The following is a 55,653-nucleotide window of genomic DNA, read 5'->3' as shown; positions in this document are numbered from 1 at the left end:
ACGGTTCCTCTGGCGCAAGCCGACGGCCGCGTGCTCGCGCAGGACATCGCCGCGCCGCTCGATCTGCCGCCCTTCGCCAACTCGGCCGTCGACGGCTACGCTGTTCGCCATGCCGATCTGGCCTCCGTCGGCGCCAGCCGCCTTCCGGTGGGCGGTCGCATCGCAGCCGGTGCCGATGCGGCGGGCGTGGCGGTGCAGGGCATCGCGGTCCGCGTCTTCACCGGCGCGCCGATGCCACACGGAGCCGACACCGTCTTCATGCAGGAAGACGTCGTGCTGGAGGGCCCCGTCGCGGTGCTGCCGCCCGGTCTGACGAAGGGCGCCAATGCCCGCCCGGCCGGCGAGGACATCGCCAGAGGGGCGCCGGCCGCTGCGGCCGGCCAGCGAATGCGCCCGCAGGATCTCGCCTTGCTCTCGGCGCTGGGCCTGACCGAGGTGGCGGTGCGTCGCAGGCCGCGGGTCGCGATCTTCTCCACCGGCGACGAATTGACCGAGCCAGGGCAGCCGCTCGGGCCCGCCGCGATCTATGACGCCAACCGCGCCCTGCTGCGGGCGATGGTGACGCGCGCCGGGGCCGAGGTGGTCAATCTCGGCATCCTCAGGGACGAGGCCGCCGGCCTCGCCCTCGCGCTGGTCGAGGCGGCTGCCTCCTGCGATCTGGTGCTCACCTCGGGCGGCGTCTCCACGGGCGAGGAAGACCACGTCAAGGCGGCGCTCGAGCAGGTCGGCGATCTCGCCTTCTGGCGCATCGGCATCAAGCCCGGCCGGCCGGTTGCCCTGGGGCGCATCGGTTCGGTGCCCTTCATCGGCTTGCCGGGCAATCCCGTCGCAGTCTTCGTCACCTTCGCCTTCGTGGCGCGCGCCCTCATCGCCCGGCTGGCCGGCACCGCCCCGGTCCGGCCGGCCGCCCTGCCGGTGCGGCTCGGCTTCCCCTATCGCAAGAAGGAGGGGCGGCGCGAATTTGTCCGCGTCTCGCTCGAGCCCGGGCCGGACGGGATCATGATCGCCCGCAAGCACCCGCAGGACGGGGCTGGCGTTCTGACCTCGCTGACGCGCACCGATGGGCTGGTCGAACTGGCCGAGGATGCGACCCGGATCACTGAGGGCACGATCGTCCCCTTCCTGGCCTATGGCCTTCTTTACGGCTGAGTAGCAGCCTCAATCCCGGCGGAAGACGACGCTGGAGAGCCAGCCGAGCAGCAGCGCCATCAGCACCGTGACCAGCCCGTAGACCAGCGGCAGATCATGCGCGGCGGTGGCGAGGTTCTGTTCCATGCCGCTCTTCACCACCTCGAAATTGGTCGTCTGGCGCGCCAGCGGCACGCCGCCGGCATAGAGCACGATCTCGATCTCGTAGGAGCCGGTCGGGGCGGTGGCGGGAACGTCGATCGGCGCGCTGAAGACGGTCGAAGAGAGGAAGGTGACGCCCCTCTCCCTGGCCTTGTAGAGGCCCTTCTCGGCGAGGATCCGGATCAGGCCGTCCTGGAAGCGGGCTGTGGTCACGTCGAGGTTGAGCGCCGCATCCCGCGATCGCTGGGCGTTTTCGAGGCCCACCCGCTCGCGTCGCGCCGTCTCGGGGCTGATGATCTCGCTCAGCGGCCGGTTGCTCGCCACCGTCAGGAACAGGGAACTATCGGGGAAGCGCCGCTGCGTGCGGTTGATCCAGATCGGGCCGAGTCGCTCCTTCTCCCGCACCAGCAGCATCCGCTGGGGGCCGCGCGCCGTGACGACGATGTCATAGGGGTCGCCGCGCGCGACGGTCCGCCCGTCGCGCTCGACCACGCCGAAAACCGTGAGCTGGCTGCCGGTATAGTTTGACGTGATCAGGATCTGATGGCTCGACATCGCGGCGATCAGCGTCTCGGCCCGCGCGGCGCCCACGCCCCCGGCGAGCAGCGTCAGCACGGCTGCGATGCGCGCGAGCACGCTCATCGCGAGCCCTCCGAGATCACGACCGAGAACGGTTCGCTCGGCGGGATGAACAGCTCGATCGCGAAGCGCAGCCCGACCGAGAGGATCAGCAGGGCCAGCAGCAGGCGGAAGGATTCGACGTTGAGGTTGCGGGCGGCCCGTCCGCCGAACTGCGCGCCGATCACGCCGCCGAGCAGCAGCAGGATCGCCAGGATGATGTCGACGGACTGGTTGGTCATCGCATGCAGCAGCGTCGCGCCGGTCATCGTCATCAGGATCTGGAACAGCGAGGTGCCGACCACGACGGCGGTGGGGATGCGGAAGAAATAGATCAGCGCCGGCACCAGGATGAAGCCGCCGCCGACGCCCAGCACCGCTCCGATGAAGCCGATGACGATGGCGAGAAGGGCAATCGGGATCACGCTGCAATAGAGCTGCGAGTCCGGGAAGCGCATGCGCAGCGGCAGGCCCATCCACCAGGGATGCGTGCCCGCTCGCCGCTTCAGCCGGGCCGGCTTGCCCGCCCGCACGCGCAGCATGGCGCGCAGCGCGTCATACAGCATCAGCCCGCCGATGATCGTGAAGAGCGTAACATAGGACAGGGTGATGACGAGTTCGAGCTGGCCGAGGCGCCGCATCGAATTGAAGAACAGCACGCCGAGCAACGTGCCGGCGATGCCGCCCGCCACCAGGATGCCGCCGAGCTTGAAGTCGAGCGCCCGCCGGCGCCAGTAGGTCAGGACGCCCGTGGTCGAGGACCCTGCGACCTGCGCGGCCACGGTCGCGACCGCCACGGCCGGGGGAATGTCGAGGAAGATCAGCAGGGGGGTCAGCAGGAAGCCGCCGCCGACGCCGAACAGGCCGGAGACGAAGCCGACTGCGCCGCTCAGCCCCAGCACCATCATGACGCTGATCGGCAGCTCGGCGATCGGAAGATAGATCTGCACCTCGACTCCTCACGCGCCGCCAGGTCGGCGGAAGACCCTGAGCCGACGATGCCGATGATGCACTGATCCCGGCCGGAAGCCGAGACGGCAATGACACGAGACGAGCCACGGGCGGTCGCCGGTCGTGATGCCGTGCCAACGCGTCGAAACCATGACGGCCTCCGCTGTCGCGGGGCTGGCCCTCGTGTCGCCCCTCAGCTGCGGGCCGGCTTGGCCGGCTTGACTGAAGCCGTCGGGGCACCGTCCCAGCCCTTCGCCGGCGGCGTGACGTCATTGGCACCGCTGGCAGCAGCCCGCGGGCGCCAGGCGGCTGCCTCGGCCTTGGCGGCGGCGAGGTCGGAGGGGCTCAGCCGCTGGGCCACCTCATCGCGCTTGCGGCCGGCATCCTCGTCGCCCTGACCAGCGGCGACGGCGAACCAGAGATAGGACTTGGCGAGGTCGGTCGGCGCGCCGAGACCGCGGCCCAGCAGGACCGCGAGGTTGTACTGGCTGTCGCGCACGCCGAACTCGGCCGCACGCCGGAACCAGTCGGTCGCCGTGGCGTAGTCCGGCTTGCCCGAGACGCCCTCGGCATGCAGCACGGCGAGATTGTGCATCGCCTTGGCGTTGCCGCGTTCGGCCGCGCGCGTGTACCAGACGCGGGCAAGCGACAGGTCGCGCGCCGTTCCAATGCCCTTTTCGAACATGTTGCCGAGGCGGAACTGCGCCGGGGGCAGGCCGGCGACGGCCGCCCGCTCGAACAGGCGCAGCGCCAGCTTGGGGTCGCGCGAGGCGGCCGGGCCGTCGGCCGCGCGGCTGGCGAGTTCGTAGACGGCGCGCGCATCGCCATCGAGAGCGGCCTTGCGCATGCCGGGGGTGCCCAGCGTCGGCGGCAGTTCGCCAAGCCCCGTCACCGCCTGCACGGGCTCGGCCGCGACGGGGGGCTTCGCTTCGGGCGCCGGGGGCTGAGTGGTCGAGCCCGTCACCTCGGCGGCCGGCGGTGCGACAGCGGCCAGCGTGGCCGGCTGCGGCTCGGCGGCCGCCGGCGGCAGCGCTGAGGACTGGTCCTTGGCCGGAGGCTGGACGTCCTCGCGGGGCGCGATCGGGGTCTGGACGGCTTCGCCCGTCGCAGCCGTGCGCGGGCCTTTCAGGGCGTTGGTGACGAGATGGGCCGTGCCGAGGGCCAGGACGAGCGCGGCCAGGCCGAGCAGGAGCGGGCGCTTGCGCTTCTCCATGATCTCCTTGAGCCGGCCGCCGCCCTTGCTGGTCTCGGGCGCCGTGGCGGGCGCGACTGCGGCCGCCTCGCTCGCGGCCTTGGCCGAGCGGCGCGCCGCCGCGATCAGGTTCTGACGGATCGACTGCGTATCGGTGCCGCCGGCCGGCGGCGCGTCGGGACGCGGCCGGCCGGAGCCGGGCTCGAGCGGCACGTCGAGCGCCGCGCTCAGCGGGTTTGCGGATTCCGCAACCGGCGCCTCGCTCTTGGGCTGGGGCGCGGCGATCCGGTCCTCCAGCGCGAGGCTCATGCCGGCTGGCAGGGTGGCCGAGGGCATGCTGGCCGCCGGCATGGCGGGCGCCTTGCCGGCGGCGCGCTCGGCTGCGGCGATGCGGGGCGGCATTGGCGTACGCGCGGGCTGGGGCGCGGCGGCGACCTGCCGATCGGCGACCAGTTCGGCCTCCAGGCTGGAGAGCCGGGAGATGATCGTCTCCAGGGTCTGGTGAACGGCACCGATCGCGTCCTGTGTCTCGCGCCCGGTCGAGGCATGGCTCTCCTGCAGCCCGGAGAGCAGCGTCCCCAGCTCGGCGATGCCGCTCTGCGCCGGCGCGACCTTGCCGAGATGGTCGGACATTGCGGCGCGCGCGGCGCGCTCGGCCGCCTCGGTGGTCTCCTCCCGCAACGAGCGCAGATGCGTGACGAGATCCTGCAGCGTCCGCTCCATGCCGGTTTCGGCGGAGCGGGTCGCAGCGGCGGCGTCGAGCCGCTGTGCCAGGCCGGAAATCTGCTGTTCGAGCGCATCGAAAGAGCCGCTGTCGGCGCCGGGGCGCCCGGCCTCGTCGATCTTGTCGGCGAGGTTGCGCAGCATCTCCTCGACCGGCCTGAGATCGACTTGCGCGATCTGGACTGGCTGCCCGTCGCTGACGAGATGGGCGAGGCTGCTGGAGGCGGCGAGGTTCTCGATGCGGCCGGCCAAAGCCTCGATCTGGCGCGTGACCGCGGTCGGCCCCTTTTCCGCCAGCGCCTCGATGCGGGCCTGCAGCGCGTCGATCCTGTCCTCGATCTGGCGATCGGAGCGGGGGTCCGTCGCGCGCGCGTCGATCTTGCTGGCGAGGCTGTCGATCTGCCGCGACAGGGCCGAGAGAGGCTCCAGATCCTGCGCCCGCGCCTGTCCGCGATCGGTCAGGATCGCGTCGCGAATATCGTCGATGGCCGCCGTCAGCCCCTGAAGGTCGCGCCCGTCGGAGCGGCTGTCGCGCAGCCGGCCGATTTCGTGCGACAGGGCCGAGACCTGGTGCGACAACTCCCCGAGCCGGGCCTCGCTGCCGCTGCTCGCCAGGATGTCGCGCAGTTCCGCGATATCCCGCTGCAGCGGGACGAGCAGGCTGCGGTCTCCGCCACGGGCCGTCAGCGCATCGACCTTGGCGGCGAGATGGGCGATCTCCAGCTCGAAGCGCTGGAAGCTCTCGCCCGAGCGGTCCTGGGCCAGGCGTTGGACTTCGGATTCGATCCGCGCGAGCGGCTTCAGGATCGGCTCGAGCCGGTCGCGGGGGTCGAGACGGTCGAGGCGGGACCCCAGCGCCGCGATCATCGTCTCGATCTGGTTGAAATGCGCCTCGCGGGCGGGCTCGGGCATCCGCACCGGGGCTGTCGGACGTTCGGTCCGGGCGGCGACCGGGGCGATGCGCGCGCTGAGTTCGCGGAGATCGTTGCGCAGCGCTGAAATCCGGCTCTCGGGGCCGCTGGCAGCCTGGATCGGGGCCGCCTCGTCCTGATCAAGCATGCGCTGGCGCGTGCGGATGTCGGTGACGGCGGCGGCCAGCCCATCCCGGCTGAAGGCCAGGCGTGGTGCGGCCTCCGCACGCATCGTGCTGCGCACCGGCTCGGCGGCCCGCCGTTCGAACTCGGCCAGGCGGTCGCCCATCGTCTTGATCGCCTCGGCGATGACGCTGGTCGCGCGATCCTGACGCTCGGCTGCAGCGCGCTCGCCCGAGCTCATGCGCTTCTCGGCGGTCTCGATCCATCGTGCGATCGAATCGAGCGCACCCACGGTCTTGGCGCTCGACTCGCGGGTCATCCGCTCGACCTGCGACGCCTGGGCGATCAGCGCCTCGATCTCGCTGCGGGATGGCTGGTCGGCCTCGCGATGGCCGTGAGCGGCCTGCTGCGGGGCGGTGTCCATCTGGCCCTGGGACAGGCGGGCAAGGCGCTCGGACAGGGCGGCAATGTCGAGCTGCTCCGGCGGGCTGGGCTCCGGGGCGGCCTCTTCGCGCAGCTTGTGGTCGAGCCACTCGCCCAGCGTCATGCCGGCGCGCCGGGCCGCGGCCTTTGCGGCGTCGCGGGTACGGGGATCGACGCCCTTCACGCTCCAGGGCAAGCTAGTGGCCATGATGACGCTCGCCTAAGGGGCTCTGTCCTCGAGCGGAAGGCGCAGGCCCCTGAACTGCCACGGCTTCCTGCGGTTCGGCGACACCTGAAGATTACGTTGCCGCAAGCCGGGCGCCGATCCGCAAGCCCGACCTTTTCGCCGGCGTGGTAAACAGCGGGTTAAGATTCTGGCGCCATCCGTTAATTTTTCGCGAACGCAGAGACGTGGCTTGGGCTCCCTGACGGCCGGCTAACGGTAACTTACCTCAGGTAAGCGGCTCATTACCTGACGCAACGACAGCTCATCGACTATCTCAGTCGTAAGTCAACGATTGCCGCCGACTCGGCCGGCGACGCTCCCAGCATTCAAGGATTGAACCCGATGCCTCGCCACAGCTCCGCTTTGGCTGCCGCCGCCATGGCAGACGACCGCGCCGATTCGACCGCGATCGACTCCGGCCAGCCCGGTGGCTTCACCATCAGCGATCTCGCTCGCGACTTCGGCGTCACGCTGCGCACGCTTCGTTTCTACGAATCGCGGGGCCTGATCGCTCCGGCCCGCTCCGGCATGACGCGCATCTATTCCAGCCGCGATCGTGCCCGGCTGGCGCTGATCCTCAAGGGCAAGCAGCTCGGCTTCACCCTGGTCGAGATCCGCGCCATGCTCGCTAACGAGGACAAGAAGGGCGGCGAGCCCGGTGCGGCGTCCGTCGGCGGCCTCCAGCTCAGCCGCGAGCAGGTCCTCGAGCAGCTCGAACTGCTGCGGACCCAGCGCTCCGAGATCGACGATGCGATCGCGGAGCTGGAAGCCTCCGCCGCCCGTTTCGCCAAGGCCTGAGCCGCGACCCGGACAGACGTCCTGGACGGCAAGCCATCCGGCACCTGATCTTCTCATCGCCCCGACCTCTGGTCGGGGCGTTTTTCGTCAGGGGGCGGGCATGCTCCCGCGCACAAAAGCGCGAGCCCGCGTTGCCAAGCCGGAGGAGATAGTTTATATGTAAACAATCAAGCCGCCCTGATCGGCGGCCGCGCGATGCGAGGGAGGCACGCCATGCCGGTTTACAAGGCACCCGTCGAAGACACGCTGTTTCTGCTGAACGACGTTTTCGCCATCGAGCGCTACAACAACCTCCCGGGCTTCGCCGACGCGACGCCGGACGTGATCGAGGCCGTTCTCGGCGAGGGCGCCAAGCTCTGCGAGGAGGTCCTCCAGCCGTTGAACCTGTCGGGCGACCAGGAGGGCTGCACCCGCCACGCCGACGGCCGCGTCACCACGCCCAAGGGCTTCAAGGCGGCTCACGAGGCCTATGCCCAGGGCGGCTGGATCGGCCTGGCCATGGATCCGGAATACGGCGGCCAGGGCCTGCCCTACACGCTGGGCGCCGTCATGAACGAGTTCGCCTCCTCGGCGAACATGGCCTTCGCCATGTATCCCGGCCTGACCATGGGCGCGATCGCGGCTCTGAACGTCCACGGCTCGGACGAGCAGAAGCGCACCTATCTGCCCAAGATGATCGAGGGCGTGTGGTCGGGCACGATGAACCTGACCGAGCCGCATTGCGGCACCGATCTCGGGCTGATCAAGACCAAGGCCGTGCCCAACGGCGATGGCTCCTATTCCATCACCGGCACCAAGATCTTCATCTCGGCCGGCGAGCAGGACATCACGCAGAACATCATCCACCTTGTGCTGGCTCGCATCGAGGGCGCGCCGGCTGGCGTGAAGGGCATCTCGCTCTTTGTCGTGCCGCGCAACGCGGTCGGCGCGGATGGCACGGTGGGCGAGAACAACCATGTCTCCTGCGGCTCGATCGAGCACAAGATGGGCATCCACGGCAACGCCACCTGCGTCATGAACTATGACGGGGCGAAGGGCTGGCTCATCGGCACGGAGAACAAGGGCCTCAACGCCATGTTCGTGATGATGAACGAGGCCAGGCTCGGCGTCGCCATCCAGGGCCTGGCCCAGTCCGAGGTCGCCTATCAGAACGCCGTGGCCTATGCGAAGGACCGCATCCAGGGCCGCTCGCTGACCGGCGCGAAGAGCCCGGACAAGGCCGCCGACCCGATCATCGTGCATCCCGACGTCCGCCGCACGCTGATGTCGATCAAGGCCTTCAACGAGGCGGCGCGGGCCTTCGTGCTCTGGAACGCGCTGAAGTCGGACATCGCCCACCGCTCGGGCGACGAAGCCGAGCGCCAGGCCGCCGACGACCAACTCGGCCTGATGACCCCGGTGCTCAAGGGCGTGCTCACCGATGTCGGCTTCGACAACACGGTCAAGGCCCAGCAGATGTTCGGAGGCCATGGCTACATCGCCGAATGGGGCATGGAGCAGTTCGTCCGCGATGCCCGCATCGCCATGATCTATGAGGGCGCCAACGGCGTGCAGGCGATGGACCTCGTCGGCCGGAAGCTCGGCCGCGACGGCGGCCGTGCGATCATGGCCTTCTTCAACGAGGTCGGCACGTTCCTGAAAGAGAATGGCGAGGACGAGGCGCTGAAGCCGCTGCTGGCGCCGCTGGCCGCCTCGCTCGGCCATCTCCAGCAGGCGACGATGTGGTTCATGAACAACGCGCTCGCCAAGCCCGATAATGCCGGTGCCGGCGCGACCGACTATATGCACCTGCTCGGCCTCGTTTCGCTCGGCTATATGTGGGCGAAGATGGCCAGGGTCGCGCAGGACAAGCTCAAGGCCGGCGCCAATGGCGCGACCGAGCGGATGAACACCAAGCTGGTCACCGCCCGCTTCTTCATGGAGCGCAGCCTGCCCGAGACCGCGGCGCATCTGGCGCGGATCACCAGCGGCGCGGATTCCACGATGGCGCTGAGCGCCGAGCAGTTCTGAGCATCGCGCGTCATGGTCGGGCTTGACCCGACCATCTCTCGAAGACCTTGCACACCCCGCTGGATGACGAGATGGTCGGGTCAAGCCCGACCATGACGTCCGGCACGAGAACGAGCCGCCTCGCTGCGGCCAGCCCGGGAGGCCCCTGATGGCAGACGCATTCATCTACGACCATGTCCGCACGCCGCGCGGCAAGGGCAAGGCCGACGGCTCGCTGCACGAGGTCACCGCGATCGAGCTCGGCACGACGACGCTGCGCGCGATCCGCGACCGCAACGACCTCGACACGAAGCTCGTCGAGGACGTCGTCTTCGGCTGCGTCGATCCGGTCGGCGAGGCTGGCGCCGACATCGCCCGCACGATCGCCCTCAAGGCCGGCTACGGCAAGGAGGTGCCGGGCATCCAGATCAACCGCTTCTGCGCCTCGGGGCTGGATGCGGTGAACCTCGCCGCGGCGCAGGTGATGTCGGGCCAGAAGGAGCTGGCGATCGGCGGCGGCGTGGAGAGCATGAGCCGCGTCGGCATGGGCGCCTCGGGCTTCGGCATCGCGGTCGACCCCTCCGTCGCCATCGACACCTATTTCATGCCCCAGGGCATCTCGGCCGATCTGATCGCGACGAAATACGGCTTCTCGCGTGACGATGTCGATGCCTATGCCGTGCGCTCTCACAAGCGCGCCCACGCCGCCTGGGAGGCCGGGCGATTCGCGAATTCTGTGATCCCGGTCACCGACGTCAACGGCCTGACCATTCTCGCCCGCGACGAGACGATCCGCCCCGGCACCGACATGCAGGCGCTCGCCGCGCTGAAGGCCTCCTTCGTCCAGATGGGCGAGATGGGCGGGTTCGACGCGGTCGCGACGGCGGCCCACCCCGATGTCGAGTTCGTCAACCACGTCCACCATGCCGGCAATTCCTCGGGCATCGTCGATGGCGCGGCCGCCGTTCTGGTCGGCTCGAAGAAGGCTGGCCGGGCGACTGGCCTGAAGCCGCGCGCCCGCATCCGCGCCTTCGCCACGATCGGCTCGGATCTCGCGCTGATGCTGACCGGCCCGGTCGACGTCACCGAGCTCGTGCTGCGCAAGGCCGGCATGACCACCAAGGACATAGATCTCTTCGAGCTGAACGAGGCGTTTTCCTCGGTTGTGCTGCGCTTCCAGCAGGCTTTCGACATCGACGACGAGATCCTGAACGTGAATGGCGGCGCCATCGCCATGGGCCACCCGCTCGGCGCAACCGGCGCGATGATCCTCGGCACCGTGCTCGACGAGCTGGAGCGCACGGACAAGAACACCGCCCTGGTGACCTTGTGCGTCGCCGCCGGCATGGGCGTCGCGACGATTATCGAGCGGGTGTGAACCTCCCTCCCTTCCCCCTTGTGGGGAAGGGCCGGGGATGGGGGTGGTGCCGCCTGGTGAGCGATCGCCGAGCGGCGCGACCCCCAACCCTCTCCCCTCCCCACAAGGGGGAGGGGAAGCGCCTCATTCAGAACGCTTCCCGCCAAGGACCCCGGAGGGACCACCCATGAACCTCACCAATTTCCGCTTCGAGACCGATGCCGACGGCATCGCCACCGCGACCTGGGACATGCCGGGCCGCTCGATGAACGTCATCACGCCCGAGCTGATGGCCGAGATCGACCAGATCATCGACACGGTTGCCTCGACCGAGGCGATCAAGGGCTGCGTCATCACCTCCGGCAAGGAGGCCTTCTCCGGCGGCGCCGACCTGACCATGCTGCAGGGCCTGCGCGACCTCTACATTCGCCTGACGAAGGAGAAGGGCGAGCCCGTCGCGATGCAGTCCTTCTTCGACGAGAGCCGCAAGCTGTCGCTGCTCTACCGCAAGCTCGAGACCTGCGGGAAACCCTTCGCCGCCGCGATCCATGGCGTCTGCCTCGGCGGCGCCTTCGAGCTCGCGCTCGCCTGCCAGTACCGCGTCGTTTCCGACGATGCCGCGACGCGGGTCGGCCTGCCCGAGATCAAGGTCGGGCTGTTTCCCGGCGCCGGCGGCACCCAGCGCGTCGCGCGCCTGATGCAGACCGGCGACGCCCTGCAGATGATGTTCAAGGGCGAGCAGGTGAAGGCTCTGCCCGCGCGCAACACCGGCCTCGTCCATGCGGTCGTCCCGCGCGATCAGCTCGTGGCCAACGCCAAGGAGTGGCTCAAGGCCAACCCGACTGCGACCGCGCCCTGGGACCAGAAGGGCTTCAAGCTGCCCTCCAACAAGGTCCATTCGCCGGCCGGCATGCAGATCTGGCCGCCCGCCAATGCGATCTACCGCCGCGAGACCAACGACAACTACCCGGCCGCCCGCGCCATCCTATCGGCGGTTTATGAGGGCCTGCAGCTGCCGATCGACCTCGGGCTGAAGGTCGAGAGCCGCTACTTCGCCAAGATCCTGCGGACGAAGGAGGCGGCCTCGATGATCCGCTCGCTCTTCGTCTCGATGCAGGAGCTCAACAAGGGCGCCCGCCGCCCGGCCGATATGCCGCCGAGCAAGCTGAAGAAGGTCGGCGTCGTCGGCGCCGGCTTCATGGGCGCCGGCATCGCCTATGTCACGGCGCAGGCCGGCCTTGAGGTCGTGCTGGTCGACCGCGACCAGGAGGCGGCCGACAAGGGCAAAGCCTATTCGCACAAGCTCGTCTCCGACCAGATCATGAAGGGCCGCGCCAAGACCGCCGACCGCGACGCGCTGCTCGGCCGCATCACGGCGACCGCCGACTATGCTGCGCTGAAGGGCTGCGACCTCGTCGTCGAGGCCGTCTTCGAGGATCCCAAGGTCAAGGCCGAGGTGATCGCCAAGGTCGAGGCCGCCGTGGGCCCCAAGACCATCTTCGGCTCCAACACCTCGACCCTGCCGATCACCGGGCTGGCCACCACGAGCCAGCGGCCGCAGAACTTCATCGGCATCCATTTCTTCTCGCCGGTCGAGAAGATGCTGCTGGTCGAGGTCATCATGGCCAAGAAGACCGGCAAGAGGGCGCTCGCCATGGCGCTCGACTTCGTCCGCGCCATCAAGAAAACGCCGATCGTCGTCAACGATACGCGCGGCTTCTACGCCAACCGCTGCGTCGGCAATTATCTGCGCGAAGGCCATCTCATGCTGATGGAGGGCGTGCCGCCGGCGATGATCGAGGCGGCCGGCAAGCAGGCCGGCATGCCGGTCGGCCCGCTCTCGCTCAATGACGAGGTCGCGGTCGATCTTGCCTTCAAGGTGCTGAAGGCGACCAAGTCCCAACTCGGCGAGGGTGCCGTCGATCCCGCGCAGGAGAAGCTGCTCTCCGACATGGTCGAGAAGCACGGCCGTCTCGGCCGCAAGAACCGCAAGGGCTTCTACGACTATCCGGAAGCCGGGCCCAAGCGCCTCTGGCCGGGGCTGGCCGATCTGGTCGGCAAGCGGCTGGCGCCTGAAGCCGTCGACATGGAGGAGCTGCAGCACCGTCTTCTGGTCACGCAGGCGCTGGAAGCCGCGCGCACCTATGAGGAAGGCGTCGTCACCGATCCGCGCGAGGCCGATGTCGGCTCGATCATCGGCTTCGGCTTCGCGCCCTATTCGGGCGGCACGCTCTCCTTCATCGACAATATGGGCGCGGCCGCCTTCGTGAAGCTCTGCGAGAGCCTGGCGAAGAAACATGGCGAGCGCTTCAAGCCCAACCGGCAGCTCAAGCGGATGGCCAAGACCGGCGAGAGCTACTACGGCGCCGCCGCCACGAAGGCCGCAGCCAAGGCCGCCTGAGGCGGCCTTGGCGATCCGGCCGATCCTCCGGTTCCCCGATCCGCGCCTGCGCGCGGTCGCGGAACCGGTCGAGCGCTTCGACGCCGAGCTGCGCCAGCTCGCCGCCGATCTGCTGGAGACGATGCGCGCCGCGCCCGGCGTCGGCATCACCGCGGCGCATGTCGGCGTGCCCCTGCGCCTCGTCGTGCTGGAGCTGACGCCCGGCGACGTCCGGACCTATGCCAATCCGCAGATCCTCTGGGCCTCGCCGGAGACGAGCCGTGCCACCGAAGGCAGCGTCTCGATGCCCGGTGTCACCGAGGAGATCGAGCGGCCGGCGAAAATCCGCGTGAGCTGGCGCGATCTCGACGGCACCGCCCATGAGGAGGAGGCCGAAGGCTTCCTCGCCACCTGCCACCAGCACGAAATCGACCAGCTCGACGGAATCTTCTGGCTTCAGCGCCTGTCGCGATTGAAGCGCGAGCGGGTGATCGCGCGGTACGGGAAACTGGGGCGGGACTGAGCGACTTGTCTCCGGCCGCTCCCCGTCATTGCGAGGAGCGCGAGCGACGAAGCAATCCAGCCCCTTAAAGCTCGGCAGTCGACACGGCCGGGTCAGGCGTTGAGTCCGTCCGCCCCTGGATTGCTTCGCTGCGCTCGCAATGACGGGAGGCGTCCTATCCCGCCACAGCCCTGATCACCCGCCGCGTCTTCTCGACGATCTCGCCGATCTGGTCTTCGGTCACGATCAGCGGCGGGGTCAGCGCGATCGTGTCGCCGGTGACGCGGATCATCAGGCCCTCCTCGTGGAAGGCGTGCTCCATCGCGGCATAGGCGCGCTTGCCGACGCCTTCGGGCCGCGAGGCGAGGTCGATGCCGGCGACGAGCCCGAGCGTGCGAATGTCGAGCACGTTGGGCTCCTCCTTCAGCTCCATGATCGCATCGGCCCAGAGCGGCTCCAGTGTCTTCGCCCGCTCGAACAGCCCCTCGTCGCGATAGATGTCGAGCGTCGCCAGCGAAGCCGCCGCCGCCAGCGGATGGCCCGAATAGGTGTAGCCGTGGAACAGCTCGATGGCGTTCTCCGGGCCGTTCATGAAGGCGTCGAAGATCGGCTTGCGCACGATCACGCCGCCCATCGGCACCGTGCCCGAGGTCACGCCCTTGGCGAAGGTGATCATGTCGGGGATGACGCCGTAGCGCTCGGCCGCGAAGGCGAAACCCAGCCGGCCGAAGCCGGAGATGACCTCGTCGAAGATCAGCAGGATGCCGTGCTTCGTGCAGATCTCGCGCAGGCGCTGGAGATAGCCCTTGGGCGGTGGCAGCACGCCGGTCGAGCCCGCCATCGGTTCCACCATCACGGCGGCGATGGTCGAGGCGTCGTGCAGCGTGACGATCCGCTCGAGTTCGTCGGCGAAATGCGCGCCGTATTCCGGCTCGCCCTTGGTGAAGCGCTGCTTCTCGCGGTCATAGGTCGCGGGCATGTGGTCGGAGCCGGCCAAGAGCGAGCCGAAGAACTTGCGGTTGGAGACGATGCCGCCGACCGAGATGCCGCCGAAGCCGACGCCATGATAGCCGCGCTCGCGCCCGATCAGCCGCGTCTTCGAGCCCTTGCCGGTGACGTTCCAATAGGCGATCGCGATCTTCAGCGCGGTGTCGGCGGCCTCGGAGCCGGAGCCGGCGAAGAAGACATGGTCGAGATCGCCCGGCGCCAGCGCCGCGATTCGGGCGGCGGCCGCAAAGACCTTGGGATGGCCGAACTGGAAATTCGGGGCGAAATCGAGCTCCTCGGCCTGGGCCTGTATCGCTTCGATGATCGGCCGGCGCTTGTGGCCGGCATTGCAGCACCACAGGCCCGCCGTGCCGTCCATCACCGGCTTGCCCTCGGGGGTGTAGTAGTACATCCCCTCCGCCCGGGAGATCATGCGCGGCCGCTGCTTGAACGCCCGGTTCGCCGTAAACGGCATCCAGAAGGCGTCGAGATCGTTGGGACTCGCGATGGGGGAGGGTGCTGCGGTCATCGGAGGGATCCTGTGATTAACAATAACTCAACCTAACAGCACGATCCGGACTGTAAATTGCTTCGCAGACGCGGCATGGCTGCGTCGCCGTGAGAGCGGGGGCTAATCGCGGAATCGGGTGACCTAACGTCGCTTTTACTGTATCCGGACGAAGGGGCGTAAACTGAATCGGACCCCCATGACTGATTCTGGCGCAGGATCGGAGCCTTTGGACGGCGAGACCGCCGCGGATATCCGCGCCGGACTCGCACGAATCCTCGCGTCCGATGCCTTTCGCGCGGCGCCGCAGCTCTCGGCGTTTCTGGCGTTCATCGTCGAGCGCGCGGTCGCGGGGCGCGGCGCCGAGCTGAAGGGCTATACGATCGCGGTCGAGGCGTTCGGCCGGTCAGCCGACTTCGACCCCCAGTCCGATCCGATCGTGCGCGTCGAGGCAGGCCGCCTGCGACGAGCCCTGGCGCAGTATTACGCCGGTGAGGGGATAGCCGATCCGGTCAGGATCACGATCCCCGTCGGAGCCTATGTGCCGGCCTTCGAGCGGGTGGAGCCTCCCGTGGCCAGGCAGGCCAACCCGCTGCCACCCAACGGGGAAGGGGCTGCCGGGCCGCTGCTGCAGCCGATGCTCCTCTCCCTGCCAGCGGAGGATGAGCGCCTTGATCGCCGCCGGGCGCGGCGCTGGCCGGTCGTTGCCGGCCTCGCCCTCTGCGCCGCGCTGCTCGCACTGGTCGGCTGGCATGGCGGCATGATCGAGCGCCAGCCGGGCGCTGCCGTCGTGATTAACCAGCCCCCCGCGGGTCCGTCGCTCGCCGCGTCCTCCTCCTCCGTGGCCAGCCCCTCGGTCAGGGGCACGCAGATGGAGACGCTCGTCCTGGCGGTGACGCTGCCCGACCTTCCGGAAAATCCGGCGCTCGCGGCCAATGCGCGCCGCTTTGCCACCTTCATGGTCGATGCCCTGTCACGCTTCGATGATCTGCTCACGGTCAAGGTTCCTTCGCCGGGTCAGGCTGCGCCGGGCGGCGCCGACTATGTTTTCGAACTCATGGCCCAGGCGGTTCCGGGCGGCACCGAGGGCTTCGGCCGGCTGCGTTCCGTCCGCGACGGGCGCATCGTCTGGTCGGTCTCGTCGGGGAGGCCGATCAACATCGACCAGAGCGATCTGCCCGACATCGCCCGTCGCCTGGCGACGCGGCTGGCGGAGCCGTTCGGCATCATCCACGCCGACATCCGCCAATTTGGAGCGGCCGAGCCGATCCGCTGCGTCTACGAGGCCATCGACGTGCGCCGGACCATGGTTCCGGAGTCGCATTTCGCGGCGCGGCGCTGCCTGGAAGATCTCGTCGCGCGCGATCGGGCCTATTATCCGGCCTGGGCCCAACTCGCTCTGCTCTACACCTTCGAGTACGGCTTCGGCTTCAATGCCCAGCCGGAGCCCCTGGAGCGTGCCCTCACGGCGGCGCTCACCGCGGTCCGGCTGGCGCCCTCGAGTGCGCGGGCCCAACTGGCGCTGATGTCGGTGCTGTTCAAGCGCGGCGCGATCGACGAGGCTCTCAAGGCCGGGCTCGTCGCCATGGCCCGCAACCCCTATGATCCGGACATCATGGCCACGATGGGGGCCCGTTACATCCAGCTCAACCGCCCGGCCGAGGGCCTGCCATTGCTGGAGAAGGCGATCGCTCTCAGCGCCGGGCGCCCTCCTTCCTATGATTTCTTCGCGCTGCTCGGCGCGCACCTGCTCGGCGCTCGCCAGGTGTCGCGCGCACATGGCGAATTCCTCGGTGGCGGCGCGAATCCCTTCGCCCTGCTCGGCCGCGCCCTCCGGGCCGTCCAGACCGGCAATGAGGAGGAGCGGGTCCAGGCGATCGCGGCGCTCTGCGAGCTGTTTCCGATGTTCCATTCGCAGCCGCGCCTCTGGCTGACGCGGCGCGGCTTCGGGGCCGAGGTGGCCGACCGCATCGTCAAGGACATCGGCGTCGCCGGACATTAAGGCGGCCGGCTGGGCCGACGATGGGCTGCAACCGGCGTCCAGCTTCCTCCAAACCCGCTGATGCTCGCTTGCGGGCGGACGGAAGGGTAGTGTTGTCGGCAGTGGTGTGATTCGCCGTCCGTCCCGACCAACCCCTTGCGCGATCGCTGCCTTGGCCCGTTTTCGACCGAACGCCCTGCATCCTCTCGCCAGTGCCGTTACCGGGCTGGCCGCAGGCGCGGTGCTGACGCTGCTGTGGCCCGTGCCGCTGGGAGCCGCGCTCGGCCTCGTGCTGGTCGGCGTCGGCACGGTCGGCGCGATCTGGCAGGCCGAGCGGCGGTCGCTTGCGCAGCGTGAGCAGGTCCTGGCTGCGGTCGGAGAGGTGAAGGTCCGCCTTGCCACCAATGCGATTCGGCTCGACGCCCTGTCGAAGCGCGTCGAGCAGATGCCGATGCGCGATGCCGATGCGGTGCCTGCCCGCGCCGCCATCAACGAACTGACCGCGGAAGTCGGCCTGCTCGGCGATCTCATCCATCAGGTCGCGACCACGCTCGCCGATCACGACGCCACCCTGGTGACGCTGCAATCGCACGCAGCCCCGGCGGCTGCGCCGGAGAGGCGGGCCGTCGCGGTCCCGCCTGTGGTCGTCGATCCGGAAGCCGCCCGCCAGGAGCGCCTGCGGGTGCTCGCCGCCGAACGCGCCGAGGCGGCGAGGCAGGCCGAGGAGCGCGCCGCCGCCGAACAGGCCTCCGTCATCAGCACCGCGCTCTCGGAGGGACGGGTCGAGGTCCATCTGCAGCCGATCGTGCAGCTGCCGCAACGGCGCACCCGTGGCTACGAGGCGCTGGTGCGCCTGCGGCTCGACGAGAACACGCTGCTTCTGCCGCATGAGTTCATTCCGGTCATCGAGGAGCGCGGCTTCGGGCCCACGCTCGATGCACTGGTGCTGACGCGGGCGCTGGCGATTGCGCGCCATCTCGGCTCCAAGCACGGCGAACTCTTCGTTTCCTGCAATTTCAGCACCGCGACCTGGAACTCCTCGAAGGCGCTGGCGACGCTGTCGCGCATCCTCGACAAGTATCGCGAACACACCGGCCACCTCGTCGTCGAGATGCCGCAGAAGGTCTTCCGCGGGCTCGATCCGACCAGCCTCGGCCTGCTCGGCGCGATGTCGGCGAACGGCGTGCGCTTCGCGCTCGACGAACTGGCCGATCTGCGGCTCGATCCCGTCGCGCTCTTCGACCGTGGCATCCGCTTCGTCAAGGCGCCGGCGGCGCTGCTGATCGAGCATGTCGACAGCCAGAGCTCCGACATCGCACCGTCCGATCTCGCCGTGCTGCTGGCCCGCGCCTCGGTGGTGCTGATCGCCGATCAGGTCGGCGATGACCCGACGGTCGCGGACATGATCGATCTCGGCGTCACCATGGGACAGGGCCTGGTCTTCTCGCCGCCCCGGCCGGTGAAGCCCGACGTCTTCGCCGAGCCGGCTCCGGCTGCCGCCGCCGCTCCCGAGCCGCCCGCAGCCGAGACGCGGACGGCGGAGGTGGTCGGCTATCCGGCCCCCGCGCCGGCGCCGCCTCCGGAGGCGCCTCCGGAACGGCAGTCCTTCCGCTCCGTCCTGCGCCGCGCGACCGCCTGATCGGCCGGCAAGACCAGGCGCTCTCCCGATTTCGACAGGCACCTATCCCGCAGCCCCGGGGTGCGGGCCACGCGCCGATGCTGTAGAGCAGCCGCTCTGACAGGGAGTGACCCGACGTGCAGCCGACCCAGACCGCCTCGACGCTCGAACTGCCGGGCTTTTCCCGCATCGCGGATCGCTTCGATCTCTGCCTCTGCGACGTCTGGGGCGTGGTCCATAACGGTGTCGCCGCCTTTCGCGAGGCGGTGGCGGCGCTGGTCGCGATGCGCGAACGCGGGATCGTCGTGGTCCTCGTGACCAACGCGCCGCGCCCCGCCGCGGTGATCGAGCAGCAACTCGACGGCTTCGGCGTGCCCCGCTCCGCCTGGGACGCGATCGTCACCTCCGGCGATGTCTGCCGCGGCCTGATCACGGCGCGGGCCGGCCGTCCCATGTTCAGGCTGGGGCCGGAGCGCGACCGGCCGCTGGTCGCGGGGCTCGACGCGCCCGAGGTCGCGCCCGAAAGGGCGGACTATGTCCTCTGCACCGGGCTCCTCGATGACGAGACCGATACGGCAGATACCTATGCCGGGCTCCTCGCCGGCTTTGCTGCGCGCGGCCTCGAGATGATCTGCGCCAATCCCGATCTCGTCGTGGAACGCGGCGGCCGGATCGTGCCCTGCGCCGGCTCGGTCGCGCTGGCCTATGAAGAGATCGGCGGCCGGGCGATCTATGCCGGCAAGCCGCATGCGCCGATCTATGCTGCCGCGCTGGCGCTCGCCGAGGGGCGACTCGGCCGGTCGATCCCGCGCGAGCGCATCTGCGGCATCGGCGATGCGATCCGCACCGACATCGCCGGCGCGGAGGCCTTCGGCATCACCGGCATCATGGTGCTGGCCGGCATCCACGCGCAGGATCTGATGCAGGCGTCCTGGGACGATCGTCACGGCTGGTTCGGGCGGCAGAGCCACCGTCCCACTTACGCACTGCCGCATCTGGTCTGGTGAGGCGTCGGCTGCCTCAGCCGGTGCAGACGGATTCGATCTTCGAGCGCAGCGTCTGCGCGTTGAACGGCTTGACGATGTAGTTGTTCACGCCCGCCTTCTTGGCGGCGATGACGTTCTCGGTGCGCGATTCGGCCGTCACCATGATGAACGGGGTCGAGGCCAGCGCGTCTTCCTCGCGTACCCGCTGCAGCAGTTCGAAGCCGGTCATCGGCTCCATGTTCCAGTCGGAGATCACGAGCCCGTAGCGCTTGTCCCGCATCTTGGCGATCGCAGCCTGCCCGTCCGCAGCATCGTCGACATTCTCGAATCCGAGCTGTTTCAACAGGTTGCGGATGATCCGGACCATCGTCTGGTAATCGTCGACCACCAGAATGGGCATGGACGGGTCTAGAGCCATAAGGGTGCTCCAAGCAAACGGTGACGGAGCGGCAAGCCGCGCCACGCCGCTTCAATCGCGGCGGCAGTGATCGGTTCCAAGGGATAACGCTCCGGTATTTCAAAGCCGTTAATCCAATGCGCAAGCGACGTAGCGTCAGTGCTCGTGGGCCTTGCAGCCACCAAAGTCCTATGGCCGGGCTGCCGCTGCTGTGACACGGTTCGATGCAGCATTTTCGACCCCCTTCCGCAGGCCCGCGCGGCCGCGTCCGGAGCCGAGGCACCCCAGCGATGAGCAGCGCCCTCTACACCGTCCATGCCTTCGAGGATCTGACCATCGGCATGAGCCAGAGCCTCATGCGCACGGTGATGGAGCGGGACGTCTCGCTCTTCGCCGATCTCTCGGGCGACGCCAACCCGATCCATCTCTGCGATCGCTACGCCGCCAACACCAAGTTCGGCCAGCGCATCGCCCATGGCATGCTCACCGCGAGCCTGGTCTCGGCCCTGCTCGGCACGCGGCTGCCCGGACCGGGCGCGGTCTATCTGTCGCAGACGCTGACCTTCCTGGCGCCCGTCAAGATCGGCGACGTCGTCACGGCCCGCGTCGAGGTGATGGAACTGGTGGCGGAGCGTCGCCGCGCGCGGCTGTTCTGCGAATGCCTCGTCGACGGCAAGGCGGTGCTCGAGGGCGAGGCCTGGGTCGCCCTGCCGCCGGCCCGCCCGCGAGACTGAGCCGGCCCGGTCGGCGGCTGCGCATCGACGCGGTCGGCTTGACGCCTCGCCGCGTCTGCACAATGACGGTCGCGCCCGGCATCGTGCCCGGGCGACGGGACGCCCGCCGCCGATGACCTCCTCCGCCGACACGCATGCCAGTTTCGTGATCGACCTCGCCAAGCCTGTTCCCGCGGCGTTGCGCGGTGCCGTGCTGGCGCTGGGCAATTTCGACGGCGTCCATCGCGGCCATGCGGAATTGGCGCGCGAGGCGGTGGATCTCTCTGAGCAACTGGGACGGCGGCCGGCTGCACTGACCTTCGAGCCCCATCCACGCAGCGTCTTCAAGCCCGAGGAGCCGGTCTTCCGGCTGACCTCGCCGACCGTCAAGACGGATCTGCTGGGCGGGCTCGGCCTGCCGCTCACCTTCGTGCTGCCCTTCGACCGCGACATCGCCGCGATCGCGGCCGAGGCTTTCATCGACGATCTCCTGCTCGGACGACTTGGCGCCGCCGGCCTCGTCTGCGGCTATGATTTTCATTTCGGTCGGGGCCGCCGCGGGTCACCCGAAATGCTGCAGGAGCGCTGCGAAGGCGAGGGCATCCCCGTCGTGGTGGTGCCGCCCTTCGCCTGGCGGGGCGAGCCCGTCTCGTCGACCCTGATCCGCACCGCGCTGGAGCAGGGCGACGTCGCCCGCGCCGCGGATTTCCTCGGCCGGCCCTGGTTCGTGCGCGGGCTCGTCGCCCATGGCGACAAGCGCGGCCGCGATCTCGGTTACCCGACCACCAACCTGCACCTGCCCCGCGACTGCCGGCTGAGATACGGCATCTATGCCGTCAGGATGAAGATCGACGGCATCTGGCATGACGGCGTCGCGAGCTTCGGCAGCCGGCCGACCTTCGACGACGGCGCGCCGCGGCTGGAGACCTTCGTCTTTGATTTCAGCGGCGATCTCTACGGCAAGCAGGTCGATGTCGCCTTCGTCTCCTGGCTGCGCGGCGAGGCGAAGTTCGACTCGCTTCGGGCCCTGATCGCGCAGATGGACGCCGACAGCGCCCGAGCCCGCGACATCCTCGCCGCGACGCCGCCCTTCCTTCCCTAAGGGGCTTTGCCGGAGCGCAACGACCATCCAACACGCCGTCATCCTGGGCGCCCGCAGGGCGGCCCGGGATCCATCGCAGGGCACTGTCGCGCCCGATGATGGATCCCGGCACTCCGCTTCGCTTCGGCCAGGATGACGAAGAGGTTCCTGCGCCAACCATTTTGATCTAGAAGCCGGTCATGAGCATATTCCGCGATAGGCCCGTCGTCCCGCTCCGGCGAATTACGGGCCCGGCTGCCGCCCTGCGCTAGAGGCGCGGGCGTGCGCGCAGGCCGGGTGACCATCGCATTTCTTCCCGTTTTCCAGCGGAGCGCGCCACGCCAGACGATGATGGCAGGCCAGCCCGCCTTGCCCGAGCCGGACCATGACCGACAAGACCGCCGACAAGACCGACGCGACCGACTACTCCCAGACGCTGTTCCTGCCCCAGACCGAGTTCCCGATGCGGGCCGGGCTGCCGCAGCGCGAGCCGGAATTGCTCGCCCGCTGGGCGAAGATGGACCTCTACCGCAAGCTGCGCGAGGCCGGCAAAGGCCGCGACCGCTTCGTCCTGCATGACGGCCCGCCCTACGCCAACGGCAACATCCATATCGGCCATGCGCTCAACAAGGTCCTGAAGGATCTCGTCACGCGCTCGCAGCAGATGCTGGGCTTCGATTCCAACTACGTCCCGGGCTGGGACTGTCACGGCCTGCCGATCGAGTGGAAGATCGAGGAGCAATACCGCGCCAAGGGCCTGAACAAGGACGACGTCGATGTCGTCGAGTTCCGCAAGGAATGCCGCAGCTTCGCCGAGCACTGGGTCTCGGTGCAGCGCGAGGAGTTCAAGCGGCTCGGCGTCGAGGGCGACTGGGACGATCCCTATTTGACCATGGCCTATCCCGCCGAGGCGCAGATCGCCCGCGAGATCATGAAGTTCGCCGAGACCGGCCAGCTCTATCGCGGCTCCAAGCCGGTGATGTGGTCGGTCGTCGAGAAGACCGCGCTCGCCGAGGCCGAGGTCGAATACGAGGAGCACGTCAGCGACACGGTGTTCGTGGCGTTTCCGCTTGATCGAGAGAAGCCGCCGATCGTCGGCCCATTCGTAACCGCCCCAGAACAATCAGCTGTAGCGGCGCTTGATGTGTTGATGGGGGCCGCGGTTGTCATCTGGACGACCACCCCTTGGACGATGCCTGGCAACCGCGCGATTTCGTTCAACCACAAGATCGCCTATGGCCTTTATCGCGTCACCGCCGCGCCCGAGAACAACTGGGCCAAGGTCGGCGCGACCTACATCCTCGCCAAGAACCTGGCCGAAAGCGCCTTTAAGGCAGCCAAGGCCGAGGCCTTCGAACTCGTCATGGACGTGCCGGGCGAGCAGCTTTCGGGCTTGACCGCAGCCCACCCCCTCCGCGGCCACGGCTACGACTTCGACGTGCCCCTGCTCGACGGCGATCATGTCACCGACGAGGCCGGCACCGGCTTCGTCCACACCGCGCCCGGCCATGGCCGGGAGGACTTCGACGTCTGGATGAGCAATGGCCGCCAACTCGCCGAGCGCGGCATCGACACCCGCATCCCCTACACCGTCGATGCCGATGGCCGCTTCACCAAGGATGCGCCGGGCTTCGAGGGCGCGCAGGTCATCACCGACACCGGCGAGAAGGGCAACGCCAACGAGGTCGTCATCAAGGCGCTCGCGGCCTCGGGCAATCTCGTCGCGCGCGGCCGGCTCAAGCACCAGTATCCGCATAGCTGGCGCTCGAAGAAGCCGGTCATCTTCCGCAACACGCCGCAATGGTTCATCGCGATGGACAAGGCGGTCGATACGCTCGGCAACCGCACCCTGCGCGAGGTCGCGCTCGGTGCGATCAAGGACACGCAATGGGTCCCCGCAGCGGGTGAAAACCGCATCAACGGCATGATCGCCAACCGCCCGGACTGGGTGGTCTCGCGCCAGCGCGCCTGGGGCGTACCGATCACGGTCTTCGTCGAAAAGGAAACCAAGGAGATCCTCGTCGACGCGAAGGTCAACGCCGCCATCGCCGAGGCGTTCGAGGCCGAAGGAGCGGACGCCTGGTTCACCGACACGGACGGCGCGCGCTTCCTGAAGCCCTTCGGCTACGACCCGGCCCAATATGAGCGCGTCACCGACGTGCTCGACGTCTGGTTCGATTCAGGCTCAACCCATGCCTTCACGCTGGAGAAGCGCGCCGATCTGCGCGCGAGGCGTCGCGGCGACGGCGGCAACGACCGGGTGATGTATCTCGAAGGCTCGGACCAGCATCGCGGCTGGTTCCACTCCTCGCTGCTGGAAAGCTGCGGCACGCGCGGCCGTGCGCCCTACGACATCGTGCTGACGCACGGCTTCTGCCTCGACGAGAAGGGCGAGAAGATGTCGAAGTCCAAGGGCAACGTCACCGCCCCGCAGGACATCATCAAGGACTCGGGCGCCGATATCCTGCGCCTCTGGGTCGCGGCCGCCGACTATTCCGACGATCTGCGCATCGGCAAGGAGATCCTCAAGACCTTCGTCGAGACCTACCGCAAGCTGCGCAACACCCAGCGCTGGATGCTCGGCACGCTCGCTCATTTCAGCGAGGACATCCGCGTCTCCGAGCCGCAGACCATGCCCGAGCTCGAGCGGCTGATGCTGCACCGGCTGGCCGAGATCGGCCCGCAGGTCGAGGAGGCCTACCGCACCTATGACTACAAGAAGGTCGTGACGCTGCTGTCGCAGTTCATGAACACCGAGCTCTCGGCCTTCTATTTCGACGTGCGCAAGGACGCGCTCTATTGCGATCCGTTGTCGAGCCATGTCCGCAAGAGCGCGCTCACCGTCGTCGACCATCTCTTCCGCTGCCTGACGACCTGGCTCGCGCCGATCCTGGTCTTCACCGCCGAGGAAGCCTGGCTGGAGCGCTATCCGGAACAGAAGACGCTCGACGGCTCGGTCCATCTCGAGCTCTTCGCGCAGGCTCCGGCCGCCTGGCTCGATCCCGAACTGGCCGAGCGCTGGAGCAAGATCCGCAAGGTCCGTCGCGTCGTCACCGGCGCGCTCGAGCTGGAGCGTGCGGCCAAGCGCCTCGGCTCCTCGCTGGAGGCCGCCCCGCAGGTCTTCGTCTCCGATCCGGATTTGCTTGCGGCCTTGTCGGGGGCGGATCTCGCCGAGATCAGCATCACCTCCGCCATCCGCGTCGAGAGCGGGGAGGGGCCCACGGACGCCGTCCGCCTGCCTGACGTTCCCGGCGTCGCGGTCGTCCCGCACCGCGCCGACGGCGTCAAATGCGCGCGCTCCTGGCGGTATTTCGACCCCGCCACGGCCGATCCGGCCTATCCTGCCGTGACGCCGCGTGACGCCAAGGCGCTGCGCGAACTGGGCCGGGGCGCGGCGTGACGCCCGCCCGCCGGCTCGGTCTCGCCATCGTCCTGGTCGTCTTCGTGGTCGACCAGGCGCTGAAGCTCTGGCTGCTCTTCGGGCTGCGCCTGGCGGAAACGGGGCCTTTCGCGGTCACGCCCTTCATGGACATCGTGCTCGCCTGGAACCGCGGCATTTCCTACGGGCTGTTCCAGCAGCACAGCGACATCGGCCGATGGGGGCTCGTCGTCATCTCGATCGCCGCCGCGATCTGGCTCGGCCGCTGGATGTGGCGCGAGCCGCGGGCACTCACCGTCGCCAGCCTCGCCCTCATCGTCGGCGGGGCGCTCGGCAACGGGCTCGACCGCGCGGTCTATGGGGCAGTCGTGGACTTCGTCCACCTGCACTGGGGCAGCTTCAGCTGGTACATCTTCAACGTCGCCGATGCCGCCATCGTTGTCGGGGTGGCCGGGCTGCTGTATGAGTCCTTCCGGCCGGCGGCAGAAAATGCGGCCTGAACCCGGCCCCGCCATCGTTTTGCCGTTCGACTGCGGTTTGAGACGGGGAAGCAATACCCCCGAGGGAGGTTTGACATGGCGCATCGCATCCGCGTGACGCATCTGCTGCTGGCCGGAGGCCTCGTCCTGGCGGCCCAGCCGGCGCTGGCCCAGCAAGGCATGCTCTTCAAGAACCTGGTGGAAGGCGTCATCGGCGGCCGTCCGGGCGACGACATCGAATACCGCCAGCGCCCGCCGCTGGTCGTGCCTCCGAATTCGACGCTGCCGCGCCCGCAGGCGCTGGCGAGCACGCGCAATGCCGCCTGGCCCAACGATCCCGATGTCGCCGCCCGCCGTGCCGAGGCGGAAGGTGCGCGCTCTCCGTTCCGTTCGGACCCCAATCTGGGCAGCAGCCCCGGATTGAGCCAGGCCGAGTTGCGTCGTGGCCGGACCTCGCGCGACACGGGGCGCCCGGTCGTTGCCGAAGAGCAGAACAATTACAACAACCAGATTGCGCCGATCCAGATCGGCCGCGAACTGGCGGCTCGCCGTAATCAGGAGACGGCCGACCAACTCGTCTATGGGCAGGAGCCGGCACGGCGGACGCTTTCTGACCCGCCGGTCGGCTATCGGAAGCCCGCCGGCACGGCGCCGATCGGCCCGGGCCGGGGCGGCCCGGTCGAGGATCGGCAGGCTGTCGGCCAGCGCGAATTCCTCACCGGCCAGATCCCGTTGCAGTGAGGCGCGATGCCGAAGCCGTGAGCGCGCGACGCTGCGGCTTCAGGGCTGCGCCTGCGCACTGGCGTTCCGCGCCTTCAGCGCCTAAGTGCCGGAAGAGGCGGTGCGCCGGTTGACGGCTGCGCCGCCGCGTTGACCGCTGCACGCGGCGCCGATGCGCGCTGCATCATGGAGATGGCCCGGGTGAACATGCACGCGCAGCCGATGAAGGCCGCCCAGCCGGTGGAATCGTTCCGTCTGGCCAATGGCCTCGATGTCGTGGTGGTGCCGGACCGGCGCGCGCCCGTCGTCACCCACATGGTCTGGTACCGCAACGGCTCGGCTGACGATCCGGCCGGCAAGTCCGGCATCGCCCATTTCCTCGAGCATTTGATGTTCAAGGGCACGGCGAAGTGGCCGGCAGGAGAGTTCTCCAAGATCGTCGCCGGGCTCGGCGGCCAGGAGAACGCCTTCACCTCCTTCGACTACACCGCCTATTTCCAGCGCGTGCCGAAGGAGCATCTGCGCGCCATGATGGACTACGAGGCCGACCGGATGACCGGGCTGGCCTTCGACGAGAGCGTCGTCGGCCCCGAGCGCGACGTCGTGCTGGAAGAGCGCAAGATGCGCGTCGACGCCGACCCCGCCGCCCAGCTCGGCGAGGAGTTCTCGGCCGCGCTCTTCGTGCATCATCCCTACGGCACTCCGATCATCGGCTGGGAGCACGAGATCGAGGACCTGAACCGGGACGACGCCTTCGCCTATTACCAGCGCTTCTACACGCCGGAGAACGCGATCCTCGTCGTCGCCGGCGACACCGACGCCGCCACCGTCCGCCGCCTTGCGGAAGAGACCTATGGCGCCATTCCCGCCCGCGGCGAGGCCCCGGTCCGCAAGCGCCCGGCCGAGCCTGATCCGCGTGCGGCGCGACGCGTCTCGCTGAGCGACCCGCGTGTGCGCCAGCCCTCGCTGCGGCGCGGCTGGCTGACGCCGACCTATCTCAGCGGCGATGCCGGCGAGGTCTTCGCGCTCGAGCTGCTGGCCGAAATCCTCGGCGGCGGCACCACCTCGCGGCTCTATCGCCGCCTCTGCGTCGAGGCCGATCTGGCTGCTGGCGCCAGCGCCTATTTCATGGGTTCGATGGTCGACCGCGCCGCCTTCCAGCTCTCGGTCAGCCCGCGCCCCGGCGTCGAGATGATCGCGCTCGAGGCAGGGCTCGACGCGGCCCTCGCGGATTTCCTCACTGACGGCCCGAGCGAACTCGAACTCGCCCGCGCCCGCACCCGCCTCGTCGCCGAGACGATCTTCGCCCGCGACAGCCAGTCCTCGCTCGCCCGCATTTTCGGGGCGTCGCTGGCCGTCGGCGAGACGGTGGAGGACGTGCTGGCCTGGCCGGCGCGCATCGAGGCCGTTCCGCGCGAGGCCGTTCTGGAGGCTGCGCGCCGCTATCTGCGGCCCGACCGCGGCGTCACCGGCCTGCTCCTGCCTTCCGCCTGATCCGTCCTCCTTCCGCACGGGGCCGCTGCCCGGCCCGAGCCAGGACATGACATGAACGCTCCCATTCCAGTAGCCGCCACCAGCCTCGCCGGCCCCACGGTCCCGGTCCGGAAGGTCCGCTCGCCTGCCGGCGTCGAGGCCTGGCTGGTCGAGGAACACAGCCTGCCGCTGATCGCGGTCGATTTCGCCTTCGACGGCGGCGCGACGCGCGATCCCGAGAATGCCGCCGGCAGCGCCTATCTCGTCTCCGGCCTGCTCGACGAAGGCGCGGGCGATCTCGACGCCGAGGCCTTCCAGGGCCGGCTCGCCGACCACGCCATCAGCCTCGGCTTCGATGCGCGCCGCGACGACTTCCACGGCCATCTCCAGACGCTGTCGAGCCACCGCGACACCGCCTTCGACCTGCTGGCGCTTGCGCTGAACGCCCCGCGCTTCGACCAAGACGCGGTCGCGCGGGTGAAGGGCCAGGTCATTTCCGGGCTGCAGCGCCAGGCCCAGAATCCTGAGACCCTCTGCCGCAACGCGCTCTACGCTGCCGCCTTCCCCGGCCACCCCTATGGCCGACCGGAGAAGGGCGATGTCGACAGCGTCTCGCGGCTGGAGGCCGCCTCCCTGAGGGGGCTGTCGCGCGATCTGCTCGCCCGGGCCGGGCTGAAGGTCGTCGTCGTCGGCGACATTACCGCAGACGAACTCGAAAGCCGGCTCGACCAGATCTTCGGCGCCTTGCCGGAAGGGCTGCCGCGCGCGCTGCCGGGCGAGGCCCTGCCGATCCAGGGCCTCGGCCAGACCCACACGATCGATCTCGACGTGCCGCAGACCGTGCTGCGCTTCGTCGGCCCCGGCCTGATGCGGCACGATCCCGATTTCATCGCCGGCAGCGTGCTCAACCACATCCTCGGCGGCTCCGCCTTCACCTCGCGCCTCTTCATGGAGGTGCGCGAGAAGCGCGGCCTCGCCTATGGCGTCTCTTCCAGCCTGATTCCGCTGCGCCAGGGCGCCATGCTGGTCGGCGGCACCGCGACCAAGAACGAGCGCGCGGCCGAATCGATGAGCGTGATCCGCGAGGAGATGGCCAAGCTCGCCAATGAGGGCCCGAGCGAGCACGAGGTCGCCGAGGCCAAGCGCTACATCATCGGCTCCTACCCGCTGCGCTTCGACACCTCGCCCAAGATCGCCTCCGAACTGCTGGGTCTGGCGACCAACGGCTTCGAGCCGGAGTTCCTCGCCGAGCGCAACCGTCTCTTCGACGCGGTGACGCTGGCCGACGTCAAGCGCGTCGCGGAACGCCTCTTCGGCGACCCGCGCCTGCTGGTCCAGGCGGTGGGCCGGCCCGTCGGGCTGGTTTGAGTTCGCAGACGAGGCCGGCCCAGTAGCGCTCCTCCCTTCCCCCTTGTGGGGGAAGGGTATGGGGATGGGGGTGGTTCCGCTTGGTGACCGCTCACCGAGCGGCCCGACCCCCACCCCTGCCCCTCCCCACAAGGGGGAGGGGTTCCCTGCGCCCGTTCATTTGGGGCTGGCGAATCCGATTTGGGCACGACTCGTCCCCATCCACTATCCTGCCGCAACGCTGCCCCCCGATTCGCCGCGCCGCCCGCCGCCCCGGAACCCTGATGCCCGTCCGCCGCCTCGATCCCGTCCTGGTCGACCGCATCGCCGCCGGCGAGGTAATCGAGCGGCCGGCTGCGGCGGTGAAGGAACTCGTCGAGAACGCCATCGACGCAGGCGCGCGCGCCATCGCGGTGACCATCGCGGCCGGCGGGCGCGAACTCATCCGCGTGGTCGATGACGGCGCCGGCATGACGCCCGAGGATCTGGCGCTCGCCGTCGAGCGCCACGCCACCTCGAAACTCCCCGATGGCGATCTCTTTGCGATTCAGTCGCTCGGCTTCCGCGGCGAGGCGCTGCCTTCGATCGGCTCGGTCGCGCGGCTCGCCATCGCCACCCGCCGCCACGATGCCCCCCAGGGCGTCGGCCTCGTCGTCGAGGCCGGCGAGAAGGGCGTGGTCCGGCCCGTCGCGGCGGCGCCCGGCACCCGCATCGAGGTCAGCGATCTCTTTGCCTTCACGCCGGCCCGGCTGAAATTCCTCAAGAGCGACCGGGCCGAGGCGCAGGCCGTCTCGGAGATGCTGCGCCGCCTCGCCATCGCCCATCCGGCGATCCGGTTTTCGCTGGAGGGCGAGCATGTCTCACCCTTCGACTGGCCGGCCGAAGCGCTGGGCGAGGACGGGCAGTTGCGCCGGCTCGGCCGTGCGCTCGGGCGCGACTTCCCCGAGAACGCCCTGCGGCTCGATGCGGCGCGCGAAGGCGTCCACGTCACCGGCTTCGCTGGTCTGCCGACCTTCCACCGCGGCACCTCGGCCGGCGTTCACCTCGCCGTCAACGGCCGCCCGGTGCGCGACAAGCTGCTGCTCTCGGCGGTGCGCGGCGCCTATGCCGATGTCGTGCCGTCCGACCGCCACCCGGTGCTCTTCCTCGACGTCGCCTGCGATCCGCGCGCCGTCGATGTCAACGTCCATCCGGCCAAGAGCGAGGTCCGCTTCCGCGATCCGCAACTGGTCCGCGGCCTCGTCGTCTCCGCGCTGAAGGCGGCGCTGGCGCAGGCCGGCCACCGCGCCACCACGACCGGCGGCGCGCGCACGCTGGAGGCCTTCCGCGCCGTCTTCGCCGGCGCGGGCAACGTCGCATCCCCGCTGCGTCCGCACCTGCCCGACAGCCCGGCCTGGGGCGCGCCCGCGACCGGCTTCGACGCCCGCCCGCAGCAGGGTTTCGCGGGGTTTGAAGCCTCCTCGGCCGACGCCCGCGCGCATCTCGCTGAAGCTTCGCCGGATGGGCTCAACCGGCCGCTCGGCGCGGCGCGTGCCCAGCTCCACGAGACCTATATCGTCGCCCAGACGCGCGAGGGCATCGTCATCGTCGACCAGCACGCCGCCCATGAGCGCCTCGTCTATGAGCGCCTCAAGGCCGAGCGCGCCCGCAGCGGCATCGCGACGCAGCCTCTGCTCCTGCCCGAGGTGGTCGAGCTCGACCCCGTCGACGCCGACCGGCTGAACGCGGCTTCGGACGATCTGGCGACGCTGGGCCTGAGGCTGGAGCCCTTCGGGCCGGGCGCTGTTCTGGTCCGCGAGGCACCCCAGCAACTCGCCGGCGGCAACCTCCAGAAGCTCGTCCGCGACGTCGCCGACGCGCTGGCCGAGCATGGAACCGCCGGTTCGCTCGAACGCCGGCTCGACCATGTCCTGGCGACGATGGCCTGCCACAACTCCGTCCGCGCCGGCCGTCGGCTCCGCCCCGAGGAGATGGATGCGCTGCTGCGCGAAATGGAGATCACGCCCAATTCGGGCCAGTGCAACCATGGCCGCCCGACCTATGTTGAACTCAAGCTCAGCGATATCGAGCGGTTGTTCGGGAGAAGGTGACGGAGCGGCTCAGGTCGGCCGATAGATCCCATTGTCCAGATTGATGAGGGTCATGCCTGCGTCTCCGCATTGCGGCCCCCATTTTGAGGCGGCGATGTCCTGGATCTCTCTGCGGGCGGCGGGATAGTCGACCGCGAGATTGGCCCGCGCCGCAGTGAGTCTCACTTGCATGTTGGGATGGCCGAAGAGCGTCATGAGGATGCGGCGCTGATCGCCGGGACGCGACTTCAGCTCGTCTTCGATCGCCTGGATTCGATCGTATCGCCGGTTGAAAGCCGCGTACTCCTGGCGATCGAGAGCGTTGTACTGTTCGACGCACAGCTTCTCGAAGCGGGCGAGGAGTTCGCGGTCCTGTAAGCAACTCAGTCTCGTGCCACGCCTCATCGAGTCCTCCTTCGGGTCAGGTCGGCCGATAGACCCCGTTGTCCAGATTGATGAGGGTCATGCCAGCGTCTCCGCATTGCGGACCCCATTTGGAGTCGGCGATATCCTGAATCTCGCGACGGGCAGCCGGGTAGTCGATCGCGAGATTGGCGTGTGCTGCTGAGAGCCGAACCTGCATGTTCGAGTGGCCGAAGAAGCCCCGAAGCAGCCGCCTTTGATCACCGGGGCGCGATTTCAACTCCATGACGAGATGGTGGATGCGCCAGACGAGGCGGTTGACGCGTCCCCGTTCTTCACGATCCATGGCGTCGTACTGCTCGATGCAGAGCTGTTCGAAGCGCCTGACGATCTCCTCGTCGGACAACACGCTCAGATCTTCGTGGCGCTTCATCAGGCCTCCTGGTTGACCTCAACTCGGCCGATAAATCCCATTGTCCAGATTGATGAGTGTCATGCCGGCATCGAGACATTGCGCTTCCCATTTGGAGTTGGCGATATCCTGAATCTCGCGACGGGCAGCCGGGTAGTCGATCGCGAGATTGGCGTGAGCTGCTGAGAGCCGAACCTGCATGTTCGAGTGGCCGAAGAAGCGCCGAAGAAGGCGACGTTGATCGCCTGGGCGCGATTTCAGTTCCATTTCCAAGGCATGGATGCGCCAGATGAGGCGGTTGACGCGCCCCCGTTCTTCGCGATCCATGGCGTCGTACTGCTCGATGCAGAGTTGCTCGAAGCGCTGGACGATCTCCTCATTGGACAACACGCTCAGATCCTCGTTGCGCTTCATTTGAGCACCCCGACTTGACGCATGGCCTCATGGCCGACGCGGACATGCTCAGCCCAGTCGCGGCCTCGAAGATAGGCACGCGGCGACTGCATGCCGTAGTTTCGATTGGGCTTCGTGTACCAGCCCGTAATCTCATGATGCTTGTAGCGGGGCACGCTGACAATGTTGTCGGGGCCGTCGAGCATCGAGCGCGGAAAGCCTTCACGCCCTCCCGCACCTTGCTCGACGATGTGATGGTCGTCATAACCCGGCCGCCGTTGCCCCGCCTGCTGCTGGAGTTCGGCCAGTGATTGGGGCGGATCCTGATAGGACCGGATCGACGGCCATTCGGAGTACAGCCAGTGGCCCGCCTCGAGATATGGACGCGCTGCTGCTCGAAATGGAGGTCACGCCCCACTCAGGCCAGTGCAACCACGGCGCCCGCCCTATGTCGAACTCAAGCTCGCGGATATCGAGCAGCCGTTAGGGCGAAGGTCAGGATGTGACCCGAGCCATGCTCAGAATGTCGTGCATGTGGCCGAGTTTGTACCCCGCGAACAGTGTGTCACTATCGGAGGCCTATACGACGATCCTCTAAATGTGAATTGAGGAAACGTGCCGTCCGATTTGCCACACTGATAAGTCATTGAATACCACGTAACTGGGCCAGGAATAACATCCACGACTAGGCCCCCTGCATTCGAGTGGCTGTCGATCACCTGGTAGGGCCCATTGCAGACCTCGCTTGCAGTCTTGAAACAAGCTTGTGGGGACTGGCTGCATTTGGTTGATTGAATTTGGGTGCCCGTCGGGCCCGTGAAGGATTCTGTGCTCGCAGTTTGGCAGCTTGCGACACCAAGCGCTGACATTGCAGCGATATAAATACGAAACATCGAATATCCCTCGCATCTCTTGCAGGATGTTGCGATTGATCTCGGACCGCGGAACGAAATCCTGTCAAGCCTCCGCGGCCTTCGTCCGCCCCGGAATCAGGATCGAGCCGGACGCCGCGATCACCAGCGCGAGGCCGAGCCAGTCGCTCGGCGTCGGGCGCTCGCCGAGCAGCAGCACCGACCCGAGCACGCCCACGGCCGGCACCATCAGCGTGCCGAGGCTGGCGATGCCGGCCGGGAGCCTCGCGATCACGGTGAACCAGAGCACATAGGCCAGCGCCTGCGCGCCGAGGATGTGGAAGGCGAGCGCCGCCACCGTCCGCGCCTCCAGCATCTTGGGCACCGGCACGCCCTCGAAGACGAGCATGCCGAGCCCGCCGGCCGCGCCGCCGATCAGGAGCTGCCAGGCGGCGATGGTCAGCGCCGGCGCGCTCACCGGCCAGCGCTTGCTGACGATGGTGCCCAGCGCCCAGCTCACGCTCGCGATCAATGCCAGCAGCAGGCCGAAGGAGAGGCCGCCGCCGGCGATCAGCGGCAGGCCGAGGCAGGCCAGCCCCGCCATGCCGAGCCCAAGCCCGATCAGCCGCCGCCGGTCGATCGGCTCGGCCAGGATGAAGCGCGCGAGCAGCGTCGCCCAGATCGGCATGGTGAAGGTCAGGATCGCCGCGCGCGAGGTCGGCGCAGCCAGCTGCGCGAAGGCGAGCAGGATGTTGAAGGCCGCGATCGACAACAGCCCGGCCACCGCCAGCCGCAGCCATTGCGCCCGCGGCACCACCAGCGGCACGCCGCGCATGAGCGCGACCGCAATCAGAAACAGCCCCGCGAAGGTCATGCCGCTGGCCCGCAGCGTCCAGGGCGCGATCTCGGTCAGCGCGATCCGCACCGCCGGCCAGTTGAAGCCCCAGAGCAGACCCAGCAGCGGGACGAGCAGCAGCGAACGGCCGGGCGGTTGCGACATCGCGCGACTATGCGCGGGCCGGCGCGCGCGGCGTCATGCGATTTCGGATGCGGCCCGATGCGTGATGGGCATCGGACGCCTCTTAAGGCGGGGGCTGTGCTAGCGGAGATAGCTGGCTTCGGACAGGAGGAAGGCTCTGGCGGCGGGCGCCAGCAGCACCCGTTTCACGCCGCTTTGCCCGAGCGGATGATGCGTTCGATCTCGCCGATCACGTCGTCGAGGTCATGGCCTTCGCCGGCCGCCAGGGCGCCGCGCCCTTCGGTGGCCGCGAGGATTTCGGCGCCCTCCGTCGCGAGGTAACGCTTCAGGGCCCGCACGATGACCCAGCTGCGCGTGCGCTCGGATGCGGCGGCGATCGTCTCGATCTCGCTGAGGATGCTGCTGGGCAGACGCAGCGAGATCGGCTCGAACAGGTCGGGACTGCTCATGATCGGCTCCTCACTGTATGACAGCGTATCACAGAGTCACGGGAGGCCCACCGGCCATCGGGTGAATGCTGCGCAGTCGATTGCGGTTAACGAAAGATGAAACTGTTCTAGATTCGCGTTCTCCTTTGCGTATAGCTTAACGCGGGGAGTTGATGATGATGCGTCTGCTGGTTGTGTTGATAGTGTGGGCGTCGGCGGGTAGTGCTGCCGCCCAGGATCAGAATAGGCGCATGTTTGCCCCGACGGTGCGGGCCGCGACCGAGTGTGCCACGCGCGTTCTCGTCTCGCAGGGCACAACGAATGCCGCGACCCACGAAGCGATCCGAGAGGGCGCGAGACGAGCCTTCGGCAGCCAGTGTCGTGCCGAGGGCCTGCTCCTGGTCAGTGAGCATGATCGGCTCTACGGGGCGGGCACTGGGCGGAGCTTTGTCGACGGGCCGTATTTCGCGGACTTTCCGCGCGCTGCCCGCGTCCGCATGAATGCTCCAGGCGGTCTCACCGTCACGGTTAATAAGCCGGTTCGCTGCCCCGACATGCTGCAAATTCACGAGGTTCAGGACGCTGGACGCGATTTCGCCGGGGTCGAGCAGGACGACCTGCTGCGAAATCCCAAGACGGACGTGGATGTCCTAGCAAGCTTCACGCGCCGTATGGATGCTAGGCTGAGCCAAGCGCGCCACGTGATGGCGCGGCCTGTGCTGGAGGAGTTCCGGCGCCTCCTGCCAATGGCCATGGAAGCTTGCTTTCCCGCACTCAGGCCGGTTCTAGCCAGTGCACGCCTTGTTGCGGCGCAACTGGAAGCGCAGCGCATCGAAATGGAACGACAGCGCGCCGATGCGGAAAGAGCTCGCATCGAGGCGGAGCAGCGCCGCATCGAAGAGCAGCGCATTGCGGACCTGCGGCGAGCAGATGAGCTTCGCTTGGCGGAGCTTCGCCGCGCAGAAATGCAACGGGCTGAGGAAGACCGGCGACGAGCCGCCGAAGAGGAGGCTGCTCGCAAGCGTGCGGAAGCACAACGCGCCGAAGAAGAGCGCCAACGCGAGTTGCGCCGCCCGGTCAACGTGCTCAAGCGCTCTTACGCGCACTACGCGTTTGTGAAGCAGTGCTTCGAGTTTCGGAGCGGCTATGTCAGCATTTTCGTCTCGGAGAATGAATTCGGTCGTGCTCGTATTGCCATCAAGGCGATTGAGACCAAGCTCAAAAGCCTGGACGGCTCTATCAACACGGATTTTGCCTGGGCCGAGGCTGCCAGCAGCATCAGCATCGTACCAGAGCGCGACACCTGTCAGACGGCGCTCCAATTGCTGATGGCTGCATTTCAAGAGATAGCGCCCGATGCAGCGACGCCGAAGAAAGACTTCTGATCCGCGCTGAAGCCTGATACCAACGGCCCTCATTCCTGACCGATATGCGCCCATTCACGCCTCCCGATGGATGTGATGGTCCTGGGCTGATCGACGAGGCGGTTCCACGCGTCGCAGGCGGCGTCGATGATGTCGTCGTAGGTGTCGAAGACGCGGTTTGAGAGCCAGTTCGCGCGCAGATACTGCCAGATGTTCTCGACCGGGTTCAGTTCGGGCGAGCGCGAGGGCAGGAAGATCAGCGAGATGTTTTTCGGCACGACGAGCTTGGCCGTGGTGTGCCATCCGGCGCGATCGAGCAGTAGGACGGCATGGGCGCCCTTCGCGACCGTCCTGGCGATCTCGTCGAGATGGGCCTGCATGGCGTGGGTATCGGCGAAGGGCATGGCGAGCGCCGCGCCGACGCCGCGGGCCGGGCAGATCGCCCCGAACAGATAGGCGCTCTCGTAGCGCTGGTCGGCGGGCTGGCGCGGCCTGGTTCCGCGCCTGGCCCATTGCCGGACCAGGCCGTTCTTCTGGCCGATGCGGGCTTCGTCCTGGAACCAGAGTTCGATCGGCTTGCGCTTCGGCACATGGGCGAGATGGGCCCCCAGCGTCACCGCGAAGTTTTTTTGAACGCCTCGATCACGCGCGCGTCCTGCGCCGGGTGGTGCGGGCGCGCGCTGATGTGGGAAAAGCCGATCTGCTTCAGAAGCTTCCCGATCGTGCGCTCGTGATAATCAACGCCGAAGCGCTCACGAACGACCTTCTGCAGGTCGATGCGCCGCCAGCGCACCACGCCATTGACGGCCCGGTCGGGGCCCGTCTCGACGATGGCCGCCAAGGCGGCGAGCTGATCGGTCGAGAGCCTGGGCGGATGTCCCTTGGAACGAATGTCCTTCAGCCCGTCGGGGCCGCCTTCGTTGAACCGGTGAACCCAGTCGCGCAGCGTCTGGCGATCCATGCCGCCGATCCGCGCGGCCTGCTCCCGATCCATACCGTCGAGAACCGCCGCCAGCGACAGAAGCCGGCGGCTCTGGTTGGCGTGCCTCGACCCCGCCGCAAGCCGACGCAGGTCGAGGGCCGAGTAGTCCGTTCGAAGCTTCACCGCAGCAGCCATGGCGCGAATCCTCCTCGCGCACATGGAATCAGCGAAACGAGCCGCCGAAAAGACCCCCGTGAGTCAGCCGCGATGGCCGTTGGTATGACTCGTGTGATCGGGCTCTTGATCGCTGGGCATAAGATGCCAATGCCAGCGCGGCCTGTGTCGCCGCGGGCTATTCCAAGAAAGCGTCGCGCTCAAGCCGCCTGCAGGACCAGCACCTGCGTCTCGCCATACTCCCGCCGCTCCAGCAATTCGAACCCATCGGGCAGCGCGATCTCGGTATCGCCGGCTTCCTCCAGCACGACCAGCGCGCCGGGCGCCAGCCAGCCGCCGTCGCGGGCGGAGATCAGCGCCTTCTCGCCGAGGCCCTTGCGGTAGGGCGGGTCGCAGAACACGACCGCGAAGGGGTCCATCGCCGAGATCGCGCCGAGCTTCGTCGCGTCGCGCCGGAAGACGCGGCTGTGGCCGGCGAGCCCGAGCGCCATCTGGTTCTCGCGGATCAGGCCGCGCGCTTCCGTGCCGTCGTCGACCAGCAGCGCAAAGGCGGCGCTGCGCGACAGCGCCTCGAAGCCGAGCGCCCCGGTGCCCGCGAAGAGGTCGAGCACGCGCGCGCCGTCGAGCGGGTCGTCATAGGCATGGGCGAGCACGTTGAAGAGGGATTCGCGCAGGCGGTCCGAAGTCGGGCGGATGGTCCCGATCCCCGGCCTGGGGCCGGCCAGCGCCCGCCCGCGCAAACGTCCACCGACGATGCGCATGCTCAGACCACGACGATGATGCGTGGAAACACGCCGTCATCCTGGAGCGACCGGAGGTCGTCCCGGGATCCATCGAAGGACACGACGGAGCCCGATGATGGATCCCGGACGGCGCGGCGTCCGCCGCTTGTCCAGGATGACGGTGTGATTCGGGCGACCATTGGAATCGGCGCCCTCAGTCGCGCTTGCCGCCGGAGCGCGGCCCCTTGGCCCCGCCGCCGGGGCGGCCGCCACCCGGGCGCCCGCCACCGCCCGGCTTGCCGCCGAAGGGCCGGCCGCCACCCGGCTTGCCACCGGGCTTGCCGCCGAACGATTTGCCGCCACCGGGCTTGGCGCCGAAGGACTTGCCCCCGCTGCGCTCGCCGCTGCGGCCCGCGGGCCGCTCGCTGGAGTGCGCCGCATAGCTGCGCTTGGCGCCGCCCGGAGCGTCGTCGGAACGACGCGGCGGACGCTCGCCGCCCTCGCGCGGCGCCCTCTCGGGCCTGTCGCCGCGGGGCGCGCGGTCGGGCCGCTCGCCATAAGGCCTGTCGCCGCCGGCTCTCTCGGGCCTCGGCGCCCGCGCGGGCCGCTCCGTGCGCGGCCCGGCATCCTGCCAGGGCCGCTCCTGGGTGCGATCGCGCTCGCCGCCTTCGCTGCGGGGACGACGAGCCGGACGGTCGCTGCCGCTCGCGCGCTCCGGCGCACGGGGGCTGCGAGCCTCGGCGGCCGCCGCGCCGCGCTCGCTGCGCGGCAGCCGGTCGGGCCTGCGCTTGGGGTTGACGCCGTCGCGCGCCGGGCGTTCTGCACGCTCCTCGCGGGGCGGGGCGCCGACACGCTCAACCAGCACGCGCCGGCCCTTGGGATCGGCGATCGCCTTGTCGCGTCGGCGCACCACCTCGCCGCTGGCCTCGCGCGTCTGGCGCTCGGCCTTGGGGTCGGCGCCACGGCGCGGCGGGGCCTTGCGCTCGCGCTGCGGCTCGGCTTCGGCATCGCGCCAGACGGTGCGCTTCCAGGGCTTGTCGCTGCGATCGTCGAGCGAGGGCGTGCGCACGGCGTCGCTCTGCCAGCGCTCGGGCTTGCCGTCGCGCTCGCCACTCTCGCGCCGGCGCGGGCGGTCCTCGCCGCTGGGCGCAGCCTTGCTCACGGGCGGTCTCGGCGGGGCCGGCGGCAGCTCGTCGCGGCGCGGCGCCTCGAAATCGACGCCGGCCTTGGCCATCAGCTCCTCGCCGAGCTGGTCCTTGAGCACGCGCGAGCGGATCTCGTCGACCTCACCCTCGGGCAGGTCGGCGAGCTGGAACGGCCCGAACGAGACCCGGATCAGCCGGTTCACGTCGAGGCCGAGATGCTCGAGCACCGTCTTGACCTCGCGGTTTTTGCCCTCGCGCAGATCCACCGTCAGCCAGGTGTTGGAGCCCTGCTGGCGCTCGAACCGCGCCACCACGGGGCCGTAGGACACGCCCTCGATGGTGACGCCGTCGCGCAGCGTGTCGAGCTTGTCCTGCGTCACCGAGCCGAAGGCACGCACGCGGTAGCGCCGCAGCCAGCCGGTCTCCGGCAGTTCCAGCATCCGCGCCAGCCCGCCGTCATTGGTCAGCAGCAGCAGGCCCTCGGTGTTGATGTCGAGCCGCCCGATCGAGAGCACGCGCGGCAGATCCTCCGGCAGCGCGTCGAACACGGTCGGCCGGCCTTCGGGGTCGTGGTTGGTCGTCACCAGCCCGCGCGGCTTGTGGTAGAGCCACATCCGCGTGCGCTCGCGCGCCGGCAGCGGCTCGCCGTCGATCAGCACGACATCGTCGGGGCCGATATCCAGCGCCGGGCTGTCGATCACGCGACCGTTCACGCTGACGCGGCCTTCGAGGATGATCGCCTCGCTGTCGCGGCGTGAGGCGACGCCGGCGCGCGCCATCACCTTGGCGATGCGCTCGGGCTCCTGGATCAGCGAGGGCAAAAGCTTCGCCTCGGGCGCCGGAGCCTCCTCGCGGGCGGGCCGGGGACGGGCCGGGCCGTCGGAGCGGGGACGGTCGAAGCGGGGCTTGTCGGAGCGGGGTTTGTCGAAGCGCTTGGGCCCGGCGCCTGGTCCGCCGGCCCGCTCGCCACGGGGCGCAAAGCCCTCGCGCGGCGGGCGACTCGCGCTGCGCTCGCCATCGGGGCGGGCCCGGAACGGGCGCGCCGGGGCGTCCGCCCGCGCCGGGCGCTCGGCACTGTCGCTGCGGCCGCGGAACGGCTTGCGCTCGCCGCCGGCCGAGGCGCCGGCCCGCGGCCCCTTGCCACCGAAGCCGCCGCCATCGCGGCCGCCGCCGGACCCGCCGCCGCGTCCGCCGGTTCCGCCGCCCTTGCGCGGGCCCCGGCTTTTCTGATTGTTGTCGTCGCTCATGATGGCTCCTGAGCTTGCCGCGGCAAACGCGACGGGCGCGGTCGCAAACGCAGGCAGGCTCGAAAATTGAGGTATAGCCGGCGCTTGTAGCAGAGCGTCCCTGCGCCTGCGAGCGCCAAAACGGAGGTCCCATGCCGCAATTGCGCCCCGTCTCGGCGCCCGATCCGATGGCGCTCGCCTTCGACGAGGCGCGCGCCGCCGCCGCGCGTGGCGAGGTGCCGGTCGGCGCTGTCGTGACCCGCGACGGCGTCGTGCTCGCGCGCGCCGGCAACCGGACGCTGGAGCTGAAGGACCCGACGGCCCATGCCGAGATGCTGGCGCTGCGGCTCGCCTGCGAGGCGTTGGGCTCCGAGCGCCTGATCGGCTGCGATCTGCACGTCACGCTCGAGCCCTGCCCGATGTGCGCGGCGGCCATCTCCTTCGCCCGCATCCGACGGCTCTATTTCGGCGCGGGTGATCCCAAGGGCGGGGCGGTCGAGAACGGCGTCCGGCTCTATGCCAGCCCGACCTGCCACCATCAGCCGGAGGTCTATGGCGGCCTGCGCGAGAGCGAGGCGGCGGCGCTGCTGCGCGACTTCTTCAAGGGCCGCCGCTGATCTCCGGGGGGCCGGTTCAGCCAGCCAGAGGCTGCCGGGCGCCTTCGACGTGTCCGCGATCGGCCGGGACATCGGCCTTGGGCCGGGCGGCACCGTCGAGCTCCAGCGCGAGTGCGTCGACCGCGGCCAGCGCCTCGCGCCGTGCGGCTTCGCTCTCGGCGACCGGGACTTGTGCATAGAGCGCCCTTGCGAAGGCGGCGATCCGGGTCACGGCGCGATAGGTCGCGTCCTCCAGAGCGGAGGACATCGTGACGAAGCGCAGCACGTTCTCAAGATGTCTCTCGGCGGCGGGGCCGAGGGTCTTGGCATTCAGCGCGCCGGCCCTGAAGACCGCGCTTCGCAGGGTTTCGATCTCCGACGTCAGATAGTTCTGAACCTCGTCGGACATGCGCGCCTCCGCGACGGAACGTCTGTAAACAACCCCTTACCATGGGAAAGATCGCTGTTCCCGCCTCAACCGGCCGGGCGGTTAGCCGCCTGTCTACGCAACCCTGAAAATTCTCCCGGACGCGGCCGGCGGTGCTTCCGTCGCGAGCGGAACCATGGGGCTGTGGCGGGCGTGAGGAATGAGGATCGAGCGCTCCGAGAACCGTATAGCCGTCGAGGCCAGCGATCATTCCGAAAGGTTAGGATCTACGGGGGATCGTGAAGCAGAACACCTAAGGCAAGAGTGTCAGATCATCCGAATCGATCATGCCTTGCTTTTGCCTTGTCGGGCGTTTAGTGAAGCCTCCGAACCGCTCAGCCAGACCATGTAATGGTGGCTTGAGCCTTCCACTCTCCCCATCACGTCAGGTTAGTAATGCGTTGTATTGTTGTGGCCGTGATCTTCGCGGTCTCTGTGCCTGTTCTTGCGCGGGCCGACTCCGCGATCGAGCACGTTTCCTTCCAGCCACAGGTCAAGGGCCTGCGCTGCCTCAAGGCCGAAACCGTCGCGATGATCCGGGAACTGGTCGAGAAGATCGGCCCGATCCAGATCACCTCAACCTGTGGCGGGCGCCACGCCCGCAACTCCCAGCATTACCGGGGCAAGGCCATCGACTTCCGCCCCCTGGCGACGACACCGCGCAAGGCCGCCGCGGTCGCCAAGACCCTCGACGCCGTCGGCGGCGTCGGCTCCTACTCGAACGGACTGGTCCATGTCGATGTCGGCGACCGGCAGTTCGCCTGGTATGGGATCAAGCGCAGCAATCGCAGGCTCGCCTACAACACGCGCGGCCGTTGAGACCGGCGCGCGGCCGGGTTCATCCGGCCGCGCGCAGCACCAGATAACCGCCGAGCGCCAGAAGGCCGGCGAAGAAGCACAGCTTGAAGGTCGCTGCCGAGATGCGGGCGCGGACGGCGGTTCCGGCCGCCATCCCCGCGAGCGCCGGCAGCAGCGCCAGGCCCGACTGCAGCGCGACCCGAACATCGAGCACGCCGGCCCCCAGCAGTCCGACCGACAGCGCCAGTGTCGAGACCAGGAAGGACAGGCCGAGCGCCTGGACGAGTTCGTCCTTGTCGAGGCCCAGCGCCTGCAGATAGGGCACGGCCGGCAGCACGAAGACACCCGTCGCCGCCGTGGCGATACCGGTGGCGACGCCGACCAGCGGCCCCAGCCAACCCTCGAATCCGGCCGGCACGCGCAGCTTCGCCGCCTTCAGCCCGACCAGCGCATAGAGCACCAGCGCGATGCCGAGCCAGAGCGTGGCGGAGCCGTCCTTCTGCCGCTCGATCAGCCCCGCGCCCAGCCAGGTGCCGCCGCAGATGCCGGCCAGCATCGGCGACAACCGGACGATGCAGCGCCGAAGGCCGGGCCCCGTCGCGAGCTGCCAGCCATTGGTGACCAGGTTGGGCACGACCAGCAGCGCGGCCGCCTGGGCCGGCGCCATCACCACGCCCAGGATGCCGATCGCGATCGTCGGCAGGCCGAGCCCGATGACGCCCTTGACGAAGCCCGCGAGCAGGAAGGTCGCCGCGATGAAGAGGATGAGGCCGCTGTCGATCATGCGCCCTTGTCGCACTGCCGCCTTGCCTTGTCGCGGCGCGATGTTACGGCGAGCGCCGTAGCATTCGCGCTTGCCTGAGGACCTGGTCGGAGCATCATGCCCTGATGAACACGCGCGGCCCCTACCTCGCCGAGATCGCCAGCCTGATGGGGGATCCCGCGCGCGCCAACATGCTGCATGCGCTGATGGATGGCCGGGCGTTGACCGCCAAGGAACTGGCCTTTCTCGCGGGTGTCGCGCCCCAGACCGCGAGCGGCCATCTCGGCAAGCTGATGCAGGGCGGCCTGCTGGCCGTCGCCGTGCAGGGCCGCCATCGCTACCATCGTCTGGCCGGCCCCGAGGTCGCCCAGGCGCTGGAAGGATTGATGGTGCTCGCCGGCGCTGGCACAGGCGGGCGCCGCCTGCCGGCGCGCGTCGGCGCAGAGCTGAGTCAGGCGCGCACCTGCTACGACCATTTCGCCGGCCGGCTCGGCACCGCCATCCACGACGCGCTGGTGGCGGGCGGGCATCTCGCGGTCGCCGAGGGCGGCTATGGCCTGACGGCTTCGGGCGAGGCTGTCTTCGCCGCGCTCGGGATCGCCCGGCCGGCCAGGCCGCCGCGCCGCGCGCTGCTGCGCCCCTGCCTCGACTGGAGCGAGCGCAGGCCCCATCTCGCCGGGCATCTCGCCGCCGCCCTGGCCTGCCGCTGCTTCGAGACAGCCTGGGTCCTGCGCCGCAAGGACAGCCGCGCGGTGACGCTGACGCAGGCAGGCCGGGCGGCACTCGCCGCCGCCCTGCCGGGCTTCGTCTGCGACGCGCCGGAGCCGGTCAGCCGCGAGCGTCCAGAGCCTGTGCCAGCCTGCGCTTGACCTCGTCTTTCACCGGCTCCGTCGCGTCCAGGATTGCCTTCACCTTGAAGAAATCGAGCCCGCCGATGCCGTCGGCTCCGGCGCGGATCAGGATGTCAGGGGGCTGGCGCTCGATCATGCGCTGCACGATCGTCCGCGTCAGGATCTGGCTGACGCCGAGCATGGCCTCCAGCGGGCTTGGAACGCGGGTCTCGCTGACCGTGGCGGGCGCGCTGGTGTCGACCGCCATGACGATCCGGCCCGGCGCCATCAGCCGGTCATAGGGCAGCGGGTTGATCGCCCCGCCATCGATCAGCACGCGCCCCTCGATCACCACCGGCCGGATCAAGCCGGGAATGGCGAGCGATGCCGCGACCGCCGGCGTCAGCGGGCCGCGGCCGAGCGCGACCTCGGCATGGAGATGATAATCGGTCGCCGTCGCCAGGAAGGGCGTCTTCAGATTCTCGAAACGGTCCGGCACGGCGTCCGGCCAGAACAGGTCGAGCATCCGCTCGCCATCGATCAGGACGGGGTTGCCGAGCCCGCGCATCAGGTCGGTGAACTTGCCGACGCGGGCATCGAGCAGCCGCGCGATCACCTTGGCCCGGTCGCGGAAGGCCATGGTCACATGCTCGCGCAGCTCGCGGCCCGACAATCCGGCGGCATAGGCGGCGCCGATGATCGCGCCCATCGAGCAGCCGGCGATCAGGCCGGGCCGGACGCCGAGTTCGTCGAGCGCCTCCAGCACCGCGATATGGCTGAGGCCGCGTGCGCCGCCGGCCCCGAGCACGAGGGCGAGCTCGGGCTGGCCGGGCTGCGGCTGCGGCACCACGGCCCCTTCATGCGGCGTGATCTCGGGAGGGCGGGGCTGGCGGCGCGGCATCACCCGAATCTGGCCCTTCGCCCCGCTTCAGGCAATGGGTTGCGACAGGAAGGGCGCGAGCGCCGCCAGGGTCGCCTCCGGGTTCTCCTCGGGCAGGAAATGCCCGCTTTCGATCGCCTGTCCTTCCGCCTGGGGCGCGAAGGTCTCGCGCCAGATCTCGAGCGGGCTCGCGCCCTTCGCCGGGATGCCGGCCTCGCCCCACAGGATGAGCGTCGGGCAGAGGATGCGGGTACCCGCGGCGAGATCGACCCGGTCATGCTCGACATCGGTGGTCGCGCCGGCGCGATAGTCCTCGCAGGCGGCATGGATCCGGGCGGGGTCATTGAAGGACTCGCCATAGGCCTGCATCGCCAGCGGGTCGAACAGGTCGAGCGACTTCGCCCGCGTCCAGCTCGCGATCGTGTGGTCGAGCCAGCCCAGCGGATCGGCCTTGATCAGGTTCTCGGGCACCGGCTCCGGCTGGGCCAGGAAGGTCCAGTGATAGACCTGCATGGCGCGGCCGGCATTCATGCCGTCCCACATCGAAACCGTCGGCAGGATGTCGAGCAGTGCCAGCCTCTCGACACGGCCGGGATGGTCCAGCGCCAGGCGATAGGCGACGCGCGCCCCGCGGTCATGGCCGACGACGGAAAAGCGCAGATGCCCGAGCGCCTGCATCACCGCGACGATGTCCTCGCCCATGGCGCGCTTGGTGTAGGTCTCGCGTCCACCATCGCCATGCGGCGCCATCGACCAGCCATAGCCGCGCAGATCCGGGCAGACCACGGTGTGGGTTATCGCCAGCTCGCTGGCTATTTTGTGCCATTCGGCATGGGTCTGCGGAAAGCCATGGATCAGGACGACCGGCGGCCCCTCGCCGCCGACACGGGCGAAGATCTTGCCCACCGGCCCGCTGATCCAGCGGCCGGAGAAACCCGGGAAGAGGCTGTCGAGATTGCTCATGGGCGGGCTCCGGTCGCGGCAGCCGAGACGATGTCGGTGTGAATGAAATCGCTGCCCTTGTAGAGCAGCGGTGCCTTCAGCGATTTGGCGAGCGCGTAGGAGAAACAGTCACCGAGATTGAGGCTGGCCGGGTGGCGGCCCTTGCCGAAGCGAACGAAGGCCTCGGACGCAAGGCGGCCTTGCTCCAGATCCAGCACTGTGGGCCGGACCTTGAGGTCGTCGAAGAGGGCCTCCACTGCGTGCAGCGGCGTCGCGGCGCGTTTGCCGATCAGGACCATGACGCATTCAGTGAAGGTGACGGCAGAACAGTGACAGTCGGACGTCTCGGCCAGCACTCTTTGGAAAAGGACCGCCTCCGGCTCGCCAAAAGCGATCGCGATGATGGCCGAACTGTCGGCGACGATCACGCTGGCAGTCCATGTTCATCATAGCCGAGGATCTCATCGGCTGTCCGGTTATCCGTCACCGGATAGGAGCGAAGACGCGCCAACGTTTCCTCGAGCTTGACGAGATCGATGCGCGCTTCGCCACGCGGGAGCTCAGCCAGTTCGCGCTCCGCGGCGAAACGCACCGCGTCCTTGATCGTGCGCCCCGTGCGCGCCGCGAGTTCCCGGACGATGCGGTCCGTCTCGGCATCCTTGATCAGGATCGCCATCGAAGCCTCCGTATATATCGAGCCGCGCTCTGTATATATACGATTGCCCCGTGCTTGTCAGCCTTCGCGCTCGCGCTTCACCGCCTGCCAGCCGATGTCGCGGCGGCAGAAGCCCTCGGGCCAGTCGATCGCATCGATGCCGCGATAGGCGCGCGTCTGCGCCTCGCTCACCGTCTTGCCCAGCCCTACGACATTGAGCACGCGCCCGCCGCTGGCGACGATGCCGGTCACGCTCTGCTTCGTGCCGGCATGGAAGACGAGCACGTCGTCGAGCGCCGCCGCCTTGTCGATGCCCTTGATCACGCTCCCGGTCTCCGGCTGGCCCGGATAGCCGCGCGCGGCCAGCACCACCGTCAGCGCGACCTCGTCGGACCACCGCAGGGTGATCTGATCGAGCACGCCGTCGCAGGCGGCCAGCAGCGCCGGCACGATGTCGCTCTTCAGCCGCGGCATCAGCACCTCGCATTCGGGATCGCCGAAGCGGACATTGTATTCGATCAGCTTCGGGCCCTGCGCCGTGATCATCAGCCCGGCATAGAGAATCCCCTGAAAGGGCGAGCCCCGCTTGGTCATGCCCGCGAGCGTGGGCATGATGATGTCCGCCATGACCTGCGCTTCGAGAGCCTTTGTCATCACCGGGGCCGGCGAATAGGCGCCCATGCCGCCGGTGTTGGGGCCGGTGTCGCCATCGCCGACGCGCTTGTGGTCCTGCGCCGAGGCGAGCGGCAGGGCGTGCGTCCCGTCGCAGAGCGCGAAGAAGCTCGCCTCCTCGCCGATCATCCACTCCTCGATCACGACCTCGGCGCCGGCGGCGCCCAGCCCGCCACCGAACATCATGTCGATGGCCTCGTTCGCCTCGTCGAGCGTCTCCGCCATCACCACGCCCTTGCCGGCAGCCAGTCCATCGGCCTTGATCACGATCGGCGCGGCCTGGGACGCGACATAGGCCTTGGCGGAGGCTGCGTCCGCGAAGCGGCCGAAGCCGGCGGTCGGGATGCCGAACTGCGCGCAGAGCTCCTTGGTGAAAGCCTTCGAGCCTTCGAGCTGGGCTGCGGCCTTCGAGGGGCCGAAGACCTTGAGGCCGGCCGCTGCGAGATCGTCGGCGAGGCCGGCGACCAGCGGACCCTCGGGCCCGACGACGACGAAGGACACGCCCTGCAGCTTGCAGAAGGAGGCGACCGCCGCATGGTCGGCGATGTCGAGGACGACATTCTCGCCGCATTGCGCGGTGCCGGGGTTGCCGGGCGCGATGAAGAGCCGGTCGCAGAGCGGCGAGGCCGAAATCGCCCAGGCCAAAGCATGCTCGCGGCCGCCCGATCCGATCAGAAGAATCTTCATCGTCGTTTCAATCCGCGGGGCTCGGTGGGCCAAAGGGTCGGGTGGGCAATAGCCGCCGCGCGGCGCGACGGCAACGCTTCTGCGGCCGCTCCGGCGCCGCTATGGTCGCGCCATGGACAGCGAATCGCCCAAGCCCGTCGGCAACACGCCCGAATGGTCGGTCTCGGACCTCTCCGGCGCGCTCAAGCGCACGCTAGAGGACGCCTTCGGCTTCGTGCGCGTGCGCGGCGAAATCTCGGGCTATCGCGGCCCGGTCGGCTCGGGCCATGTCTATTTCTCGCTGAAGGACGCCAATGCCAAGATCGATGCGGTGATCTGGAAGGGCGTTTTCGGCCGGCTGAAGACGCGGCCGCAGGAAGGTCTGGAGGTCATCGCCACCGGCAAGATCACAACCTTCGCCGGCAAGTCGAGCTACCAGATCATCATCGACTCGCTCGAGCCGGCCGGCATCGGCGCGCTGATGGCGCTGCTCGAGGAGCGTCGCCGCAAGCTGGCGGCGGAAGGGCTGTTCTCGGAGGAGCGCAAGCAGCTCATCCCCTATCTGCCGCGCGTCATCGGCGTCGTCACCTCGCCGACCGGCGCCGTCATCCGCGACATCCTGCATCGGCTCGAGGATCGCTTTCCCCGCCATGTCCTGGTCTGGCCGGTGCGGGTGCAGGGCGAGACGAGCGCGGCCGAGGTCGCCGCCGCCATCGCCGGCTTCAATGCCTTGCCCGAGGGTGGGCGCATTCCGCGGCCCGACGTCATCATCGTCGCGCGCGGCGGCGGATCGCTCGAAGACCTGATGGGCTTCAACGAGGAGATCGTGGTGCGCGCCGCCGCCGCCTCGCTGATCCCACTGGTCTCCGCCGTCGGCCACGAGACCGACGTCACCCTGATCGACCATGCCGCCGACCTGCGTGCGCCCACGCCGACGGGCGCGGCCGAGAAGGTCGTGCCGGTGCGCGCCGAGCTGATGAGCCTCGTCGCCGATCTCGCGCGCCGCCAGGCCGGTGCGATACGCCGCCTCTCTGACCGTCGCCGCAGCGACCTGCGCGCGCTCGCCCGCGCCCTGCCGGGGCCGGAAGCCGTGCTGTCGGGGCCGCGCCAGCGGCTCGATCTCGCCTCGGCCCGGCTCGCCCCGGCGCTGGCGCGCAACGCCCGCGTCCACGAGCAGCAACTCGGGCTCGCCGCCCAGCGCCTTGCGCGCCAGTCGCCCCTGGCGCGGCTGGCGGCGCTCCGGGCCCGGCTCGAAGGCTATGGGCGCGTGCTGGCGCAGGCGCGTAACGCCGCGCTGTCCGCCGAGAGCCGACGCATCGCCGAGGGCCGGCGGAGGCTGGAAGAGCTCGAACAGCGCGCGGCAAAGGCCCTGGCCCGTGGCGTGACCCTGCGCGGCGAGCGGCTGCCGGCGCTGGAGACACGGCTGCAGCGGGCGTTCGCGCAGAGCCTGATGCGCCGTCGCGAGCGCTGGCGGTCGTCGGTGTCGCTGCTCGCTTCGCTTGGCCCTGAGGCGGTGCTGGCGCGCGGATACGCGCTGGTGCGCGACGAGGCTGGCGGTCTCATCCGCGATCCAGCGCGGCTGCGGCCGGGTCAGGCGCTCGGCGTCCAGGTTTTGGGGGGCCGGTTCGGCGTGGTCGTCGCAGGCGGCGGAGAGGTGCCGGCGCGATCGGCGAAGCCGGCGCGGCGCGAGACCGCCAAGCCCGGGCAGGGCGACCTGTTCTGAGGCTTGCCGGGATCAGGAGCCCTTCAGGAACGTCTTCACGCGCCTGATCGCATCCTCGCGTGCGGCGGGATGGGTGCCCACCATCGCCTTGCCGGTGCCGGTCGCGGAGAAGGCGATGTCGCTGCGCTCCTTCACCTCCAGCCGGGGGTGGTCGAAATCATGCAGGGCGCCCGGATAGACCACGAGGTCGACAGTTTCGCCGCGGCGGCGCGCGGCCTTCGCCAGGAAGTCGCAGGGGCCGGCCGGCGTCCAGTCGTCGGCGTCGCCCATCAGGATCATCACCGGCAGCCGCGCCATGAAGCTGGCGGAGTCCGATTGCGTTCGGCAGCCGGGATAGAAGGCGATCGCCCGGGTGAAATCGGGTCTTTCGTCGGCGGGCCGGCGATCCGTTCGAATAGCGGCCAGCACGGACGATCCGCCGCCCGACCAGCCCAGGAGGGAGACCTGGTCGGCCAGAACGTCGCGTCTCGACTGCAGCCAGTAGCGCGCGGCGGCGGCATCGGCGACGCGCTCGCGGCTGGCGCGGACCGTCAGTTCCTTCACGCCGCACTGCGAGCCCAGCCGACGCGAGCCGTAGCTGTCGGGCATCAGGACGACATAGCCTTCCGCCGCGAGGCGCTCACCCCAGTCGGAATGGCGCAGCGAGAGCTTGCCGTTCTCGCGGAACAGGCCGCCGCAGCCATGCAGGGCGACGACCGCCGGGAACGGCCCCGGCCCCTTCGGCCGGTAGAGTACGGCGTCGAGATCGCCGTCATAGCTCGGCAGGCGCACGCGCTCATAGCCGCCCGCGAGGGCGGCGCTGGTCAGCAGCGACAGGCCGGCCAGAGCGGCGGCGATGCGTGCGAGGCAAAGTGTCACGAGGCTGGACTTCGTCGGCGGGGGCGCTATCACGGATCGGGATTATCCCGGTATTGCCTCCGTGGATCAATGTTTTAGATAGATCGTCATGAACATCAGCGAACGCGCCCCGATACCGGGACCCGAAGCCGCCCTGGACTACGGCCATGGCGAGTTCCGCGTCGTGCGCCCCGGCGCCTTCGTCCGTTGCGCGGTGACGGGCGCGCCGATCCGCATCGAGGATCTGCGCTACTGGTCGGTGGACTGGCAGGAGGCCTATGCCTCGCCCGAGGCGGTTCAGCTAAGGCTGCGCCGGGCCGGGCGGGGCTGAGGGCACGGCCGCGGCACCCGCCACGAGCGCGGCCATCAACTCAGGCTCGTCGAGGACGAGCCTGACGGGCACGCAGAGCAGGCGCCCGCGCTCGGAATCCGGCCAGAGCGGTGCGAGCTTGACCATGTCCTTCTCGGTCGTCGCGACCAGGCTGTCGTAGAGGGTCGCTTCCGCGACGATCGCGGCGACGTCGTCCGCCGTATAGGAATGGTGGTCGCCATAAGCGCGCTCGGCCACGATCCGCGCGCCCGCCTCCCGCAAGGTCGCCGCGAACTTCTCCGGCCTGCCGATGCCCGACACGGCCAGCACGGGTTGCCCGCTCAGCCGGGCGCTCACGTCCGCCGCGGGTTCCAGCCGCGCGGTCAGGCACGTGATCCCGCGCCGGCCCGCCGCCGCGGCGACGGCCTCGCCCGCCGCTCCCGGCCCGATGACGAGCACCGTGTCGATCTCGCCGAGCTGCGCTTCGAGCGGCGCACGCAGCGGCCCCGCCGGCAGGCACAGACTATTGCCCACCCCGGATGCGCCGTCCACCACCGCGAGTCTCAGCCGCTTGGTCAACGCCGGATTCTGCAGGCCGTCATCCATCACGATGACGCTGGCGCCCAGCGCCCGGGCGAGGCTCGCCCCGGCGACGCGGTCCCGCGCCACCACGGTGCGGGCATGGCGTGCCATCAGCAGCGGCTCGTCGCCGACGGCGCGCGCCGCATGGTGTTGCGGATGGACCTCGACCGGCCCGCGCAGCGAGCCGCCATAGCCGCGCATCAGGACGAACGGCGTCTCGCCGCGCTGCGCCAGCATGTCGGCGAGCGCGATGGCGGTCGGCGTCTTGCCGGCACCGCCGGCGACGAAGTTGCCGACGCAGATGACGGGCACCCCGCAATCGGCGCCCGGCCGCCGCATCCGCCGCAGCGTGATCGCGCCATAGACCCATCCGATCGGGGAGAGCAGCCAGGCGAGCAGGCCGGGCGGCCGCCACCAGAAGGCGGGCGCCCGCATCAGGCGGCGCCGTCGCGCTGGCCGAGCGCCATCCGCATCAGCAGGGGCTCGAGCGCCTGGATCGTGCGGTTGAGGGCACCGCCGAGTTCGGCGCTGGTCTGGGCGGCGGCGCGCGCGGCCTGGCGCGCGCTGGCGGGGTCGCTCAGCCAGCGATGCACCGCTCCGGCCAGCCCCTGCGCGTCGCCGACCTCGCGCGCTCCGCCGCCCGCGTCGAAGGCGGCGAAGATGTCGGAATTATTGTGGACGAAGGGGCCGTGCAGCAGCGCGCAGCCGAGCTTGGCCGGCTCGATCGGATTATGCCCGCCGATCATCGGCACCAGCGAGCCGCCGAGATAGGCCACCTGCGAGAGCCGGTAGAACAGGCCGAGTTCGTTGACGGTATCGGCGATGTAGAGCTCGGCCTCGCGCTCCGGCATCTGGCCGGCGGCGCGCCGCGCGAGGGCGATGCCGTTGGCCTCGGCCAGTGCCTCGATCTCGACGCCGCGCTGCGGGTGGCGCGGCGCGATGATGGTCAGCAGATTCGGCAGATAGGGCTTGATCCCGAGATGGGCGGCGATGACCTGCTCTTCCTCGCCCGGATGCGTGCTGGCGGCGACCCAGACCGGCCGCCCCGTCGTCAGCCCGTCGAGGATCGCCAGCGTGTCGGCGTCGGCGGGCGGGGCCGGCACGTCGAACTTGAGGTTGCCGGCGACGCTGACGCGCGGCGCCCCGAGTTGCGCCAGCCGCTCGGCGTCCCCCTGCGACTGGGCGAGGCAGGATTCGAAGCAGGAGAGCAGGAAGCGCGACGTCCGCGGCGCCTTGTACCAGCGCGCGAAGGAGCGCTCGGACATGCGGGCATTGACCAGGACGAGCGGCACCTCGCGCCGACGCGCCTCGACCAGGAGATTGGGCCAGATCTCGGATTCGCAGATCAGCCCGAGCGAAGGCCGCCAGTAGTCGAGGAAACGGCGCATGTAGCGGGGAACGTCGAGCGGCAGATACTGGTGGATCACGCCGGCCGGCAGCCGTGCCGCCAGAAGCTTCGCCGAGGTGACGGTGCCGGACGTCACGAGCACGGTCAGCCCGCGCTTCTGCAGCCGTGCGACGAGCGGCAGCAGCGTCACCGTCTCGCCGACGCTGGCGCCGTGGAGCCAGACCAGCGGCCGGTCGGGCCGCCGCACGCCGGGATAGCCCCGTCGCTCGGCGAGCCGCGTTGGATCCTCCTTGCCGCGGCGGCGACGCCAGAGCAGCAGCCCCGCCGCCGCCGGCTCGAGCAGGCCGGTCAACAGCCGGTAGCCGGAGAGGATCGCGCCCTTGCCGCTCATGGCGCTGTTCCTGGCGCCGCGCCTTCAGTGGCGAGTCGCGCCTGACGCAGCCCGGCACCGGGGTCCTGCGCGCCGACCAGCGCATAGGCGCGGGCATGGACCGCGTCGAGGCCGGCTTCCAGCGCCAGCCGCGCCAACTCGCAAGTGGCCTCGTCGGCCTCGCGCGCGACATGGATCGCCTCTCCCACGACGATCGCGCCGTGGCCGAAGGGCAGGCCGATCGAGGCCCGGTCCCAGCTCTTGAAGTCGATACGGCGGCTCGTCACCACCGCGATCGGGTGCAGCGGCCGCCCGGAGGCCCGCGCGAGCTGGATGATGCCGGGCCCGACGATGCGGGCGCGCTTGGGGATGTCGGCGGTCAGCACCATGGTCTCGCCGGCCTTCAGCCGCTTCAGCATGGCGAGGAAGGCGCTGGCGCCGCCCTTCTCGCGGATCTTCTTGCCGAGCGCGCCCGAGCCGCGGATCGCGCCGATGCCGAGCTGGCGCAGCGCGACCGCGTTGAAGCCACCATCGCCATGGCGCGAGACCAGCGAGCAGGCCGGCATCCAGTCCGGGCGCGAGAACGGGATCATGATGTGCTGGCCGTGCCACATCGCGATGATCAGCGGCAGTTCCGGGCGCACGCGCTCATAGATGTCCGCCGGCTCGACGACGAAGCGGTTGGTGCGCTGCACGAGGCGCAGATACCCGGCCAGCATCCGGCCGAGCGCTTCCTGCGCCACGCGCGTCTTGAGAATCGAAAAGCCCATGAAGCTGGCGTCGAACCCTTCAGGTGTCGGGGTCGAGCAGGCGGTGCAGATGCACGATGAAATAGCGCGTCTGCGCCTGGTCGACGGTCGCCTGGGCCTTGGCCTTCCAGGCGGTATGGGCGCTCGCATAGTTCGGGAACACGCCGACGACGTCGAGCTTGGAGAGGTCCTTGAAGGTCACGCCTTCGAGGGAGCTGAGCTCCCCGCCGAAGACGAGGTGAAGAAGCTGTTTCTGTTCCGGTTCGGCCGCCATCGATCCCTCCAACCCATGCTGTTGCCTGCGCGAACAGCGCGGCATCAGTTAAGCCATCCCGGTCCCCGGCGCGAGTGCCGAACGCCGTCGGACGACGCAGTCGCCGCTGCAAAACGCGCAAAAAGATGTCAGAGGCGCTGGGACTGTGTGTCGCGCATCCGCTGCATCGCCGAGAGCAGCGGCTCCGACAGATCCTCTCCGCTCGCGACCAGCACACCATGGACAGGCGTGGGGCGGTTGTAGACCACCGTCTCGCCGCCGCCGCCGCTCATCCGGCCGCCCGCTTCGCGCAGGATCAGATCGGCCGCGGCGAGGTCCCAGTCGCGCGCATCCGCCGAGATCAGGCCGGCGTCGATCGAGCCGTCCGCGATCCGCGCGAGCCGGAGCGCGAGCGAGGGAATCTTGTCGACCGGCTCGAAGGGCTCGATTCGCGCCAGCGCGTCGAGCATCGGCTTGGGGCCGGCGATCCGGGCCGTGCCGAGGCTGCCGAGCCGCGAGGTGGCGATGGCGGCGCCGTTCTTCTGCGCTCCGCCGCCGCGCAGCGTCGTATAGGTCGCCGCACTCGCCGGTGCGTGCACTACGCCCAGCACCGGCTCGCCCTCGTCGAGCAGGGCGACGCAGACCGCCCAGTCCGGCGAGCCGCTCATATAGGCGCGCGTGCCGTCGATCGGATCGACGACCCAGACGAAGCGGCGCGACAGCCGCAGCGCGTCGTCCACCGTCTCCTCGGACAGCCAGGCGGCCTCCGGCAGCAGCACGGAGAGCCGGATGCGCAGGAAAGTGTCGACGCCGATATCGGCCTCGGTGACGGGAGAGCCACCGCTCTTGGACCAGGTCCGGGCGGCGGTCTTGGCGCCGGGGCGGAAGAGATCGGTCGCGATGGCGCCCGCCTCCAGGCAGCTTTCGCGCACGGCCCTGAGCAGATCCGGTGCGATGGGTAGCGGGGGCGTGCTCATGCGCGATCCCTACGGAGGGCAGCGGCGCGCTTCAAGGAAAAATGCGCCCGCGGCCCGAAAGACTCCGTCAATCATCATGCAGGAAACAGACCATCCAGAGGCCCCGAAAGGCCCGAACACGCTCCTTTAACCCAACCGCTTAAGCGCTCGGAGACGCCTGAGACGCAATCTCAACCTGCAAGCACGAGAGCCCCGGACTTCACAGAGGGCTCCGTAGCAGCAGGGATTACAGAGAGGCGTCAAATCCATGGCCAGAGTCACGCCGGCCGCCGGGGAGTTCGGCTTCATGCCGCAGCTTCCCGGCAGCGCGACCGACCCGACGATCGTTCCCCGCAACCCGATGCCGGCTCAGCCGGACGGTCCGCGCATCGAGCGGATCGGCTCCGTCCGCATCCTGCGCGGCGCGGCCGGATGGCGCGGCGTTTCGCTGCGGCTGGCCCATGCCACGGGCGACGACCAGCTGTTCCAGCTCGCCCTGACGGCGGGCGACGGCCGCTCGATCACGGTGGCAACCGTGGACGAAGCCGATGCCGTGGCGCTCTGGCGCGACTGCGGCCGCGCCAGCGGCATGACGCTGCTGCTCGAAACCAGCGACGGCCAGATCTCGGAGCCCTTTCCGCAGATCGGCCCACTCGCGCTCGGCCCGATCCGCGTCAGGCGCCGGCATTCCTTCCTGAACGGGCGCCGGCCGCGCTTCCTCGTGCGCCGCAAGCCCGGGCGACTGCCGGAGCGACCGCTCGTGTTCGGCGGCGGCGTCTTCGCCGATCCGGCGCGCTGAGGTCGCCGGCGTCAGCCGACCTTGTCGAGGTTCCACGGCCTGCGCGGGTCGATCCTGGCCTCGCGCAAAAAGTCGAAGGTGCCGCATTTGAACTGCTGGAACGTGAGCCCGGCAAAGCCGCCTGGCCATTGCCTTTGAACATAGTCCACGCTCCGGAACACAACCTTGCAGATGTGGTCGCCATGGCTTGAGCGCTTGCTCTGGTCGATCGCGACGGAGACGCCCGGCAGCGTTCGCCCACCCGGATGGACGGCCATGGCGGTGGCCGGCGTCTCGGGTCTGAAATATTCTGGCCTG

52 protein-coding genes (2 of these 52 running past the window's edge) are annotated in these 55,653 nt (G+C 69.2%); 24 read left to right on the top strand and 28 right to left on the bottom strand.

The genetic code is table 11. From position 1 onward, the window contains the following. Nucleotides 1-1,149, top strand: partial view of a molybdopterin molybdotransferase MoeA gene (locus SJY11_RS21070; RefSeq protein WP_376988688.1) — the 3' portion only. 105 nt of this gene lie to the left of the window's left edge; the window shows 1,149 of its 1,254 coding nt (coding positions 106-1,254); the start codon falls outside the window, past its left edge; it ends in the stop codon at nt 1,147-1,149. A 9-nt stretch (nt 1,150-1,158) separates the two neighbouring features. On the opposite strand, the gene SJY11_RS21065 is transcribed toward SJY11_RS21070, so the two are convergent. The 3 genes from SJY11_RS21065 to SJY11_RS21055 form a co-directional block, all read right to left on the bottom strand. Continuing rightward, nucleotides 1,159-1,932 carry a TIGR02186 family protein gene (locus SJY11_RS21065; RefSeq protein ID WP_376988687.1) on the bottom strand — a complete coding sequence of 258 codons (774 nt, stop codon included), beginning with the start codon at nt 1,930-1,932 and terminating at the stop codon, nt 1,159-1,161. After that, nucleotides 1,929-2,858: a sulfite exporter TauE/SafE family protein gene (locus SJY11_RS21060; protein ID WP_326907989.1), complete on the bottom strand. Its 930-nt coding sequence runs from the start codon at nt 2,856-2,858 to the stop codon at nt 1,929-1,931. The genes SJY11_RS21065 and SJY11_RS21060 overlap by 4 nt, the downstream gene beginning before the upstream one ends. Before the next feature lie 194 nt (nt 2,859-3,052). Next, a complete protein-coding gene (locus tag SJY11_RS21055; protein ID WP_376988686.1) occupies nt 3,053-6,439 on the bottom strand; it encodes an SEL1-like repeat protein in 3,387 nt (1,128 codons plus the stop codon). Nucleotides 6,440-6,799: 360 nt separating this feature from the next. Here SJY11_RS21055 and SJY11_RS21050 point away from each other — a divergent pair, with 360 nt between their 5' ends. From SJY11_RS21050 to SJY11_RS21030, 5 genes are all read left to right on the top strand, one after another. Beyond that, the gene (locus SJY11_RS21050) at nt 6,800-7,255 is read left to right on the top strand and encodes a MerR family transcriptional regulator (protein WP_376988685.1); all 456 of its coding nucleotides are present in this window, start codon (nt 6,800-6,802) and stop codon (nt 7,253-7,255) included. A gap of 213 nt (nt 7,256-7,468) precedes the next feature. Next, a complete protein-coding gene (locus tag SJY11_RS21045; RefSeq protein ID WP_376988684.1) occupies nt 7,469-9,265 on the top strand; it encodes an acyl-CoA dehydrogenase C-terminal domain-containing protein in 1,797 nt (598 codons plus the stop codon). Nucleotides 9,266-9,413: 148 nt separating this feature from the next. Then, nucleotides 9,414-10,622 carry an acetyl-CoA C-acetyltransferase gene (locus SJY11_RS21040; RefSeq protein WP_376988683.1) on the top strand — a complete coding sequence of 403 codons (1,209 nt, stop codon included), beginning with the start codon at nt 9,414-9,416 and terminating at the stop codon, nt 10,620-10,622. Nucleotides 10,623-10,788: 166 nt separating this feature from the next. After that, on the top strand, nt 10,789-13,002 hold the full coding sequence (locus SJY11_RS21035) for an FAD-dependent oxidoreductase (protein WP_376988682.1): 2,214 nt from the start codon (nt 10,789-10,791) through the stop codon (nt 13,000-13,002). Between the two features lie 7 nt (nt 13,003-13,009). Further along, entirely contained in the window at nt 13,010-13,504 is a 495-nt protein-coding gene (locus SJY11_RS21030; protein WP_376988681.1) for a peptide deformylase, read from the top strand. A 154-nt stretch (nt 13,505-13,658) separates the two neighbouring features. Here the strand turns inward: SJY11_RS21030 and aptA are convergent, their stop codons facing one another. Then, on the bottom strand, nt 13,659-14,999 hold the full coding sequence (gene aptA, locus SJY11_RS21025; protein WP_267519924.1) for an omega-aminotransferase AptA: 1,341 nt from the start codon (nt 14,997-14,999) through the stop codon (nt 13,659-13,661). A gap of 208 nt (nt 15,000-15,207) precedes the next feature. Here aptA and SJY11_RS21020 point away from each other — a divergent pair, with 208 nt between their 5' ends. The 3 genes from SJY11_RS21020 (at nt 15,208) to SJY11_RS21010 (ending at nt 19,584) form a co-directional block, all read left to right on the top strand. Then, the gene (locus SJY11_RS21020; protein ID WP_376988680.1) at nt 15,208-16,980 is read left to right on the top strand and encodes a tetratricopeptide repeat protein; all 1,773 of its coding nucleotides are present in this window, start codon (nt 15,208-15,210) and stop codon (nt 16,978-16,980) included. Between the two features lie 151 nt (nt 16,981-17,131). Beyond that, the gene (locus SJY11_RS21015) at nt 17,132-18,598 is read left to right on the top strand and encodes an EAL domain-containing protein (protein ID WP_376988679.1); all 1,467 of its coding nucleotides are present in this window, start codon (nt 17,132-17,134) and stop codon (nt 18,596-18,598) included. 116 nt (nt 18,599-18,714) lie between these two features. Continuing rightward, entirely contained in the window at nt 18,715-19,584 is an 870-nt protein-coding gene (locus SJY11_RS21010; protein ID WP_376988678.1) for a TIGR01459 family HAD-type hydrolase, read from the top strand. Nucleotides 19,585-19,597: 13 nt separating this feature from the next. Here SJY11_RS21010 and SJY11_RS21005 read toward each other — a convergent pair whose 3' ends face one another. Next, nucleotides 19,598-19,981 (bottom strand): response regulator, encoded by a 384-nt coding sequence (locus SJY11_RS21005; RefSeq protein WP_066720961.1) that lies wholly within the window; start codon nt 19,979-19,981, stop codon nt 19,598-19,600. Nucleotides 19,982-20,250: 269 nt separating this feature from the next. On the opposite strand from SJY11_RS21005, the gene SJY11_RS21000 reads away from it, so the two are divergent. The 8 genes from SJY11_RS21000 (at nt 20,251) to mutL (ending at nt 31,242) form a co-directional block, all read left to right on the top strand. Continuing rightward, the gene (locus tag SJY11_RS21000; protein WP_326907966.1) at nt 20,251-20,694 is read left to right on the top strand and encodes a MaoC family dehydratase; all 444 of its coding nucleotides are present in this window, start codon (nt 20,251-20,253) and stop codon (nt 20,692-20,694) included. Between the two features lie 112 nt (nt 20,695-20,806). Continuing rightward, nucleotides 20,807-21,775, top strand: coding sequence for a bifunctional riboflavin kinase/FAD synthetase (locus SJY11_RS20995; RefSeq protein WP_376988676.1), 969 nt, complete (start codon nt 20,807-20,809; stop codon nt 21,773-21,775). A 364-nt stretch (nt 21,776-22,139) separates the two neighbouring features. Next, the gene (ileS, locus tag SJY11_RS20990) at nt 22,140-25,154 is read left to right on the top strand and encodes an isoleucine--tRNA ligase (RefSeq protein ID WP_376988675.1); all 3,015 of its coding nucleotides are present in this window, start codon (nt 22,140-22,142) and stop codon (nt 25,152-25,154) included. Continuing rightward, nucleotides 25,151-25,633 (top strand): signal peptidase II, encoded by a 483-nt coding sequence (gene lspA / locus SJY11_RS20985; protein ID WP_376988674.1) that lies wholly within the window; start codon nt 25,151-25,153, stop codon nt 25,631-25,633. The genes ileS and lspA overlap by 4 nt, the downstream gene beginning before the upstream one ends. A gap of 75 nt (nt 25,634-25,708) precedes the next feature. Next, nucleotides 25,709-26,353, top strand: a complete 645-nt coding sequence (locus SJY11_RS20980; protein ID WP_376988673.1) for a hypothetical protein — start codon at nt 25,709-25,711, stop codon at nt 26,351-26,353. A 165-nt stretch (nt 26,354-26,518) separates the two neighbouring features. Beyond that, the gene (locus tag SJY11_RS20975) at nt 26,519-27,826 is read left to right on the top strand and encodes a M16 family metallopeptidase (RefSeq protein WP_376989385.1); all 1,308 of its coding nucleotides are present in this window, start codon (nt 26,519-26,521) and stop codon (nt 27,824-27,826) included. A gap of 51 nt (nt 27,827-27,877) precedes the next feature. Continuing rightward, entirely contained in the window at nt 27,878-29,173 is a 1,296-nt protein-coding gene (locus SJY11_RS20970) for a M16 family metallopeptidase (protein ID WP_376988672.1), read from the top strand. A 263-nt stretch (nt 29,174-29,436) separates the two neighbouring features. Continuing rightward, on the top strand, nt 29,437-31,242 hold the full coding sequence (gene mutL / locus SJY11_RS20965) for a DNA mismatch repair endonuclease MutL (protein ID WP_376988671.1): 1,806 nt from the start codon (nt 29,437-29,439) through the stop codon (nt 31,240-31,242). 9 nt (nt 31,243-31,251) lie between these two features. Here the strand turns inward: mutL and SJY11_RS20960 are convergent, their stop codons facing one another. From SJY11_RS20960 to SJY11_RS20935, 6 genes are all read right to left on the bottom strand, one after another. After that, a complete protein-coding gene (locus SJY11_RS20960; protein ID WP_376988670.1) occupies nt 31,252-31,626 on the bottom strand; it encodes a DUF2019 domain-containing protein in 375 nt (124 codons plus the stop codon). A 16-nt stretch (nt 31,627-31,642) separates the two neighbouring features. Continuing rightward, nucleotides 31,643-32,017 carry a DUF2019 domain-containing protein gene (locus tag SJY11_RS20955; protein WP_376988669.1) on the bottom strand — a complete coding sequence of 125 codons (375 nt, stop codon included), beginning with the start codon at nt 32,015-32,017 and terminating at the stop codon, nt 31,643-31,645. 18 nt (nt 32,018-32,035) lie between these two features. Beyond that, the gene (locus SJY11_RS20950; protein WP_376988668.1) at nt 32,036-32,410 is read right to left on the bottom strand and encodes a DUF2019 domain-containing protein; all 375 of its coding nucleotides are present in this window, start codon (nt 32,408-32,410) and stop codon (nt 32,036-32,038) included. Then, nucleotides 32,407-32,595, bottom strand: a complete 189-nt coding sequence (locus tag SJY11_RS20945; protein ID WP_376988667.1) for a hypothetical protein — start codon at nt 32,593-32,595, stop codon at nt 32,407-32,409. Before SJY11_RS20945 ends, SJY11_RS20950 begins: the two co-directional genes overlap by 4 nt. A gap of 751 nt (nt 32,596-33,346) precedes the next feature. Then, complete coding sequence (locus tag SJY11_RS20940) at nt 33,347-34,240, bottom strand: DMT family transporter (RefSeq protein ID WP_376988666.1); 894 nt, start codon at nt 34,238-34,240, stop codon at nt 33,347-33,349. 164 nt (nt 34,241-34,404) lie between these two features. Next, entirely contained in the window at nt 34,405-34,668 is a 264-nt protein-coding gene (locus tag SJY11_RS20935) for a CopG family ribbon-helix-helix protein (protein ID WP_376988665.1), read from the bottom strand. Nucleotides 34,669-34,898: 230 nt separating this feature from the next. Here SJY11_RS20935 and SJY11_RS20930 point away from each other — a divergent pair, with 230 nt between their 5' ends. Beyond that, on the top strand, nt 34,899-36,032 hold the full coding sequence (locus SJY11_RS20930; protein WP_376988664.1) for a hypothetical protein: 1,134 nt from the start codon (nt 34,899-34,901) through the stop codon (nt 36,030-36,032). 29 nt (nt 36,033-36,061) lie between these two features. Here the strand turns inward: SJY11_RS20930 and SJY11_RS20925 are convergent. The 3 genes from SJY11_RS20925 to SJY11_RS20915 form a co-directional block, all read right to left on the bottom strand. Beyond that, a protein-coding gene (locus SJY11_RS20925) for an IS630 family transposase (protein ID WP_376984777.1) occupies nt 36,062-37,128 on the bottom strand; the annotation gives its coding sequence in 2 pieces (ribosomal slippage) (nt 36,062-36,642 and nt 36,642-37,128; 1,068 coding nt in all). Nucleotides 37,129-37,307: 179 nt separating this feature from the next. Then, entirely contained in the window at nt 37,308-37,868 is a 561-nt protein-coding gene (gene rsmD, locus SJY11_RS20920) for a 16S rRNA (guanine(966)-N(2))-methyltransferase RsmD (protein ID WP_376988663.1), read from the bottom strand. A gap of 175 nt (nt 37,869-38,043) precedes the next feature. After that, nucleotides 38,044-40,221, bottom strand: coding sequence for a pseudouridine synthase (locus tag SJY11_RS20915; RefSeq protein WP_376988662.1), 2,178 nt, complete (start codon nt 40,219-40,221; stop codon nt 38,044-38,046). A gap of 131 nt (nt 40,222-40,352) precedes the next feature. Here SJY11_RS20915 and SJY11_RS20910 point away from each other — a divergent pair, with 131 nt between their 5' ends. Continuing rightward, nucleotides 40,353-40,817 (top strand): nucleoside deaminase, encoded by a 465-nt coding sequence (locus SJY11_RS20910; RefSeq protein WP_376988661.1) that lies wholly within the window; start codon nt 40,353-40,355, stop codon nt 40,815-40,817. 16 nt (nt 40,818-40,833) lie between these two features. On the opposite strand, the gene SJY11_RS20905 is transcribed toward SJY11_RS20910, so the two are convergent. Further along, nucleotides 40,834-41,205 (bottom strand): hypothetical protein, encoded by a 372-nt coding sequence (locus SJY11_RS20905; RefSeq protein WP_376988660.1) that lies wholly within the window; start codon nt 41,203-41,205, stop codon nt 40,834-40,836. A 414-nt stretch (nt 41,206-41,619) separates the two neighbouring features. Between SJY11_RS20905 and SJY11_RS20900 the strand changes: the two genes are divergently transcribed. After that, on the top strand, nt 41,620-42,042 hold the full coding sequence (locus tag SJY11_RS20900; RefSeq protein ID WP_376988659.1) for a peptidoglycan L,D-endopeptidase MepK: 423 nt from the start codon (nt 41,620-41,622) through the stop codon (nt 42,040-42,042). Between the two features lie 19 nt (nt 42,043-42,061). Here the strand turns inward: SJY11_RS20900 and SJY11_RS20895 are convergent, their stop codons facing one another. Further along, on the bottom strand, nt 42,062-42,805 hold the full coding sequence (locus SJY11_RS20895) for a sulfite exporter TauE/SafE family protein (protein ID WP_376988658.1): 744 nt from the start codon (nt 42,803-42,805) through the stop codon (nt 42,062-42,064). A gap of 104 nt (nt 42,806-42,909) precedes the next feature. Between SJY11_RS20895 and SJY11_RS20890 the strand changes: the two genes are divergently transcribed. Next, entirely contained in the window at nt 42,910-43,653 is a 744-nt protein-coding gene (locus SJY11_RS20890) for an ArsR/SmtB family transcription factor (protein ID WP_376988657.1), read from the top strand. Here the strand turns inward: SJY11_RS20890 and SJY11_RS20885 are convergent. From SJY11_RS20885 to purD, 5 genes are read right to left on the bottom strand one after another with little or no spacing between them, the layout of a single operon-like run. Further along, complete coding sequence (locus SJY11_RS20885) at nt 43,613-44,515, bottom strand: patatin-like phospholipase family protein (RefSeq protein WP_376988656.1); 903 nt, start codon at nt 44,513-44,515, stop codon at nt 43,613-43,615. The two genes, SJY11_RS20890 and SJY11_RS20885, sit on opposite strands and share 41 nt — an antisense overlap. A 27-nt stretch (nt 44,516-44,542) precedes the next feature. Further along, nucleotides 44,543-45,457 (bottom strand): alpha/beta fold hydrolase, encoded by a 915-nt coding sequence (locus SJY11_RS20880; protein WP_376988655.1) that lies wholly within the window; start codon nt 45,455-45,457, stop codon nt 44,543-44,545. Then, entirely contained in the window at nt 45,454-45,864 is a 411-nt protein-coding gene (locus tag SJY11_RS20875; RefSeq protein ID WP_376988654.1) for a type II toxin-antitoxin system VapC family toxin, read from the bottom strand. Before SJY11_RS20875 ends, SJY11_RS20880 begins: the two co-directional genes overlap by 4 nt. After that, entirely contained in the window at nt 45,861-46,112 is a 252-nt protein-coding gene (locus SJY11_RS20870; protein WP_376988653.1) for a type II toxin-antitoxin system VapB family antitoxin, read from the bottom strand. Before SJY11_RS20870 ends, SJY11_RS20875 begins: the two co-directional genes overlap by 4 nt. Nucleotides 46,113-46,169: 57 nt before the next feature. Next, on the bottom strand, nt 46,170-47,450 hold the full coding sequence (purD, locus tag SJY11_RS20865; RefSeq protein ID WP_376988652.1) for a phosphoribosylamine--glycine ligase: 1,281 nt from the start codon (nt 47,448-47,450) through the stop codon (nt 46,170-46,172). 112 nt (nt 47,451-47,562) lie between these two features. Between purD and xseA the strand changes: the two genes are divergently transcribed. Then, nucleotides 47,563-49,152 carry an exodeoxyribonuclease VII large subunit gene (gene xseA, locus SJY11_RS20860; protein WP_376988651.1) on the top strand — a complete coding sequence of 530 codons (1,590 nt, stop codon included), beginning with the start codon at nt 47,563-47,565 and terminating at the stop codon, nt 49,150-49,152. Nucleotides 49,153-49,164: 12 nt separating this feature from the next. Here xseA and SJY11_RS20855 read toward each other — a convergent pair whose 3' ends face one another. Continuing rightward, nucleotides 49,165-50,043 (bottom strand): dienelactone hydrolase family protein, encoded by an 879-nt coding sequence (locus tag SJY11_RS20855; RefSeq protein WP_376988650.1) that lies wholly within the window; start codon nt 50,041-50,043, stop codon nt 49,165-49,167. A 55-nt stretch (nt 50,044-50,098) separates the two neighbouring features. On the opposite strand from SJY11_RS20855, the gene SJY11_RS20850 reads away from it, so the two are divergent. Further along, entirely contained in the window at nt 50,099-50,320 is a 222-nt protein-coding gene (locus SJY11_RS20850; protein ID WP_305691277.1) for a DUF2093 domain-containing protein, read from the top strand. Here SJY11_RS20850 and lpxK read toward each other — a convergent pair. The 5 genes from lpxK to SJY11_RS20825 all read right to left on the bottom strand — a co-directional run bounded on the left by lpxK (nt 50,291) and on the right by SJY11_RS20825 (nt 54,578). Further along, nucleotides 50,291-51,316 carry a tetraacyldisaccharide 4'-kinase gene (gene lpxK / locus SJY11_RS20845; protein ID WP_376988649.1) on the bottom strand — a complete coding sequence of 342 codons (1,026 nt, stop codon included), beginning with the start codon at nt 51,314-51,316 and terminating at the stop codon, nt 50,291-50,293. The genes SJY11_RS20850 and lpxK overlap by 30 nt on opposite strands. Continuing rightward, the gene (locus SJY11_RS20840; protein ID WP_376988648.1) at nt 51,316-52,620 is read right to left on the bottom strand and encodes a 3-deoxy-D-manno-octulosonic acid transferase; all 1,305 of its coding nucleotides are present in this window, start codon (nt 52,618-52,620) and stop codon (nt 51,316-51,318) included. Before SJY11_RS20840 ends, lpxK begins: the two co-directional genes overlap by 1 nt. Further along, entirely contained in the window at nt 52,617-53,369 is a 753-nt protein-coding gene (locus SJY11_RS20835) for a lysophospholipid acyltransferase family protein (RefSeq protein WP_376988647.1), read from the bottom strand. Before SJY11_RS20835 ends, SJY11_RS20840 begins: the two co-directional genes overlap by 4 nt. 19 nt (nt 53,370-53,388) lie before the next feature. Further along, complete coding sequence (locus tag SJY11_RS20830) at nt 53,389-53,622, bottom strand: DUF4170 domain-containing protein (RefSeq protein WP_069054220.1); 234 nt, start codon at nt 53,620-53,622, stop codon at nt 53,389-53,391. A gap of 128 nt (nt 53,623-53,750) precedes the next feature. After that, the gene (locus tag SJY11_RS20825) at nt 53,751-54,578 is read right to left on the bottom strand and encodes a 3'(2'),5'-bisphosphate nucleotidase CysQ (RefSeq protein ID WP_376988646.1); all 828 of its coding nucleotides are present in this window, start codon (nt 54,576-54,578) and stop codon (nt 53,751-53,753) included. Between the two features lie 247 nt (nt 54,579-54,825). Between SJY11_RS20825 and SJY11_RS20820 the strand changes: the two genes are divergently transcribed. After that, nucleotides 54,826-55,356, top strand: coding sequence for a DUF6101 family protein (locus SJY11_RS20820; protein ID WP_376988645.1), 531 nt, complete (start codon nt 54,826-54,828; stop codon nt 55,354-55,356). An 11-nt stretch (nt 55,357-55,367) separates the two neighbouring features. On the opposite strand, the gene SJY11_RS20815 is transcribed toward SJY11_RS20820, so the two are convergent. Then, nucleotides 55,368-55,653 carry the 3' end of a hypothetical protein gene (locus SJY11_RS20815; protein WP_376988644.1) on the bottom strand. It continues 737 nt past the right edge of the window, so the window shows 286 of its 1,023 coding nt (coding positions 738-1,023); the start codon falls outside the window, past its right edge; its stop codon occupies nt 55,368-55,370.

It is taken from the genome of Allobosea sp. R86505 (assembly GCF_042466375.1).
GTDB lineage: Bacteria > Pseudomonadota > Alphaproteobacteria > Rhizobiales > Beijerinckiaceae > Allobosea.
Note: the sequence above shows the minus strand (reverse complement) of the source record. Positions and strands in the feature narration are given on the sequence as shown.

Bases quoted from the DNA above. Each gene is read 5' to 3' on its own strand.
- purD (WP_376988652.1), bottom strand. From the start codon at position 47,450: ATGAAGATTCTTCTGATCGGATCGGGCGGCCGCGAGCATGCTTTGGCC.
- SJY11_RS20890 (WP_376988657.1), top strand. From the start codon at position 42,910: ATGAACACGCGCGGCCCCTACCTCGCCGAGATCGCCAGCCTGATGGGG.
- SJY11_RS20835 (WP_376988647.1), bottom strand. From the start codon at position 53,369: ATGGGCTTTTCGATTCTCAAGACGCGCGTGGCGCAGGAAGCGCTCGGC.
- SJY11_RS20970 (WP_376988672.1), top strand. From the start codon at position 27,878: ATGAACGCTCCCATTCCAGTAGCCGCCACCAGCCTCGCCGGCCCCACG.
- SJY11_RS20870 (WP_376988653.1), bottom strand. From the start codon at position 46,112: ATGGCGATCCTGATCAAGGATGCCGAGACGGACCGCATCGTCCGGGAA.
- ileS (WP_376988675.1), top strand. From the start codon at position 22,140: ATGACCGACAAGACCGCCGACAAGACCGACGCGACCGACTACTCCCAG.
- SJY11_RS21065 (WP_376988687.1), bottom strand. From the start codon at position 1,932: ATGAGCGTGCTCGCGCGCATCGCAGCCGTGCTGACGCTGCTCGCCGGG.
- SJY11_RS20840 (WP_376988648.1), bottom strand. From the start codon at position 52,620: ATGAGCGGCAAGGGCGCGATCCTCTCCGGCTACCGGCTGTTGACCGGC.
- SJY11_RS21000 (WP_326907966.1), top strand. From the start codon at position 20,251: ATGAGCAGCGCCCTCTACACCGTCCATGCCTTCGAGGATCTGACCATC.
- aptA (WP_267519924.1), bottom strand. From the start codon at position 14,999: ATGACCGCAGCACCCTCCCCCATCGCGAGTCCCAACGATCTCGACGCC.
- SJY11_RS20825 (WP_376988646.1), bottom strand. From the start codon at position 54,578: ATGAGCACGCCCCCGCTACCCATCGCACCGGATCTGCTCAGGGCCGTG.
- SJY11_RS20905 (WP_376988660.1), bottom strand. From the start codon at position 41,205: ATGTCCGACGAGGTTCAGAACTATCTGACGTCGGAGATCGAAACCCTG.
- SJY11_RS20915 (WP_376988662.1), bottom strand. From the start codon at position 40,221: ATGAGCGACGACAACAATCAGAAAAGCCGGGGCCCGCGCAAGGGCGGC.
- SJY11_RS20975 (WP_376989385.1), top strand. From the start codon at position 26,519: ATGGAGATGGCCCGGGTGAACATGCACGCGCAGCCGATGAAGGCCGCC.
- SJY11_RS20880 (WP_376988655.1), bottom strand. From the start codon at position 45,457: ATGAGCAATCTCGACAGCCTCTTCCCGGGTTTCTCCGGCCGCTGGATC.
- SJY11_RS20900 (WP_376988659.1), top strand. From the start codon at position 41,620: ATGCGTTGTATTGTTGTGGCCGTGATCTTCGCGGTCTCTGTGCCTGTT.
- SJY11_RS20945 (WP_376988667.1), bottom strand. From the start codon at position 32,595: ATGCTCGACGGCCCCGACAACATTGTCAGCGTGCCCCGCTACAAGCAT.
- SJY11_RS20830 (WP_069054220.1), bottom strand. From the start codon at position 53,622: ATGGCGGCCGAACCGGAACAGAAACAGCTTCTTCACCTCGTCTTCGGC.
- SJY11_RS20935 (WP_376988665.1), bottom strand. From the start codon at position 34,668: ATGAGCAGTCCCGACCTGTTCGAGCCGATCTCGCTGCGTCTGCCCAGC.
- SJY11_RS21055 (WP_376988686.1), bottom strand. From the start codon at position 6,439: ATGGCCACTAGCTTGCCCTGGAGCGTGAAGGGCGTCGATCCCCGTACC.
- SJY11_RS20895 (WP_376988658.1), bottom strand. From the start codon at position 42,805: ATGATCGACAGCGGCCTCATCCTCTTCATCGCGGCGACCTTCCTGCTC.
- SJY11_RS20930 (WP_376988664.1), top strand. From the start codon at position 34,899: ATGTTTGCCCCGACGGTGCGGGCCGCGACCGAGTGTGCCACGCGCGTT.
- xseA (WP_376988651.1), top strand. From the start codon at position 47,563: ATGGACAGCGAATCGCCCAAGCCCGTCGGCAACACGCCCGAATGGTCG.
- mutL (WP_376988671.1), top strand. From the start codon at position 29,437: ATGCCCGTCCGCCGCCTCGATCCCGTCCTGGTCGACCGCATCGCCGCC.
- SJY11_RS20850 (WP_305691277.1), top strand. From the start codon at position 50,099: ATGAACATCAGCGAACGCGCCCCGATACCGGGACCCGAAGCCGCCCTG.
- SJY11_RS21005 (WP_066720961.1), bottom strand. From the start codon at position 19,981: ATGGCTCTAGACCCGTCCATGCCCATTCTGGTGGTCGACGATTACCAG.
- SJY11_RS20950 (WP_376988668.1), bottom strand. From the start codon at position 32,410: ATGAAGCGCAACGAGGATCTGAGCGTGTTGTCCAATGAGGAGATCGTC.
- lpxK (WP_376988649.1), bottom strand. From the start codon at position 51,316: ATGCGGGCGCCCGCCTTCTGGTGGCGGCCGCCCGGCCTGCTCGCCTGG.
- SJY11_RS20955 (WP_376988669.1), bottom strand. From the start codon at position 32,017: ATGAAGCGCCACGAAGATCTGAGCGTGTTGTCCGACGAGGAGATCGTC.
- SJY11_RS20820 (WP_376988645.1), top strand. From the start codon at position 54,826: ATGGCCAGAGTCACGCCGGCCGCCGGGGAGTTCGGCTTCATGCCGCAG.
- SJY11_RS20980 (WP_376988673.1), top strand. From the start codon at position 25,709: ATGGCGCATCGCATCCGCGTGACGCATCTGCTGCTGGCCGGAGGCCTC.
- SJY11_RS20940 (WP_376988666.1), bottom strand. From the start codon at position 34,240: ATGTCGCAACCGCCCGGCCGTTCGCTGCTGCTCGTCCCGCTGCTGGGT.
- SJY11_RS21050 (WP_376988685.1), top strand. From the start codon at position 6,800: ATGCCTCGCCACAGCTCCGCTTTGGCTGCCGCCGCCATGGCAGACGAC.
- SJY11_RS21045 (WP_376988684.1), top strand. From the start codon at position 7,469: ATGCCGGTTTACAAGGCACCCGTCGAAGACACGCTGTTTCTGCTGAAC.
- SJY11_RS21040 (WP_376988683.1), top strand. From the start codon at position 9,414: ATGGCAGACGCATTCATCTACGACCATGTCCGCACGCCGCGCGGCAAG.
- SJY11_RS21035 (WP_376988682.1), top strand. From the start codon at position 10,789: ATGAACCTCACCAATTTCCGCTTCGAGACCGATGCCGACGGCATCGCC.
- SJY11_RS20885 (WP_376988656.1), bottom strand. From the start codon at position 44,515: ATGCCGCGCCGCCAGCCCCGCCCTCCCGAGATCACGCCGCATGAAGGG.
- rsmD (WP_376988663.1), bottom strand. From the start codon at position 37,868: ATGCGCATCGTCGGTGGACGTTTGCGCGGGCGGGCGCTGGCCGGCCCC.
- SJY11_RS20960 (WP_376988670.1), bottom strand. From the start codon at position 31,626: ATGAGGCGTGGCACGAGACTGAGTTGCTTACAGGACCGCGAACTCCTC.
- SJY11_RS20910 (WP_376988661.1), top strand. From the start codon at position 40,353: ATGCCGCAATTGCGCCCCGTCTCGGCGCCCGATCCGATGGCGCTCGCC.
- SJY11_RS20995 (WP_376988676.1), top strand. From the start codon at position 20,807: ATGACCTCCTCCGCCGACACGCATGCCAGTTTCGTGATCGACCTCGCC.